Here is a 45,961-nt window from a genome sequence, read left to right on the forward strand (position 1 = left end):
ACAATTTGTACACGGTTGAGCAACAATTTACTTTCTCTAAAAATAATATAGCGTGTAATTAAACATTACTCATGGTATATGATGATGTGAGAATTAAGAAAACCATTTTACTTTCATTCGTTTTACCTGACATACTTCATGGCCAGGAGGCGTGGACTGACTAAAGCCACGGGTCGATTTTAACAATAATGTTGACGGTTCAGGACAAAGCAAAAATCAGGTGTTTCACCGATAGGCAAACCGATGGGCAACATGGGATAATATTTCGAATACCACCTATTCCAGTAATGAAGTATCATATAATCACTTGTGGTCTACATTATGCCAATTACTATCGGGAGAGGATTTTTAAAGAGTGAGATGTTTTCTCAAAGTGCTATCTCTCAACGCTCCTTCTTTACGTCACTATGGGAAAAGATTAAAGATTTTTTTTGTGACACGCAAAGATCCACTGCCGATCAATATATAAAGGAATTATGTGATGTTGCCTCTCCGCCTGACGCGCAACGTTTATTTGATTTATTTTGCGCGTTATATGAATTATCATCACCATCATGCAGAGGAAATTTCCATTTTCAGCACTATAAAGATGCTGAGTGTCAGTATACAAATCTCTGTATTAAAGATGGCGAAGATATTCCGTTATGTATTATGATACGTCAGGATCACTACTATTATGAGATAATGAATAGAACAGTGCTCTGTGTTGATACTCAGTCTGCCCACCTGAAAAGATATTCTGATATTAATATAAAAGCTAGCACTTATGTTTGTGAACCGCTATGTTGCTTGTTCCCTGAGCGGTTACAACTCTCGCTATCCGGCGGTATAACATTTTCCGTTGACCTAAAAAATATAGAAGAGACGCTTATCGCCATGGCAGAAAAGGGGAATTTATGTGACTGGAAGGAACAGGAAAGAAAAGCCGCCATCTCCTCCAGGATTAATCTGGGCATCGCACAAGCAGGTGTAACAGCTATTGACGATGCTATCAAAAACAAAATAGCCGCAAAGGTTATTGAGAATACTAACTTAAAGAATGCAGCGTTTGAACCAAATTATGCACAAAGCTCAGTTACTCAAATTATTTATTCATGTTTGTTTAAGAATGAGATACTAATGAATATGCTGGAAGAAAGTTCCTCTCATGGCCTGCTATGTTTAAACGAGCTTACTGAATATGTAGCGCTACAAATTCATAACAGCCTTTTTTCTGAAGATTTATCTTCACTCGTTGAAACAACAAAAAATGAGGCTCATTACCAGAGTTGACCACACCATAAATAGTATGGATTTACAATCCCCTGGCAATACCAAAACCATCTAATACAATACCTTTAAAAATATGCTTCCAGGGAATAATGGATTTACTATGGAACGAATTGGCTCGTTATTTTTATAATTGACATACTGAGTATAAATATATTTTCTCATACAACTTATCGCACTTATTGACAAACCGTTTTCGCTAATTTGAAGTGTTGAATAATAACTCAAAGAAATTATTGGCATCATAGCCTCACGACGTAACTGGAAGGTGGCATGATGCTTACAAAAACGTTATCAGTAGTTTTACTGACCTGTGCGCTATTTTCAGGCCAGTTACTGGCGAAACAGCAAGACCACGCATTCGTATGGTTTGCGACGGGAGGGCACCAGCTTAGACACGAAGCCGACAGCGATGAATTACGGGCGGCAGCGGAAGAATCCGCGGAAGGCTTGCGCGAGCACCACAACTGGCAGAAATCGCGCAAACCAGAGAGCTATTTTCGTTAATTAAACGCCCCTGCGCTTCAGCAGCGTTTTCATCAGCGCTTCAGGGCTCACTGAAGCGACAACGCTGCCGGGCTGGGGCATTTTTAAGATGTGGTTTTTAATTTTGCCAATGACATGCATTTCGCAAGGGCGGCAGTCGAATTTTAGCGTCAGTACCTCATCACCATGCACCAACTGCATCGGCGTGGCTTTCCAGCTCTTAATATTTCCTTTCGCCTGCTTTGGACAAAGGTTGAACGCAAAACGCAGGCAGTGTTTGGTGATCATGACCGGTACCTCGCCCTTCTCCTGATGCGCCTCATAGGCCGCATCAATCAATTGTACGCCGTAACGGTGATAAAATTCCCGCGCTTTGTGGTTGTAGACATTAGCGAGAAAGCTGAGATGCGTTTGCGGATAGACGGGCGCAGGCTGCGCCACGGGTTTCCGACGACCTCGTTGATAATGGGCCAGCCGCGCCGCGTCAAGCATATCAATCGCCTCCCGACGGAACTGATTGAGCAGGCTATTTGGCACGAACAACGCCGCCGGTAATGTCACCTGCATATCACGCGCGTAGTAAAGCGTTTGTCCCAGCTTCGCCAGTCCGGCTGTTAGGTTATTCAACGCTTTTTCAGAGTTGTTGGCTTCCTCAAATACCCCGTCAAGCGTATGCGTGATGCAGACACCGTCTTCACTGGTCAGTGTCAGAATAAGCTGTTCCTGCCAGCCGCCCAGCATGATATCAACCGCCACACGGCGCTCACTGGAGGTTTTTGTCAGCGCTTGCTGCCAGTTATGGTCCAGATTACGATTCAACGGATGATGCGGACGGACTTTATGCAGGTCGGCAGGCATATCATTTGGCCAAACGCGGTAGCGGTTATGACCGGTTTTCTCCACCGTATTGGCGCGAAAACCCACCACTTCACGCTTAATCAACACGTTCAGACCATCGCCATTCGCCAACGGCTCCGTCGCTTCTACGTCGAGATAATCCTTCGCCACATTCAGCACCTCGCCTACCGGCAAGCCAATAAATTTTGGTGAATCAAATGCGCCAATATCGCCTTTACGCGCGTTAACAAAATAGTCGGTGCTGCCGCGATGGAAGGTTTTCTCCGTGGAGGGAACAAAAAAGTGCTCGGTCCGACCAACCGATGCACGCGCCAGATCGCCACGTTGCTCGATAATCGCGTCCAGCATCTGACGATAATGCGCGGTGATGTTTTTGACATAGCTCATGTCTTTGTAGCGCCCTTCAATCTTGAAGGAACGTACGCCTGCATCGATCAACGCGCCAAGGTTAGCCGTTTGATCGTTATCTTTCATCGATAGCAAATGTTTTTCGTAAGAGACCACCCGCCCCTGATCGTCTTTTAACGTATACGGTAAGCGACAGGCCTGCGAACAGTCGCCCCGATTGGCGCTGCGCCCGGTTTGCGCATGAGAGATATAACACTGTCCAGAATAAGCGACACACAGCGCGCCATGAATGAAGAACTCAATCGTGGCGTCAGTAGCCTGATGAATAGCCGCTATCTGACTCAAATTAAGCTCGCGCGCCAGTACAATCTGTGAAAAACCGACATCGGCAAGAAACTTCGCTTTTTCCACGCTGCGAATATCACACTGTGTACTGGCGTGAAGCTCAATCGGCGGGATATCCAGTTCCAGAATGCCCATATCCTGCACAATCAGCGCATCCACCCCGGTATTGTACAAATCGGTGATTAACCGCTGCGCGGGCTCCAGCTCATCATCATGCAGGATAGTATTCAGCGTGACAAAAATCCTGGCGCCGTAACGGTGAGCAAACGGGACCAGATCGGCGATATCGCGCAGACTGTTACTGGCGTTATGACGTGCGCCAAAACCGGGTCCGCCGATGTAGACGGCATCTGCGCCATGCAAAATCGCTTCGCGAGCAATTGCGGCGTCACGGGCCGGGCTTAACAATTCGAGATAGTGAGGTTGCTGGCGCATACAGTCTTTCTTATCCAATAGCAGCGAAATGGCGGCTATTGTAGTCAGAAGCGCAAACTAACGAAATAGTTTTCCCGCTTAATCACGTGGGTAATGGATCAGCGAGTGAAAATGAACCGTCTGGTCACTACTGTTGCGATAGGTATGCGCCGTATCGCCGGCAAAACGCAAACCTTTACCGGCGTCTATGGTTTGCCATACCCCACCAGTACACATGTCCAGCCGACCCTGAATCACCACCACATGTTCGATAACGCCGGCTTTATGCGGCGTTGATTCGCTGACCGCGCCAGGCGCCAGCAATAGGGAAAAATAGTCAAAACAGAGTTCAGGGTCCCACGGAAACAGCGGTGTGATTACCATCGCTTGCTGCTGGGGATCGAAGGTTGGAGGAAATTCGGCCTGCGGCGGCGAAATAAACATTGAGAATGGAACGTTCAGGCCCGTCGCAATTTTCCACAGCGTTGCGACTGTCGGACTGGATTCATTACGCTCTATCTGCCCCAACATGGCTTTTGAGACGCCGGAGATCTCCGCCAGACGTGATAAACTCCAGCCTCGCTGATGGCGTAACGTTCTTAACGTGGTCGCCAGATAGTGTGTCAGGTTATCCATTTTTCCCCCCTGTAAGGCCATAGCGTATCACTTGTACGCTATAACGCACAATGCTACATTGACTGACCGTTATAACGCACAAGAGGCGATCATGCGTCTGTTATCACTGCCGTTACCTACTGTATTATCTGGTCTGGTCGCCGTTCTGGTCGGCTATGCAAGTTCCGCCGCCATTATCTGGCAGGCGGCGCTTGCCGCTGGCGCAACACCCGCAGAGATCGCCGGCTGGATGACCGCCCTCGGTATAGCCATGGGCATAAGCACACTAACGTTAACCTTGTGGTATCGTGCGCCGGTTTTAACCGCCTGGTCAACGCCTGGCGCCGCTCTGTTGGTGACAGGGCTTCAGGGATTATCGTTGCCAGACGCCGTGGGCATATTCATTGTCGCCAATGCCCTGATTGTGCTGTGCGGCGTCACGGGATTGTTTGCGCGTTTGATGCGGATAATCCCCCATTCTCTTGCCGCCGCAATGCTGGCGGGAATACTGCTACGCTTCGGCCTGCAGGCGTTCGGGACGCTCAACGGAGAGTTTGTCATGTGCGGCGGTATGCTATTGGCGTGGCTACTCTTTAAAGTATTCGCGCCCCGCTATGCCGTTATTGCTGCCATGGTGATGGGAATAACGGTGGCGCTCATCCAGGGTAAGATGGCGATGAGCGGTATTCATTTCGCGCCGGTGTGGCCCACCTTCGTTCCCCCCCACTTTTCATTCGCTCAAAGCCTGAGCGTCGCGGTACCGCTCTTCCTGGTGACGATGGCATCGCAAAACGCCCCCGGCGTCGCCACAATGAAGGCGTCTGGCTATCAGCTTCCTGTCTCTCCGTTAATGATTTTTACCGGATTACTGGCGCTGCTGCTTTCGCCGTTTGGCGTTTATTCTATCTGCATTGCCGCCATTACAGCCGCCATTTGTCAAAGCCCGGACGCGCACCCCGATCCAACGCGTCGCTGGTTAGCGGCCGCCGCCGCAGGCGTTTTTTATTTACTTGCCGGGTGGTTTGGCGGTTCGATAACCGAGCTGATGGTCGCCCTACCGGTTAGCTGGGTGCAAATGCTGGCTGGTCTGGCACTGTTAAGTACGATTAGCGGTAGTCTGTATCAGGCGCTTACTCACGAAAGTGAGCGTGACGCGGCAGTTATCGCATTTCTCGTCACCGCCAGCGGGCTAACGCTGATGGGCATCGGATCGGCATTCTGGGGGTTGATCGCTGGCGGGATAGGCTACGCAATATTAACGAGAACGCGCCGCCCGTCGTTGTCTGGCTGATGGCGGCCGCTAATCTGCCGGGGTTTGCGCCATCTTGCGATGGCGCCGCAGAATTATTTTTTGTTAGTGTCAAACATAGAGGTATCCGTCGCCATATCATCCACAACCTGTTTCAACGTCTCAAACGCCATTGGCGTACTGGAATTACTCAGGTCTTTACCTTCGCCCTAGCGCACTACCTTGACGACCGGCTTGTTGGTCGCGGCATCTATCAGCTCACCCTCAAAATAGAGGTGGGTATCCATGGTCCGGTGGCCCGTCGCCATTTGCGTGCCCGCCACAATCAGCGCTACAGGGATCACCTCATAGAATTGCAGCCCTTCTTTGCTGGTATCCACGCCCGTAATCGCCTCGCGGAAAATCAAACTGCGCGGCCCTGCCGTCGTGACCAGCGGTTTGCGCTGTTCAATTGCTGATTTTACTTTAGTGTTCGTATAAGCCAGCAGTTTATCAAGAACTTGCTGTCCGACCTGGGTCGTTGGCTTGGGGATGGGGTAATATGTTATCGGATTGTAAACAATACTGTCATAGTTAGAGTCATTAAAATGTGGATCTACCCAGCGCAACACCGGTTTCCCCGTGGCGGAAGTAGTCTCCTTCAGGTCCGAATAATTTTTTAAGAATCCAGAATACTTATCCGGCTGTGTGACTTTAGACGCACAGCCGGATAACGCCAGCAAGCCAGTAAGCACTGCAACTTTAAATAAAGTATGAGTACGCATGAAACGATCCCTTTAGTCTTCGCAATGATGCAAAGGAAATAATAGCAAAACGAAATCATTCTGGATGCACTAAAAATGGTAACGACAGCACAATTTGAACGCGGCGCCCGACAAAAAAATGCCGAACGCAGCAAGACTTACAGAACTTGCATCGCTCAGGCCGTTTTTCTCGCCAGCATCGTAGCAAAGCGCAGTTTGATACGGTTGCCGTTTTCGTCCGTGCGGTGAAGCTCGCCGACATCTTCGTTGTATTTCAGCATGTCCCATCCTTCGTAATAGCGGCGTAATTCGCCTTCTTTAAAAGCGAACGGGAATCCCACCGTACAGGGAAAGCCCGGCGTATCCATTGCCGCAACAATCAAATTATACCCGCCGGGTTTTGTGCAGCGTTGCATATTGGCAATTAAACCGGGAATGGTTTGCGCCTCAAGAAACATCATAACCACTGTCGAGAGAATAAAATCGTATTCGCCGTCAAAGGTCAATGTATTCAGATCGACAAGGTCGGTTTGCAGATTATCCAGCCCTTCTGCCGCTTTAATACGCTCAAGGTTAGCCATACTGGCCGGATTTTTATCCCACGCGGTAACGTCATAACCGTTCGCGGCCAGATACAGACTATTACGGCCATTGCCACATCCCAAATCCAGCGTTCGGCCTGGCGCGACAACCTTTGCCGCCGCCAGCACATCCGAATGCGTGCGGGTTAAACCGTATTTCTCAGTAAAGTAATTTTCGTCACGAACGGTCATTTTTTTCCTCCGTTTTCAACAGTGCAGCGCGCTCAGTGCGAATAAGCAACGTCCCCTGCACCAGCAATAGAAATGTACGAACCAGCAATAAGGCGATAATAGCGTTAGTGAAAATAAACAGCGGGACGGCCAGAATATGGAAAAACCCTGATTCACTACCGTGACCAAGATGTAACCCCGTGGTCGTCAGCGCGGAAACGCCGAACGAAAAACTCCAGAAGGAAGCATTAAACGGTTGTGATAAATACCAGGGCATTAATCGCAGCATAAATAAAAGCTGTAACAGACCGTAGCCGAATAGCATTTTCGCCAGCGTGTCGCCCTCCCCGCCATTGACGCTCAGCCAGGCGCTACAGGCGACCAGCGCGGGCGCCAGTTGGATACCCAGCGACATACGCAGCACCGCCGGTAATTCGCCGCAGCTACGCAGTCGCTGCAAAATAACCGGTTCCAGACTTAACCACGAAAAGACGCCTGCGCCTAAAAACACCAGTCCGGCATCATTGTAACCGAGCGCTCCACAGGCCATAGCGCTGATAAAATTATTCGCTACCGTGGGCAGATAAAGTCCTGGGGTTGTCGCTTCTTCCGGATGCGCTCCGCGCCAAAGACCCGCCGTCTGCCAGGCGGCATACGCCAGTTGTATGACGACCCCCACGCTGAATAGCGCAACGGCCAACGGGCGATACCAGGGAACGAAACCGATCGCGACCAGCATCGTGGTGGCGGGAAACAGGCTGACAAAACTGCTCATTACCGGATGTCGCACTTCAGCCATCACGCTATGGGGAAAGCGCACCAGACGGCTAAGGAACGCCAGGGTCAAGAGTGCCCAAATAATCATCGCCAGGATCACCATGATGTCGCCGGGCCAGTGGCTTATTGCCCATATCTGGCTGGCATAACGCCAGGCGAATCCCATACCGATAGTGCCAAGGACGATGCCAAAATAGCCCGCAGGCAGATTGAGCACGCGATCGCTCTGCTTGTGATTACACATTTTGTTTAATTTATAAAGTATATTTGAAATGCATTTTATGGAATTTCTGGTTGTTTCGCCAGTACCTTTGCTACGGTTATCTTAATCGTTCACACGGAATTTCCCTATGATCAAATATCGACTGAGTGAAGAACCTCGTGCTTTTACTTATCAGGTAGACGGTGAGAAGAAAAGCGTCTTATTACGACAAGTTATTGCCGTAACGGATTTTAACGATGTTAAAGCCGGAACCTCCGGCGGCTGGGTTGATGCCGATAATGTGCTGTCACAACAGGGGGATTGCTGGATTTATGATGAAAACGCGATGGCCTTTGCGGGCACGGAAATTACGGGTAACGCGCGTATCACGCAGCCGTGCACGCTCTACAATAACGTGCGAATAGGCGATAACGTCTGGATTGATCGCGCTGATATCAGCGATGGCGCACGGATAAGTGACAACGTCACCATTCAGTCCTCTTCCGTGCGTGGAGAGTGTGCGATTTATGGCGATGCCCGCGTGTTAAACCAGTCAGAAATTCTCGCTGTTCAGGGACTAACGCATGAACATGCGCAGATTTTACAAATTTACGATCGCGCCACCGTGAACCATTCGCGGATTGTCCATCAGGTACAGCTTTATGGCGACGCCACTATCACTCACGCTTTTATTGAGCACCGGGCGGAGGTCTTTGATTTCGCGCTCATCGAAGGCAACAAAGACAATAATGTCTGGATCTGTGACTGCGCCAAAGTCTATGGCCATGCGCGGGTTATCGCCGGCACAGAGGAAGATGCTATCCCTACCCTTCGCTACAGCTCGCAGGTAGCGGAACATGCGTTAATCGAAGGCAACTGTGTGTTAAAACATCATGTGCTGGTAGGCGGACATGCTGAGGTACGCGGAGGTCCGATTTTACTGGACGACCGCGTGCTGATTGAAGGCCATGCCTGTATACAGGGCGAAATTCTGATTGAGCGCCAGGTCGAGATTAGCGGACGGGCGGCGGTGATAGCGTTTGACGGCAATGCTATTCACCTACGCGGCCCAAAAGTGATCAATGGAGAAGATCGTATTACGCGTACCCCCTTAGTCGGTTCTCTTTAATCCGCATCAATAATGCGGGCATACATATTAACGTCGTGATAGTCGCCGTTAAGATACTCCGCCTGTTTCATACAGCCTTCCAGCGTAAAATGGTTGCGCCGTGCGACCGCGTTACTGGCCTGATTATCAACGCGGCATTTAATGACGAAGCGCCGAATATCGCCGCGCCGGGCATAATGTGTCATCAGCGCCTGTAATGATTGCGACATTATCCCTTGCCCCTGAAGGGACTCATCCAGCCAGTAACCGATATAGGCGGCTTTGTTTATCGGCTCGATGGCATTAAATGAGAGTACGCCCGCCATCTCATCCTGGCAGAAAATCAGGTACATTTTGGCGTAACCACGCTGGTGCAACAGCATATTACCCTGCACATGCTTACGCGTTTCCTCCTGCGACGTGACATATTGCGGCCAGTCGAGCGACTGTTGTAGCCACGCTTTGTTTTTGAGTACCAGTTGGTGCAGCGCCGGAACATGACTTTCATCTGCCGCTCGCAGTTCCAGCGTCGTGCTAACAGGAATAATTTCCACCATCGCGTTGCCCTTCTTCGTTGTTGGTCGTGATCACATAAATAGCCTGGTTTACCGATAACCCGCAGGTGATATGAGCGTTTTTATTGTATCGCCATCACATTATTTTTTATTGACCATATTTAGCGTATTTCCGCGTGACACATTTCACACTTATCCAACCATTCTCCGCCTATAAAACGCTCAACGACTGATTGTTTTATCACCACGGAGACGCCAATGACCTTTTCTGTGCAGGAAACGCTTTTTTCTTTACTGCGGCTAAACGGGATTTCAGGACATGAAAGCAGTATTGCAAACGTTATGCAGCACGCGTTCGAACAGCAGGCCAAAGACGTCTGGCGGGATCGCTTAGGTAATGTCGTCGCCCGTTATGGCAGCGATAAATCCGACGCGCTTCGCCTGATGATTTTTGCGCATATGGATGAAGTGGGTTTTATGGTACGCAAGATCGAACCCTCCGGTTTTTTACGTTTTGAACGCGTGGGCGGCCCGGCGCAAATTACTATGCCCGGTTCGATTGTGACGCTTGCCGGATGTTCAGGCGATATCATGGGCTGTATCGGTATTAAAGCATATCACTTCGCGAAGGGTGACGAGCGCACCCAGCCACCCGCGCTCGATAAACTCTGGATTGATATCGGCGCAAAAGATAAAGCGGATGCCGAACGAATGGGTATTCAGGTGGGGACGCCAGTAACCCTTTACAACCCGCCGCACTGTCTGGGCAACGACCTGGTGTGCAGTAAGGCGCTGGATGACAGGCTGGGGTGTACGGCGCTACTGGGCGTCGCCGAGGCCCTCGCCTCCACACCGCTTGATATCGCGGTATTCCTGGTCGCGTCGGTACAGGAAGAGTTCAATATTCGCGGGATTGTTCCCGTTTTACGACGCGTGCGCCCCGACCTGGCGATTGGTATTGATATCACCCCCTCCTGCGACACGCCTGACCTGCAGGATTACTCGGATGTGCGGGTCAACCACGGCGTCGGCATCACCTGTCTGAACTATCACGGACGCGGTACGTTGGCGGGACTGATTACGCCGCCGCGTTTGCTGCGGATGCTGGAGACCACCGCGCACGAAAATAATATTCCCGTACAGCGTGAAGTCGCGCCAGGCGTCATCACCGAAACAGGCTACATTCAGGTTGAACTGGACGGTATTCCCTGCGCCAGTCTTTCTATTCCCTGCCGCTATACCCACTCGCCAGCCGAAGTCGCCAGCCTGCGCGACCTGGCTGATTGTATCCGTTTACTGACTGCGCTGGCCAATATGTCGCCAGAACAGTTTCCCATTGACCCTGAAACAGGCGCTACACAAGAGGCACGACCATGATGAAAAAGATCCTTGTGGCATGTGGTACCGGCATGTCGACATCAACCATGATTGCACAAAAACTGCAGGACTTTCTTGCGGAGCAAGGCATTGCGGCAACCACGGCGCAATGTTGTCTGAATGAGATCCCGTTGAACTGTAACGGTATGGATCTCATCGTAACGTCCATGCGTACGCACAGTGACTATGGCATCCCGACGCTCAACGGCGCCGCCCTGCTGACAGGCATCAACGACGACGCATTAAAACAAGAAATCAAGGCGCTGTTAACACAATAAAGGGGGCATTATGTTTGATTACATCCTGTCTCTCGGCGGCACCGTCTTTGTGCCCATCATTATGATTATCATCGGCTTAATCTTTCGTATTCCCTGGCTGCAGGCGGTGAAAGCGGGGGTGACGGTCGGCATCGGTTTTGTCGGCATGGGGCTGGTGATCGTCATGGCGATCGACAGTCTCAGTCCGCCGATTAAAGTGATGATTGAGCGTTTTGGCCTGACGCTGCATGTGTTTGACGTCGGCGCCGGGCCCGCATCCGGCGTCGGCTATGCGACGGCCATCGGCGCGATGATCATTCCCGTTATCTTTCTGCTCAACGTCGGTATGCTGGTGACTCGTCTGACCAAAACCATGAACGTTGATATTTATAACTACTGGCACTACGCCATTACCGGAACGGTCGTCCAGTTGATGACCGGCAGTCTGATTTATGGCGTACTGGGCGCGATTTGCCATGCCGCCTTGTCGTTGAAAATGGCCGACTGGACGACGAAACGGGTACAGAACATTGTGGGTCTGGAAGGGATTTCTATTCCGCAAGGGTATGGCTCCAGCTCCGTGCCGTTGTTCGTATTGCTGGATGCGATATACGAAAAAATACCGTTTATGAAAGGACGCAATATTGACGCTCAGGAGATCCAAAAACGGTATGGGATGGTCGGCGACCCGGTGATCATTGGCGTTGTTCTCGGGCTGATCTTCGGACTTGCTGCAGGCGAAGGCTTTAAAGGGTGCGCAACCTTAATGATTACCGTGGCGGCGATTATGGTGCTGTTTCCGCGCATGATTCGCCTTATCGTTGAGGGATTAATGCCCATTTCCGACGGCGCGCGTAAGTTCTTCCAGAAACACTTTAAAGGGCGCGAAGTCTTTATCGGTCTGGATACCGCAGTGACGTTAGGCCACCCGACCACCATCGCGGTTGGACTGCTGTTAATTCCCATCATGTTAATTCTGGCGAGCATACTGCCGGGCAATAAAGTCCTGCCGCTGGCTGATTTACCGGTCGCGCCATTTTTTATCTGCATGGCCACAGTTATTCATCGCGGCGATCTGATTCGTACTCTGCTCAGCGGCATCATTGTCATGATTACCGTTTTGCTGATCGCCACCCAGTTCGCGCCGTACTTTACCGATATGGCGCTCAAAGGCGGCTTTAGCTTCGCCGCTGAAAACGCGCAAATTACCGCGCTGTCGGTGGGAAATATGTTTGGCTGGTCAATATCTGAATTGATGTCGCTGGGCATGATTGGTGTGGTTATTGTGGTCGGCATTGTCGCCAGCATCATACTTGTCTTACGTAAACGTGAACTACCGGAATAAGGAGCAACCCAGAATGAGTTGGCTAAAAGAGGTAATAGGAACAGAAAAAGCCGTTATCGCCATGTGCCATTTACGGGCGCTGCCGGGCGATCCCGGGTTCGATACCAGGAAAGGCATGAACTGGGTAATTGACCGCGCCCATGACGATTTAATGGCGCTACAAAATGGCGGCGTGGATGCGGTGATGTTCTCCAACGAATTTAGTCTGCCTTATTTAACGAAAGTCAGACCGGAAACGACTGCCGCGATGGCACGAATCATCGGTCAGTTAATGAGTGAAATTCGCGTACCGTTTGGGGTAAACGTGTTGTGGGACCCTGTGGCCTCTTTTGATTTGGCGATGGCGACCGACGCAAAATTTATTCGCGAAATTTTCACCGGTGCTTACGCCAGCGATTTTGGCGTCTGGGATACGAATGTCGGCGAAACTATTCGCCATCAGCATCGCATCGGCGCAGGCCACGTGAAAACGCTGTTTAACATCGTGCCGGAAGCGGCGGTGTATCTGGGAAACCGAGATGTCTGTTCAATTGCGAAATCGACCGTATTTAACAATAACCCCGATGCCCTGTGCGTCTCGGGGCTGACGGCGGGCGCCCGCACGGATAGCGCCATACTGAAGCGGGTAAAAGATACCGTTCCCGACACGGTCGTGCTGGCGAATACCGGGGTGTGTCTGGAAAACGTCGAGGAGCAGCTCTGCATTGCCGACGGATGCGTAACGGCAACCACGTTTAAAAAAGACGGCGTCTTCGCCAACTTTGTCGACCAGGCGCGCGTGGCGAAGTTTATGGAGAAAGTACGCCATATCCGACAATAAAATGGGGATAAGCAAAACGCTTATCCCCTGCAGAGAGCGATAACTCTTCTGCCGATCTCCGTCGCCTTCGCCAAAAGACACGCCGGGGATCGGTTTCAGAGTAACCCGAACCGGCAAGGAGTCAACGATCGATGATTAATGATGTTAAGTGGGTTCAGGCGCAACGCCATGCCAGCGACTGGCGACACGCGCTGGATATCGCCGTTCGTCCGCTGATTACCTTCGGCGCGGCGGCCCCCTGCTACCTGGACGGTATTATTGAGAACACCCTTAAATGGGGGCCATATTATCTTATCGCGCCGGGGATTGCGCTGCCCCATGCCAGACCAGAGCAAGGCGCCAACCATAATCAAATCAGCGTCACTACGCTATCAACGCCGGTCGCTTTCGGCAATGCGGATTGCGATCCCATCTGGCTGTTGCTTTGCGCCAGCGCCACGGATGCCGAAGCACATATTCGCACCATTCAACGCATCAGCCAGTGGCTCGACTCGCCGGAAAGCGTCGCGATGTTGCAAGATGCGCCAAATGATGCCGCGCTTTTCGCGCAATTAACCGCATTGCGCTGATGAAGGTTCCGATGATCCTGCACCCTTCACTGGCCTCCGCCGATCCGCTGCGCTATGCCGAGGCGTTGACCGCTTTACACGATGCGCCTCTCGGCTCGCTGCATCTGGATATCGAAGATACCAGTTTCATCAACAATATTACCTTCGGTATGAAAACCATTCAGGCGGTCGCGCAATACTCTCGCCATCCGCTCTCATTTCACCTGATGGTTTCATCACCGCAACGCTGGTTACCCTGGCTTGCAGCTATCCGCCCCGGCTGGATTTTCATTCATGCCGAAAGCGTGCAAAACCCCTCGGAGATTCTGGCGGATATTCGCGCTATCGGGGCGAAAGCAGGACTGGCGCTTAACCCGGCAACACCGCTATTGCCTTATCGTTATCTGGCATTGCAACTGGATGCGCTGATGATCATGACCAGCGAACCCGACGGGCGCGGGCAACAATTTATTGCCGCGATGTGTGAAAAAGTGAGCCAGAGCAGAGAGCATTTCCCTGCTGCGGAATGCTGGGCGGACGGCGGTATTACACTTCGCGCCGCACGGCTGCTTGCCGCCGCAGGCGCCCAGCATCTGGTGATTGGCCGGGCGTTGTTCACGACGGCGAACTATGATGTGACATTGTCACAATTCACCGCGCTATAAAGGAGTCATATGCTGATGAGCCAACAGCGCCCCGACCGTATCAAACAGATGTTGCATTACCTTTGGCAACACAGGCACCTCTCAACACAACAAGCTATTGAGCTTTTTGGCTATGCAGAGGCAACCGTGCGCCGGGATTTTCACTATATCGCCAGCCGTTATCCCGGTATGGTTCGCGGCCATGGTTGTATTGACTTTGACGACAGTACGGAAGATAAAGAATATGTTTTCGACGTTAAGCGGACGTTACAAAGCGAGGCGAAACGCGAAATTGCCGCCCTCGCCCGCACGTTCATCAAGGATGGAGACTGCTTTTTTCTCGACTCTGGCTCCACCTGTCTGGAACTGGCAAAATGTCTGGTCGACGCCAAAGTAAAAGTCATTTGCAATGACATCAAAATCGCTAACGAACTGGGTGGCTTCCCACACGTAGAGAGCTACATTATTGGCGGACTGATTCGCCCCGGCTACTTTTCGGTGGGCGAGAGTCTGGCGCTGGAGATGATTAACGCCTTTGCCGTTGAACGCGCCTTTATCTCTTGCGATGCGCTGTCGATTGAAACGGGCATCACCAACGCTACCATGTTTGAAGTAGGCGTCAAAACGCGCATTATTCAGCGCTCACGCGAGGTCATATTGATGGCCGATCATTCAAAGTTTGATACTGTAGAACCCCATGCGGTGGCGACGCTGTCCTGTATTACTACCATTCTTAGCGACAGTGCGCTCCCGTCTGCTATCGCCCGACGTTATCAGCAGGCGGGATGCCGTCTCATCATGTCAGACCCCTCATCAGGAGCGCGTTAATGGACATCAGGCAAATGAACAAAACCCATCTGGAGCACTGGCGCGGATTGCGAAAACAGCTCTGGCCTGGTCACCCGGATGACGCCCATCTGGCGGACGGCGAAGAAATTCTGCAAGCCGAACATCTGGCATCATTTATTGCGATGGCAGACGGGGTGGCGATTGGCTTTGCGGATGCCTCAATCCGCCACGATTATGTCAATGGCTGTGACAGTTCGCCCGTGGTTTTCCTTGAAGGTATTTTTGTTCTCCCCTCGTTCCGTCAACGCGGCTTAGCGAAACAATTGATAGCAGCAGTGCAACGATGGGGAACGAATAAAGGGTGTCGGGAAATGGCTTCCGATACCTCGCCGGAAAATACAATTTCACAGAAAGTTCACCTGGCGTTAGGATTTGAGGAAACAGAGCGCGTCATTTTCTACCGAAAGCGTTGTCGAGGAAAATCACACAGGAAAAGGTCGGGTATAATACCCGACCTCTATATTACTGTATTACTGTGGCAGATCTTTTTCAGTTAACAAGCGTGTCGTTTTCACTTGTTCAATATTCCTGGCGCCACCCAACATCATGTTAATTGTCAGCTCTTTGTTTAGCTGTTCAATCACTGATGCCACACCCTGAGCGCCGCCAAGATTAAGACCGTATAATACAGGTCGGCCAACCGCCACAATATCCGCCCCGCTGGCTAACGCCTTGAATACGTGCGAACCACGGCGTACTCCACTGTCAAAAATAACAGGCACTCGCTTGTTGACGACTTTTGCAATCGCAGGAAGCATATCGAATGAGGACGGCCCGCTGTCTAATTGACGGCCACCATGATTAGAAACCCATATTCCTGCGGCCCCAGCCTGGATAGCAATTTCAGCATCCTCCGGCGACTGAATGCCTTTTACAATAACCGGCAGACCGGAAATACGATGTACATAGGCAATATCCTCCGGCGTAAAGGCTTGTTTAGCCTGCGCGTAAATTTCACTTATCCCTGCCCCTTTGCCGGTTTTTGAACCATCGTCATTTTTCCTGGCGAACATTTCCAGGTTTGCAAAACTCAGCGGGAACTGGAAGTTATTTTTAATATCTTCTTCCCGATAACCGCCGACAGGTGAATCTACGGTCAGAATAATCGCTTTAGCGCCATGTTTTACCGCTTGTGCAAGAATAAATTCGTTAAATTGATTATTCTTACTCATATAAAGCTGGAAGAAGAACGGGTTTTTCCCGGAAACGTTAGCCACCTCTTCGATGGTCTTGTTGCCATAAGTGCTCAACGAGAAAATCGAACCGACCTGCGCCATGCCTTTCGCCGTCGCCAACTCTCCGGAGGCGTGGGCCAGGCCCTGCGCCGCCATCGGTGCCTGGATTATAGGCGTTTTAAGCGGAATACCCAGTAGCTGCGTTGATAAATCGATCTCTTTTAACTCAATGCCCTGTAATACGCGCGGCATAATATATTTTTTGTCAAAGCTTTCGGTGTTGCTGCGAAGGTTATTCTCATCTTCGGCTCCACCGCGAATATAACCAAATGCCCCTTTCTCCATTCTGGCCTGAACGCGCGCTTCCAGAGAGGCTACGTTCGTCATTTTTATTGCTTTTTCGTCCGTGCTGGCTTTGTACTCTTCAGCATAAGCCAGGCCTGATGTTGCCAACATTGCCAGCGAGGCCACTACCCGAATGAGGTGATGAGTTTTCATCATTATTCCTTTTATTGCTTAACCGCTTCTGCCTGGATTTTTATATCGACAACTTTCGTCATCCCCATATCGACCAGATAATCTACACCCCACTGGGTGCGATCTATTTGCGTGACAAAATCACCACCGCAAACCTGCGCCTTGAATATCGGGCTCATATAACAGCCAAACTTGGTGGTGGTTAAGGTGACGGGCTTAGTTACTCCCTTCATTGTTAACAAACCGTCAATAGAAACTGGTTTATTATCTTCAAAATGCCATTTTGTCGATTTAAATACTATTTCTGGATATTTTTCCGCATCCAAAATATCGCTACTGCGAATATGGTTATCAAACGCATCCACCCCGGTATTTAAGGCGCTCACGGGAATCGTCACACGCATCTCTGCGACTTGCTTTTCCGGCTGATATTTCAGTTCGCCGCTAATAGCATAAAACCCGCCATGATTGGTTGAGGTCTGGAAACGATCGATATTAAATACCGCATTGGTATGCGTATTATCAAATTTATATACATCTGCATGAGCAGCACTTAATAAACCCAGAGACAGGAGAGCACCAAGAAAACTCTTTTTCATTATATTCACTTTATATCTTAAATAAGGTGAAGCTATCTTAATGTCCCCTGTCCGCAGGATCGAGAGGGATAAACAGGAAGGACTGTTGCAAAAATAGAACGATGAAAAGGCCGTGTCACAAAAACAGCGGCTCACGAATGGGTTTATGTCATGGCAATTTCCGCAACCTGTACCGCCTTTGTGGCGGTACAGAAGGCAAACTGACTAACGCATGATACGATCGTCGACATAACGGCGCTTATCCGGCGCGGGCGGGAAATACTGATACAGCCAGGTTTCGCTGATAGCCTCCCCCTGGCAGCGCAGGAACATACGCATATCCACCGGTGCCGTAGAATCCGAGGTCGGATACCAGTCAAACTGGATACGATAACCGTCGAAAGGCTCTACGTAGAGGATCTCAACCTGCTTCGCCTCACCGCTGGAGAGCGTAATTACCGGCTCAATGCCTTTTGGCGCGGCCGCTTTCAGATCGCCGCCGACAAAATCAATAGCAAAACGGCGTGCCCATTTATCCGGGTAATGTTCGCCCGGCGCCCAGCCTTCGGGAAAGCCGCCCATCCCTGTACGGGTCGCCATGACCCGCGCAAGCGGCGATTGTACCGGCGGCTGCGCGCTCCAGTACAAACGATAATTAAACGCCAGCGTATCCCCGGCTTTGATCGCTTTTTCCGGCTGCCAGAAACAGACCACATTATCCAGAGTTTCGCCAGTGGTTGGGATCTCCATCAGGCTAACCGCGCCTTTCCCCCACTTACTGCGCGGCTCCACCCACAGGCTCGGACGTTTGTTGTACCAGCCCATGACATCCTGATAATGCGAGAAATCGCGATCGAGTTGCAGCAGGCCGAACCCTTTTGGGTTATCGTCCATATATGCGTTGAACTGTAATTTCTGAGGATTATTCAGCGGGCGGCAAATCCACTCGCCGTTACCCCGCCACATCGCCAGCCGATCGGAATCGTGAATTTGCGGATGAATGGTGTCGCATACCCGGCGTTCATTATTCCCACAGCTAAACATACTGGTCATCGGCGCAATGCCAAGTTGCTTTATATCTTTACGGGCGTAGAGATGGTTTTCTACATCCATGATCACCTGCGTTTTTTCGCAATGGATCACAAACTTATACGCGCCCGTCACGCTGGCGCTGTCCAGCAGAGCGTAAACGGTAAACGTAGTATCGCCCGGCTTCGCGGTGTCAAACCAGAATGCGGTGAAGTCAGGGAACTCTTCCTGACCGTCAGTATAGGTATCTATCGCCAGCCCGCGAGCCGACAGGCCATACTGATAAGTATCATCTACCGCCCGGAAATAACTGGCGCCCAGGAAGGAGACGACATCGCGCCGCGCCAGTTCCGGCGCTTTAAAGACACGGAAACCGGCGAAACCGAGATCGCTCTGCCCTTCCAGTTGCGTCGTATCAACGCCGGCATCGTTGTATTTAAACAGTTCCGGGCGAAAATGAATCTCGCGAGCAAGATGCGTCGTCGTATCAACGGAAAACATGCGTACGCGACGACGGAAGCCCATCCCTACGTGGAAAAACTGAATATCGAGCTGCCGGTTGGCAACACCGTTCCAGAGTGAATGCGCCGCGTCATACTGAATGCTGTTATAGGCCTGCGGCGTCAGATTGGCGAGCGTATCCGGCAAGGGTCCCGGCGCGCCACCCCAGGGCTTTTTCGCTAACGCCTGGGCCATTGATTGCAGACCAGCAAAATCAAAACGGACAATTTTACCATCCGCAATATCGGATTCCGCGGCAAACGCCGCCTGAGAAAAGAGTGAAGCAATACCGCTGGAACCGCACACGGCGGCCATTGCCATTGAACCTTTAATAAATCGTCTACGATTCATACCTGAAAATGAGTCCTTCTGGTCTTGTGAATGGTCCCGCGCTGGTTTTTTCAGCAGCAAGAATGTGCCCGTTTCTGACCGCTCACTCTAGACAAAATTCATTAATAATCCAATTGTTGGTCGCCTGGAAACTGTGCAAAAGCGTAAATATTTTATGTCGATAAGAACCGACCGAATCGGATGTAAACCTCACGCAGCATTCTTCAGGTTATGAAAAGTTTATTCCAGACTAACGTGATGTTTCATGACTCGTTTAAACAGCGCCAGACGCGCACGCATAAAGCGGTTTTCCACTTTAAAACCGGCAAGTTTGTTCAGCCCAATCCGCAACAGACGATCTCGCCCCCGAATGCTGGCGGGCCAGCGAACCGGGCCGTGCAGCACGTCGCGCGTGCGGCTGGCATGACGAGCGAAATTCACCCAGTAATCCGCCACCTGCGAGGCAAAGGCCAGGTCATTCTCATTCACATAATGGCATGTGGGCTCAGCCCGCGTTAACGTATCGAATACATACGGTATTTCATTGCCATGACAGGCGCTATTCGCGTAGGTGTTATGCTCCGCCTCGGCGACATAATCAAACCAGTAACGCCAGCACGGTTCGCCGATCCGCTTCTGCGCTTGCATGACGACATAACCCAACGTGGTAAATACCATATCCCGACAGACCTGCCGCCCTAGCGCTTCGTCGCCTTTCACTCCAGGATAAAGCAGCCGGATTAACCCCAAGCCAACACGCCGCTCACGGCGCATTTTTTGAATTTGACCGGCAATATCGACGCCAAAAACGGCCAATACGCTGGCTTCATCGCTATTCGAGCCGATCATCACCGGTATTGGATGCTGTTTCGCCGCAAAGAAGGTTTCCAGCATCGGATGCGGCAGCACGACGTCGCCGGAAATCGGCGTCGGCGCAATTTTAAAAGGCGCGTCCAGCGGCCAAAACGTCTCTGCCGGTAAAGCGCGTAGCTGTTCGGCAGTGGCATGGGCTAAACCAAGATGTTCCGCCAGCGCAACGCCTTTTTTTAGCGCCACCTCGCGGGGCGTATCCGGCAGCGTATAACCACTCTGAATAATCGCTTTATGAAAAAGCCCCTTCGCCAACGGCGAAGCCATCAACGACAGCACGCTGCGGGCGCCGGCGGATTCGCCAAATAACGTCACATTCTGCGTATCGCCGCCAAATGCGGCAATATTGTCCTGCACCCAACGCAGCGCAGCGATTTGATCGAGTAAAGCGAAATTATGAATACACTCCGCCCCTTCGCCTTCCAGCGCCGGATGCGCGAAAAAGCCCAGATGGCCAAGCCGATAATTGACCGTCACCACGATCGCGCCGCGCTTCGCCAGCGCTTGACCGTCATAGGGCGGCAAACTCCCCGCGCCAATGGTGTAACCGCCGCCGTGTAGCCAGACCATGACCGGCAACGGTTCATGACGCACGGCGGGAGCCCAGACGTTCAGATAGAGACAGTCTTCGGAAAAATTTCCCGGATCGCCGCCGCCGAGTTCGCGACACCAGGTAATATCCTGCCAACTGGCGCAGGAGAAACAATCCGCCTGGCGCACATCCTGCCAGGGCGTAACAGGCTGCGGCGCACGCCAGCGTAGCTCCCCTGTTGGCGGCGCGGCATAAGGTATACCGCGCCAGATATGGATTTCTTCCTGTACGACGCCCACGATTTTACCGTGACGCGTCGCCACCAGCGGGATGGAGGGATTCAACATAACGCCTTCCTTTTACAGTATCCTCACAGCCTGTGAAGCTTACCGCTTTTAAAGCAGACCGCAACGGCGTTTACTGCGTTCTTCCGCTTCCTGATATAACGAAAATTCATCCCGTACAGCACATCCCAGCGCCTGTTCAAAGGCGTCGCGGCTGGCATTGCCGTGGCTTCTGGCCAGCGTTTCATTTCCCAAATTCGACTGAAAAATGCCGGCTGCGCTGACCGGAAGAAAATCTTCATAGGTAATCGGCTGCGCGATCACCCAACCGCGCTCAATAAGCGGCTGCGGATCGTCGCCAGGATGGATCGCCTGACGATGCGCCTCGCCGGAAGGCGTTAAGCGATAACGGAACCAGGCAAGCCCCTGCAGGCGAAGCAGAAATTCGCTATCCGGAAAGGCGTTAAAGACCTCCCGCAAATGGAGTTGATGCGTGAAGTTGTCCTTACCCGTTCCCGCCTTGTGCAACAGTTCGTCATATAATCGACGACCTTTTGGCGTCAGCGCGACGCCACGTTGCTCAATTTCGCCGAAGCGCGCCGTGTGCGTACCCTGCTTTTCATCAACGAAGAGCACCTGCTCTTCCAGAGCTTTGAAACTGGTTTGCCGCAACAGAATAGGCACTTCGCGGCGAGGCGGACCTTCGATAAGAATTTTAGGCGTAATGCCGCACTCCGGCATCATGGCCTGTACCCGGTCGATATCCAGAGTACGCGGCGTCAGATGGTTAATGTGGCATCCCGGAAAACAGACCACGTCGGCAATTAAACGATGCTCACGATGCAGGCTGCGGTACGTTTCTTCATCAACGGTAGCCTGACGATGCCAGCGAAAAGTCTCCAGCGTTTCACGGACGAACTCTTCGGCCTGAGCAGCACTAAAACCGCCCTGCTCGTCGTACTCATCCAGCAATTGTCGGCAGCGCGATGTAAAAATATCACGCTGCGATAAGATTTCCGCCGCCCGCTGGCGTAATGCCGCGTTTTCAATGAGCTCCAGGCGTAATAGCGAAGTGAACATGCGAAAGGGATTACGCGAGAGCGAAGCCTCGTCAATGGGACGAAATGCCGTGGAGTGCACAGGCACGCCCGCCTGAGAGAGATCGTAATAACTTACTGGGTACATCCCCATGATGGCGAATATCCGACGCAAGTTCCCGGGGCTAAAGACCCTCAGCTAGATATATGTCCGCAATACGTCTTCAATGACTTTGTCCATCCAACCCAGGAAGTCCATCATTGTTTTGCCACAATGTTAGAAAGTTTTATAGCTCATCATTATTCCACTGAATAATGTTCCATCGGCTGCGGTACGCCTTGAGCAAAACACCGCTCAATATCATAGTGCCGGTGACATGAAAATATGAGGTTGTCTTTGCTGCCGGTTGGTCAATAAGTGATCCATACTCTATGTTCAGTAGGACAAAAATGGATAGAGTCGATAGATCGCCACCGTAACTACAATACTCACTATCACACTGGCGATAAAGTATGTTTTGAATGGCTGCTTTTGCGTTTTATGACGGAAAAGTTGTTGACCAACAATCGCACCAGGCCACCCACCGACAACCCCAAACACCAACAAAGTGGATTCCGGCACTCTGCGCCAGGTTTTACGTGCCGCCGTTTTATCTACACCGTAGATCGCCAGCGTTAGCACATTGGCGAGCAGGAACCACATCGCGACGGGATACGATGTAAAAATGCTTCCGACCGCAGCAGAGATCAGGAGTAAATAACAAAAGCGGTTAAGATACATATTATTATGTCATAGCAATGATTAGGGACATCGGAGCCCATTATACGCGATACATGCGCCTATGTGATGCAGAATTTTCTTTTCATTCAGCCAACGAGTCATCGAGTCATCGAGGATTCATTTTTAATTACCATGGTAATCATAAGGTAATTAACGTGTTGTGAACACGATTAAAATGGGTAAAGCCACCAAAAATGTTACCACCTTAACCATTGCCAGGATAACTTAATGGAGAGCCCTCTTTATTGCTGTTTGTTATCCGGTTGGCAGTCTCAGTTTTGGATTTATTTATCGTATTTATGTTTATTACATAAGATGTACGATGTTAATTTGAGAATTTTATCCCGACAACCGCATATATTAAGATATTTCTGAATTAAGATTATTATCGATTAAAACAAGTTAACGTTTTGATAAACATAACAACATCGTCAGAACTCCTGATTTGTTGTCGTTTGTTCATAGGATAAATAATTTATATGCTTGCAAATATAGATAGCACGCAAATCAATTTAGCTCAGAAAATGTATTTGACAAGCAAAGATAAGTCTTTATATTGGCCCTGGATAGAGTGGTAAGATGATACTTAGAGACATTAAATACACCGTCACTGAAGCATTTATCTGCTTATCATGTAAATATGTATGCGTAAATGGAGCATAAACTATGTCCAGTATACTAATGTCTATGGTATCTTTACATTTTCACCTTTCATTGGGTCGCTGCACTCATATCCAGTTGATATCTCATGGTATATTCAATCCATTCCCTTTGATGATTCCTGTCAAACCTCCTGATTAAATTAGTTAACAGCGATGGAATACATAACGTTAAGTACTTTACGCCTGCAAATGTCAGGTTCACGCTCTAATGCTTAATTTATAATACGTATTACCTTACCACAGGAAATAGATAGCATGTTATCCAAAAAAATTGGCTTATCGATGATAGTGTTGGGAATAATGTCGTCTTCAGCTTTTGCTGATAGCATCGTTGAAGGGAGAACACTCAATGTCGCAGTATCACCGGCCTCTCCCCCTATGTTATTTAAAAGTGCTGATGGCAAATTGCAGGGGATAGATCTGGAGCTTTTTTCGTCTTACTGTCAGTCACGGCATTGTAAGCTAAACATCACCGAATATGCCTGGGATGGAATGCTTGGCGCAGTGGCGAGTGGTCAGGCTGATGTAGCATTTTCGGGAATTTCAATCACAGATAAACGTAAGAAAGTTATTGATTTTTCTGAACCTTATTACATCAACTCTTTTTATCTGGTCAGTATGGCCAATCATAAAATAACGCTCAATAACCTCAATGAATTAAATCAATATTCTATTGGATACCCTCGAGGAATGGCTTACTCCGACCTTATCAAAAACGATCTGGAGCCCAAAGGATACTACTCGTTAAGTAAAGTAAAATTATATCCAACCTATAACGAGACGATGACTGATCTAAAAAATGGTAATCTTGATCTGGCTTTTATAGAAGAGCCGGTTTACTTTACCTTCAAAAATAAGAAAAAAATGCCGATAGAAAGTCGTTATGTTTTCAAGAATGTTGATCAGCTTGGCATTGCCTTTAAGAAAGGCTCTCCCGTGCGCGATGATTTTAACTTATGGCTTAAAGAGCAAGGGCCACAAAAAATATCTGGCATCGTTGATAACTGGATGAAATAGTAAGCTATGTCATCAGGTAATATGCTGGCTATCTTTTATTTCCTATTGGAAGGGATTGGTAATACGCTGCTTGTAACCTTTACCTGTTTTCTCTCAGCGTTTTTGACCGGGCTTACAGTCGCCGTATTACGGCGACTATCCCCCCTTCCACTACAGAAGATACTCGACGTACTGGTCTTTATTCTTCGGGGAATTCCAATACTTATTGCTGTTTTTCTTGTTTATTTTGGATTGCCATCGATTGGCATATATGTTTCACCTCTGGTGGCCATGAACCTCAGCGTCGGCTTAATCAGCGGGAGTTATCTTGCCGAGGTGTTCAGAGGGGCGCTTAAATTAGTTGAGCCATTCGAAATAACGGTAGCGAAAGTAGCAGGAATGCGTCAATTACAGGTTATAATAAATATTGAACTGCCACAGATGTTGCGATTTTCTGTGCCCGGTATTATCAATGAGTTTTCTTCTGTATTAAAAGCGACGCCCTTTGCTTATACTGTAGGCATCGCTGAAATAACGAAGCAGGCAATGTCACTGACAGCCATCACGCTGAACGGGTTACAGATCTATACCCTTGCCGGGGTATTATATTTCATTATTTATAAAGCATTTACTCTTCTGGCCGGAGTGTTTGAGAAAAAATATCGCATCAGTTGAAACATAAAAATAGAGGTGATACTCATGGCTTTACTGGAACTAAAAGAGATAAGTAAGGAATATTCAGGAAAAAAGGTTCTTGATGCGGTTAGTTTGAAAATTCAATCGGGAGACATGAAAGTAGTCATGGGGCCATCGGGTTGTGGAAAAACGACGCTTTTACGCTGTCTGCTTCGATTAGAAGAACCTGATTATGGCGATATTTATTTTCACGGGGAAAATATTTACGACAAAGAATTTACTATTCTTGAGTTCAGAAAAAAAGTTGGTTGTGTCTTCCAGAATTACGCATTGTATCGCCATCTTAACGTCATGGATAATATTACCCTTGCCCTATGTAAAGTGTTTGGGATGCCGGGACAACTAGCCCGGGAGAAAGCCTTACATGAGCTACAAAAACTTGATATGGTCTCGCATAGCGCGAAATACCCTTCGCAATTATCGGGTGGCCAGCAACAGCGCGTCGCCCTGGCCCGTACAATGGTCACCGACCCAGAACTCATTATTTTTGATGAGCCGACGTCTGCGCTTGATCCGCTCATGACTCGTGAAGTCGGAATGTTGATCAAGCAACTTCACGACAATGGCGTCACTATATTATGCGTCACTCATGATATTCGCCTCGCCAGATTACTAAGCGATAACGTAACGTTTCTTAATCATGGCAAGATTCGTGCAGAAGGCGCTTTTACCGATCTTGCCTTACGAGAAACGGATCCAGATATCCACTGTTTTTTTAGCGAGGCACAACGATGATCGCTGGCTGGTCTCTTTTCTTTAATGACCTGACTGAACAACTGCCACTTGTTGTGGACGGTATTAAAGAAACCTGTAAACTTGCGCTGATTGTTTCCATCACCGGTTTTTTGTGGGGAATTATTATTTTCTTTCTGAGCCTGAGCCATCGCCCCGTGGTAAAAGCCATAACTCGACTGTACATGGATTTCTTTATCGGTACGCCACTCATTCTTATTCTGTTTGTTATCTATTATGGTTTACCTCAATCTGGCATTCACCTGTCCTCTTTTACCGTGGCGGTTACAGGTTTTACCTTGAATGTCGGCGCATATAATGCCGCGTACATGACAACGGCCTATAACGCATTGAATAAGTATGAAACGGAGGCAGCAGTCGTTCAGGGGTTGAACAAACGGCAGGTCTTTTTGTGGATTATACTGCCTCAGGTATTGCTGTCTTCCATTCCAGCCTTAACGAATCAGGTGATTAATAACCTTAAAGACAGCACCATCGTTTTTCTTATCCAATATACTGAGTTTTTCGCGCGAATTCAGGAGGTTGCTGCAACCAGCTTTAAATTCTTCCATGCTTACCTTTTTGCCGCCATAGTGTACCTTATTGGCGTTACCTTTATTGTCGGTTTGACCCGGTTTTTAGAGCATAGACTGCTTCGCCATTACGGTCAGGATTACTGAGTTGTACTGCACTATTCTGATTAATTCACCGCTGACATTATCAAAGTTATTTTTATTTAGTGTTGGTTAAGATTTTAACCTTCATTATTGCGTTAGGTGTCCATTCTGGTCTAAGTCTTACTCCATTGAGGATATTATGGCGCTACCACAACTATCCATATGGCAGCCCGGCGATGGGTTAAGAAAAATAAAGTATAAATATCATGTTTGTCTCATTGTTATATTCTCCGTCCTTATACGGTTGCTGTTTTTAACTGACCGCTACCTTTGGTGTGACGAAGCGTCCAGCGTGCTGATTAGTCGACATAGCGTAGATAATCTGCTCTTCCATGCCGCTTTTGACGTGCATCCCCCGCTTTATTATCTGTTACTGCATGACTGGATCATATTATTGGGTGATAGCATTGCAGCGGTACGCTCTCTCAGTCTACTCTTTGGGATCCTGACAGTTGTGCTGGTTATCGCGCTTACGCGATGGCTGGCAAATGAACGTACAGCCTTATTGGCGGGATGGTTCGCCGCCCTGATGCCGATGGCAGTTCATTACAGTCAAGAAACGCGCATGTACGCGTTAATGGGAATGCTAACGCTCGCTGCCGCGTTAGCATTGATGATGTGGATAAAAACACCCACCCATAATCGCTATCTTGTCGCGTATGCTTTACTTATGACGTTCAGCTTTTACACCCATTATTTCACCCTATTTACACTTATTGCCCACTGGATCGCAGTAACAATATTATCCTGCCAAAGCCATAAAACGGCCTGCTACCTTAAACTTCCTGGCTGGTGGTTTGCTAACCTGGCGATTGCTGTCGCTTATCTCCCCTGGTTGCCCGTATTGTTTAATTTACTGACTCATCTGGCGCAGTTGAGAGCCGGTAATGATATCGGTTGGATTCCCCCCGTAACATGGCGTGACCTGCCTGCGATGTACTGGCATTTTTTTACCGGAAACAACGGACAGGGTTTTCCGTCGTTCATTCTGTGGCTGGCTGTGGGAGGTTTTATCGGTACTGTGGGGCGAATATCTTTATACAACGGAGAATATGAAAGATATCAGCTGATATTATTTTGTAATCTGGTCATCCCTGTAATGCTGGTCTTCATCATTTCCTGGTGGATGCCGTTATTTATCGATCGTTATTTCTTCTTCTCATCGCTGAGCATTCCTCCCCTGCTCGCGGTATTACTTACCCGCGCAAAAAAAGCGGTTTGTGGCTTCTGGTTTATCTTATTCACCTTATTATTCGGCTATGGTTCATATCATAATAACCCTGAGCACATAGACGAGTTTAAACCACTGGTAAACTATATTAATACCCGTCACCAGCCTAATGATGCCGTGGTAGTCAGTAAAATGTTCGATTATTTAAGTTATGTGTATTATAATAAGCGAGATTATCGTACGTTTCTTTATACACCACCTAACGCACACGGAACATCAGGAAGACCGAATGCCTATGGCTTTGGTTCACTGTTTTATGCGCAAGCCGATCAGACATATATTGATACTCTGACAACGCTTTCAAAAAGTTACCATCGTGTCTGGTTGGTAAGCGGCGGTAACTTCAGTCAGGATTACCCCTTGCCGTCAGAATGGCAAAATATCGCAAAATTCAGAAGTGGTAGATTTCAGGTACAATTATTTGTAATACCAACTCAACAGGCGCGTCAAATGCAATGATTACCGTTTTCTATCCAGTGCAGTGATAAACAGTACTGCCACTGCCAGACCGCCTAAAAGTAAGGTCCAGCCAAACGCTTCAAAAACCTCAATCATATCGCCTCCAGGTAGGTGATATTAAATAAAGATGGCTATCTCAGCGTAACATTTAAAATATCAATTAATGTGCAATAATCGCTTTATGTGTATGAATAAATATTGTTCCTCATGCATTTAATTGCATTGCTATTATCATAAGGCTTAATATATTTATATTAACGATTATTAATTATCAGCTTATAATAATATGACTGTCCAATTCATTTATCAGCTATTATTATCCTCTATATTCTTTAAGATAGCCGTTTAATTAATAATATCGCCTTTATTCATCGCATTAAATTACTCACTCACCTGATTAATGCTTGCCTAACGATTACTTCGTTGTTTTAATTCCAGCGCGAAATTATTTAATGAGAGAACAATGAAGCATACACAACAATCAGGCGCAAAAGTCTATAACCCATTCACGCTTAGCTTATATGACTGGTGGGTACTCAATATCTCAAACAAATATGCCTGGAAGTGTCCTACTGATACGCGACTACTTCCTTTCTTCCTGCATCACATGGGCGAGACTCACCTGGATATTGGCGTAGGTACAGGTTATTACCTGAAACATGCACCTGCGACTCATGCCATTTCGCTGATGGATTTAAATCCGGATAGCCTGAAAATAGCCGCCAGCCGAGTGGGTAATACGAAAATCCGCGCCACACTACAACACGATGTTTTCGACACGTTCCCGGCGGACTGGCACGGGCGCTTCGATTCCGTTTCGATGTACTATCTTCTGCACTGCTTACCCGGTGAGATGACAACAAAAGCGAAGGCAATTAAAAATGCCGGTATGGCGCTAAAACCCGGCGGCACACTTTTTGGCGCCACGATTCTGGGCAAAGAGGTTCCTCACAATGCTTTTGGTAAGAAATTAATGGCTGTTTATAACAAGAAAGGAATATTCAGTAATACCAATGATTCAGCCGATACGTTACGCAGCGTGTTGGACGAACATTTCGCTAAGGTGACTTTGGAGCAACATGGCGCCGTTGCGCTATTTTCCGCCACTATGCCACGTTCATTGTAGGTGTAGGCACTTCCGGGCGGTCGGCAGCGCGATCATGTGGGTTTAACCCGTTGATTAAACATTGGATTACGGAATAGTAATTGTTTATTTTATTTGTCATACAAATAAGTATAATACCCGCTTCCGATGTAGACCCGTCCTCCTTCGCCTGCGTCACGGGTCCTGGTTAGACGCAGGCGTTTTCTGTATGGAATACGCCATCCCCTCTGATAGATGCCTTGTTTGCCTAAAGCAGTTAACCCCGCCTGTAGCAAACGTCATACAGGACGGTCAGTTACGCTTACGCGGCATCATCCGTAACAGCGTATTGTCTTTCCAGAAATAGTGATGCATCAAAGCAGCGATGGCATGAAGTCCAATAACAAAATAGCCCAGATTCGCCAGCGTGACGTGCCAGGATTTCAGCATATCTACGCGTTCAAAGTTAGCTTCGGCGGCATGCGGCATAGTAATGCCAAATGCGAACCAGGGATTGCCGCGGTTATACATCATGACCAGACCAATAACAGGCAGCACGATAAATAACAGGTAAATCACCAGATGTCCTAAATGCGCCATTCCGGTCATCATCGGTTTTGGACGAGGAACAATGGGCGGCGTGGGATATTTCAGCCGAATAATCAAGCGCGCCACCATTAAAAGCAAAATAGTGATACCACATGAAACATGCGTCATATTAAACTAGGGCCGATAACTACGCGGCGCAAAACCGCGTAGCTCCATCGCGGCGTAAGCCACAATAACCAGAAAAAAGACTAACCAGTGAATACCAATTTGCAGGCCGGAATACTTATTGCCCATAGCGCGTCCTGAATGAAAACCGTAAAGCGACAACATAACCAGCTTTTATAAATAATTCATCAAATTTATGAAATGGTGGTCGCACTTGCCCGTTCACCCTCGCAAACGGGCGATTTTTAGCGTAAAGCTCTCTGTTCTAACGCACTGCGCAGCGTCGTATCTGCCTGCAATACCTGCCATGCCTTTTCAATATCGCGTGGGATATCAACGTGAATGATAAAATCTTTACCACGCGGTCCATACCCTGTTTCATCGTCACGCAAACGTGGCAGCTCGCCGGCAATCAGAGACAGATAACGCTCCACCGTCCAGATGCCCTCTTCAACGTTGGCAAAACGTGTACCGCCGTTAAGGTGGCGCAGTACCGGAACAAAACCAGGAAAACTCAGCCAGCGCGGCGCATCGGTGTCGTCGTTTGTCACGCGCCGAAACGCCGCGATAGTGCGCCGCTGCATGGTGGGGTCTTGCACAACGATAGCCGTGTTAATGTTTTCTTTCGCCTGACGGATCAGTGCGCAGGAGAAACGGGCATTTTCGCCGCAATTAGTTGACCGATCTTCCAGCCAAATTTTCTCAGCCGGAATATGCCAGAACTGGTTCGCGATATCCGCGAGGATAGCGGCTTCAGCGCGTCCGGTTGTGCGAATAGTATGGTAGCGCGGATGCCGGGCAATCACGGCGTACAAAAACGGCGTCGAATGACCTATACCGCCGCTAATCAGTAAAGGAACGCCTTGCGCTTTGGCGATGCGACAGGCCGCGTCGATAGTGGGGATCACCGCATTGCCCGCCAGGACGACGCAATCCGACGAATAAGGTTGTTCGCCGGAAAAATCATTTTGCGCCAGCCACTGTCCGACGGTATTCACCGCCAGCAATGTTTCCGCAGAGAGCGCCGGAAATGGCGTTGTATTCATAATTCCTCCTTTTTGTTCCGAACTTGTACCGGATCTCTTTGAAAGATATCGTCGCCTGGCTTTTTAGGCCGTAATCTGATCCATGGCCTGTAAAATACGCTTATCGGAAATAGGATAAGGCGTACCGAGCTGTTGGGCGAAATAACTGACACGCAGTTCTTCAATCATCCAACGGATCTCTTTAACATCATCATCTTCGCGACGCGCTGGAGGCAATTTATTTATCCATTGTTGCCACGCCTGCTGGACGCTTTCGACTTTCAGCATTTGCTCCCGATCGCGGTGCGGATCGACAGCCAGTTTCTCCAGCCGCTTTTCAATTGCCTGCAGATAACGCAGCGTATCGCCGAGACGTTTAAAGCCGTTGCCAGTCACAAAACCACGGTATACCAGACCGCTCATCTGCGCCTTGATATCGGAAAGCCCCAACGCCATGCTCATATCCACCCGCCCTTTCAGACGCTTATTGATATTGAATACGGTCGTCAGGATCCGCTCAACCTGCTTCGCGATATCCACCACAGTATCATTCAGCTCGGCGCGTACCTTTTCGTGCAGCGCGGTGAAACCTGCTTCGCTCCACACCGGCCCGCCGTTGGCATCTATCAGCTTATCTACCCCGCAGGCGATACAGTCATCAATCAACTCCAGTACTTTGCCGTACGGGTTAAAGTACAGCCCCAGCTTGGCTTTATTCGGCAATTTCTCATGCAGATACTTAATCGGTGAAGGAATATTGAGCAACAGCAGACGGCGTAAACCGCACCACATCGCCTGTTGTTGTTCCAGCGGATTATCAAACAATTTGATAGCGACGCTGTCACGCTCATCCACTAACGCCGGCCACGCCTTCACTTTATAATTACCGCGTTTCTGTTCGTAGCTTTCCGGCAGCTCGCCGAAACTCCAGATATGCAGCCCGCTCTGCTCGATGCCGTCATCCGCTACCGCCGAGAGCGTCTCCTGCACTTTGCCTTTCAGCGCATTTTTAAGCTCGGCGAGCGAACGCCCTTCCTGCAGTTTCTTGTTTTTGTCATTCACCACGCGAAACGTGATTTTCAGATGCTCGGGCACCTGATCCCAATGCCAGTCTTCCCGATCGACCGTGACGCCGGTCATCCGGCGCAGTTCACGCTCCAGAGCGTCCAGCAGCGGCAGCTCCAGCGGCGTTACGCGACCTAAAAACGCTTCAGCATAGTTTGGCGCCGGAACAAAGTTGCGACGTACCGGTTTTGGCAACGATTTAATCAGCGCAATCACTAATTCACGGCGCAGCCCTGGGATCTGCCATTCAAAACCGCTCTCGTCAACCTGGTTAAGTAGCGGCAACGGAATATGGACGGTCACGCCGTCAGCATCCGCGCCCGGTTCAAACTGATAGCTCAAACGCAGCTTGAGATTGCCCTGGTGCCAGAAATTCGGGTAATCCAGTTTGCTGATTTTTTCCGCGCCTTCTTTAATCAGCATACTTTTTTCAAAGTTGAGCAGATCCGGCGTCTCGCGGCTGATTTTTTTCCACCAACTATCAAAGTGGCGGGCGGAAATAACGTCATGGCTAATACGCTGGTCATAAAACTCAAACAGGGTATCGTCATCCACCAGGATATCGCGGCGGCGAGATTTGTGCTCAAGTTCCTCGACTTCCGCACGCAATTTTAGATTCTCACGGAAGAAGGCGTGACGGGTTTGCCAGTCCCCCTCCACCAGCGCATGGCGGATAAACAACTCGCGACACAACGCCGGGTCAATCTGGCTATAATTCACCTTGCGCGCGGCGACAATCGGCAGACCGTAGACAGTAACCTTTTCCGTCGCCATCACCGCGCCTTGCGCCCGCTCCCAGTGCGGTTCGCTATATGAACGTTTAATCAGGTGCTGGGCTACCGGTTCCACCCATTCTGGCTCAATGCGGGCAGCGATGCGCCCCCACAAACGGCTGGTTTCCACCAGCTCGGCGACCATTGTCCATTTCGGCGGTTTTTTGAATAAACCGGATCCGGGGAAAATAGAGAATCGGGCGTTACGCGCGCCGGTGTACTCTTGTTTATCGGCATCTTTCATCCCGATATGCGACAACAGCCCCGTTAACAACGCAACGTGAATTTCCCGGTATTCTGCGGGTTCGCTGTTTACCGGAATCCCCAGTTCTTTTACCACCTGACGCAGTTGGGTATAGATATCCTGCCACTCACGCACGCGTAAATAGTTCAGATAGTCGGTGCGACACAGACGGCGGAATTGATTCGACGACAGGGCCTTTTGTTGCTCGCCGAGGTAATTCCACAGGTTAACAAACGCCAGAAAATCGGATTCCTTATCATGGAAACGCCGGTGTTTCTCATCGGAAGCCTGCTGCTTATCCACTGGGCGCTCGCGCGGATCCTGAATAGAGAGTGCGGAAGTAATGATCATCGCTTCGCGCACACAGCCATGTTTTTGCGCTTCCAGAACCATACGCGCCAGGCGCGGGTCGACCGGCAACTGGGATAATTGTCGGCCCAGCGGCGTCAGCTTATATGCCGTTTGCTGTTCGTCGGCGGTAATCGCCCCCAGCTCTTCCAACAAACGCACGCCATCCTGAATATTGCGCTTATCCGGCGCTTCGACAAACGGGAAGGCGGCTATGTCACCCAGTCCCAGGGCGGTCATCTGCAAAATAACCGACGCCAGGTTGGTACGTAGAATTTCCGGGTCGGTAAATTCCGGGCGTGACAAAAAGTCATCTTCCGAATACAGACGAATGCAGATCCCTTCCGATACGCGTCCGCAACGCCCTTTACGCTGATTGGCGGAAGCCTGTGAGATCGGTTCAATCGGCAGGCGCTGCACTTTAGTGCGGTAGCTGTAGCGGCTGATGCGCGCAGTGCCAGGATCGATCACATATTTGATACCCGGCACCGTCAGCGAGGTTTCCGCCACGTTAGTCGCCAGCACGATACGGCGTCCGCTGTGCGACTGGAAAACGCGGTTCTGTTCGCTGTTCGACAAGCGTGCATACAGCGGCAACACTTCGGTATGCCGTAAGTTCAGCTTGTTCAGGGCATCGGCGGTATCGCGGATTTCCCGCTCTCCGCTCATAAAAATCAGGATATCGCCAGGACTTTCACGCCCCAGTTCATCAACAGCGTCGAAAATTGCCTGTAGCTGATCGCGTTCAGTGTCGTCAGCCTCTTCCACGATGGGGCGATAACGAACTTCTACGGGATACGTTCGGCCAGAGACTTCGATAATCGGCGCGTTATTAAAGTGGCGCGAGAAGCGTTCCGGGTCGATGGTCGCAGAGGTAATAATCACTTTCAGATCGGGGCGACGCGGCAGAAGCTCTTTCAGATAGCCGAGCAAGAAGTCAATATTCAGGCTGCGTTCATGCGCTTCATCAATAATGATGGTGTCGTACTGCATCAATAGCCTGTCCTGCTGGATTTCCGCCAGCAGGATACCGTCCGTCATCAGTTTGACCATGGTGTTGCTACTGACATGATCGCTGAAACGAACTTTATAGCCGATGCAGCCGCCAGGCTCCGTTTGCAACTCTTCGGCAATGCGGTTAGCGACGGTGCGCGCCGCCAGACGACGCGGTTGAGTATGTCCAATAAGTCCTTTAATTCCGCGTCCCAGTTCCATACAAATTTTCGGCAACTGGGTGGTTTTACCGGAACCGGTTTCCCCTGCCACGATCACCACCTGATGATCGCGGACCGCTTCCAGAATGTCCTGTTTCTTCTGGCTAACAGGCAGATTTTGCGGATAAGTGATTGAGGGGCGCGCCGCTTCGCGGAGAGCGACCTGCGTCGCAGCCTGTTCAATTTCTTTCGCCATCGTCTGGAAAATGGCCTGTTGCGCATCAGGATTTTTTACTTTCTTTACGCCATGCAGGCGGCGCGAAAAGCGCTGTTTGTCGCGCAGCATCAGTGCATCCAGCCGCTGCTGTAACACCTGAAGCGTCAACGTAGATTGTTCAGTCATAAAGCTCTTGGGCAGCATTCTGCCTGTTTAAAATCGTTTTAAATGATAGGTATAGAGTACCACATTGGGGCTTTTTTTGTGTTGTTCAATAATTTCGAACAAAGGGTTCGATATATTGCGCTATCCCTGCGACATATTTGTGAATAAAGTGTCAACAAGCAACGGGGCACGCCCCTTCAAACACATAAAAGGAAACACCCATGAGCAAGGTATTAGTTCTTAAATCCAGTATTCTGGCAGGGTACTCTCAGTCTGGTCAGTTGACTGACTATTTTATTGAACAATGGCGCGAAAAACACGTCGCAGATGAAATTACTGTCCGCGATCTGGCGGCCAACCCTGTTCCGGTGCTGGATGGCGAGCTGGTGGGCGCGATGCGTCCGGGCGATGCGCCTTTAACGCCACGTCAGCAGGACGCTCTGGCGCTGTCTGATGAACTCATTGCTGAACTGAAAGCCCACGACGTCATCGTTATTGCGGCACCGATGTACAATTTCAATATCCCGACGCAGCTGAAAAACTACTTTGATCTGATTGCCCGCGCCGGTATCACTTTCCGCTATACCGAAAAAGGCCCGGAAGGTCTGGTAACCGGCAAACGCGCGGTGGTTCTCTCCAGCCGCGGCGGTATCCATAAAGACACCCCGACGGATTTGATTGCGCCTTACCTGAAAGTGTTCCTTGGTTTTATCGGTATCACCGACGTGAATTTTGTCTTTGCCGAAGGCATCGCCTACGGGCCGGAAGTGGCAGCTAAAGCCCAGGCCGATGCAAAAGCCGCGATTGACAGCGTCGTGGCCGCTTAAATATTTTTGCCTCCCGTTTCGACGGGAGGTGACTTCTTAGGTTCGTAGCGCAAATATCCTACCACGCCGCTACTGCCGCCATCGCTGGGATGCGTTACCCCATCATTGACTTCAACGCAGGCGAAATCAAAAGGCGACACATTTTCAATGCACGCCACATTGACCCCATATTGATCGGGATTGGATCGGCGCTGATGAAAAGTATATATCCCGCATACCGAACAGAAAAAATGCACCGCCTTGCCCGTATTGAAGCGATATTCGGTAAGCTTATCCTGCCCTTTTAGCACTTTAATACCCGATAGCGGCGCAGACACTGCCACCGCTCCGCGCATCCGGCAAAACGAACAGTTGCAGCGCCTGGCGGTATGAAAGCCATCGCTAAGTTGAACGGTAAACACGACGCTGCCACAATGGCAGGCAGCAGATAATTTTTCAGACGTCATACCTGGTTACTCACGCGAATAGTGATACCAGTCGACAGTATAGAAATAGCCTTCCGGTTCGCCTAATGTAAATACGACCTCCGTATTCAAAAATTACCCATATAAAAATGCATTTTGCGGTAAAAAAATTGTCGGGAAGCGGTTATTTACGCATCCATTTGCCATTAATTCCCTGGACATATTCTCCCGGCCTGGCGCGCTTAACCAGTTTTTGCCCTGCCATCTTCGCCACCTCATCCACGGGAAGATGATTGCTATCCGCTAACTGCTGATAACTGGCGCGACGGGCATGATTGATATCAAGCACCAGCTTCTGGGTTTCGGCATCATTCTTTAAGGCCACCAGATAGCCATTCAGCGTTTCCCCGACCCGGCCCTGCGTGCGCGCTTCGTCCAGGGTTAAGGCCCACACAGAAGGTGTGAGCAAGCTCAGCGTCAGCACCCATAGTATTAAATACTTTTTCATTATGGCCTCAGAATAGATCGCTGCGTGATTTCAGGAGTTCTTCAACGTCTTTATCGACTTTGATATGTATTTCATGCTCGATCTTTACATTCATGTTGATGGTAATCGGCTGTTCCGGCGCGGCGACTTCAATACGTGGCGTGCACCCCACCACGATAAATGACGCAAGCGCTGACAGCATGGCAATACTCATTTTCATTATTTATCCTCACAGTCCTTGTCTTTCCGGCAAGGAGGTTGCGGCAACGCTGTATTTTGTTCAAGCCATGCCTGTAAATTGTCGCCAAAACGCAAACTGCGCCACAGCGTAAACACATTTTCTTCATGGGTATAGTTCAAGTTAACGATCGCGGTTTTACCATCTACCCGGCTTTTGCCGGTAATGGCCGCCTGCATCGTTAGTACGCCCAGGTTATCAACGTTAATTTTTGTCCACGAATGCGTAATCTCCATATAACGTAGCCAGTTAATCGCCGAGCCTGCCGTGACATTATCCTTCACCACCGCATCCGCAGTATCTTTATCGATACGCAACGTCATTGGCCCAGGATTCGTAAGCCAGCCATCTTTGATTATCCATTTTTCATTGTTCAGCCACAGCGGCAGCGCGCCGCTAACCGGACCAGACATGGCGAATTGCTTTGGATTTATGGCGCTAATCAATTCGCTGGATGAAATATTTTGCACCCGCAAAAGCGCCGGGTCGTGCTGCGGCATTCGCAACTGTTTCATAATAATTTGACCGCCCAGCACGTCTACGCTGACATCGCTTAGCAGTAATGGATTCGACTCGCTCCAGGGATAACCGCCCTGTAAATCGGCGGTGATATTTTTCGCCGTGACCTGGTTGACTATCCCGGCAATACGCAGCGAGACGGGCCCGCGCGTCCCCAATTGCCACGCGCCGTTGTGGAAGCGAAATGGCAGAATGAAATCGACGCCGTTGATTTTGTTATCCGGCATCCAGGCGCTACCGCCCTTTAACACGCCGTGTCCACCTGCTTCAAATCCCTGCCCCTGCGCAGCGGAAAAAGCCACCTGCGCATACAGTGAGCCTTCGCGCAGCGTCATTTTCCAGTCCGGTGGAAGCAACGGCTGGAAAACGATAAGCGACTGCTTCGGCCACCAGGCCTGTCCGCGAAGGCGTTCGCCATCCCAGCGCCCGTTCAGCCGTACCGGCCCTATCGCCCCCGCCCGAAGGTCGCCTTTAAACTGGAACAGGGTTGGCTCGCGCCCTTCAACGCTAAAATTAAGGGTAGAAGGCGGCAGCACGCTCCCGCTGGTAAATACGGTTTTTCCCGCCTCCAGAGACAGCGCGCCCTGTAGCGACGGCGTTGTGGCGTCGCGAACCCAGACAATAGGTTTATCCAGCGCCAGTCTTGGCGATGTGACGGTCATTGCGCCATAGTGCAACTGATCAAAACCGGTGGACAAACTGGTCAACCTGATGGTGTTATCATGCCATTCGCCCTGTCCGGCAATATCCCAGCGGGCGCGCATTGGCGTAAAGCTTCCTTGCCCCCAATAGCGCCACCGCCAGCGACCAGCATCAGGGAGAAAATCATTGGCCAGGCCATCAAGATGAAGAACGAAATCGCCCATCTCATTTTCGTGCGCCCGTAAAATAGCCTGTAATCGACCATCAACGCCGCGCGGCGTTACCTTAACGCCCGCCAGCGGCCAACGAATTTCATCAATATCTAACGCATCAATCACCCGTCCGCGTGAGCGTAGCAATGCGCCAGGTGCAAAGGTGAGCTGCGGATCGGCCAGACTGCCGCGGAACATAGCGGGCAATACGGCATAAAAGATTAAATCCTTCTGTTTAGCCTCGCCGGTAAGCTGTAGAGGCATCTCACTGCTATCCATGCTGAGTTTTCCCGGGCCGATAGTCAGTACCGCGTTCGCTTTACCGGCATCGCCCTGGGTCAGAATATTCAGGCGTCCGCTGACTCGCGCATTATCCGGCCCGGCTTGCCAGTTATCGATATTAAAAGCCAGACGTCCGCTCAAGGGGAATCCCTGATATGGCCAGTTCCAGCGGCCATCGCTGACGGTAAGCCGCTGACGCGTTACCGCCCAGGGGAGATCGAGAATCGGATCAGGATTACCTCGCGCCATCACGATGAGCTGTCCGGCATTATCACGCCACTCCAGTTCCGCATCCACCAGCGACGGTTCCTGCGGCAGACGCAAGGTCGCTGCCGCATGACCGCTGACCGGCAGGCCATCCGGTACCAGCGGCAACATAAACTCCCCCGCCAGGCTAACGGGAGGCTGGTTGGCCAGCGCGGCGATCTCCAGTTGGCTCACCGTCAATGCCTGACCGCGTAGCTGCCCTTGAAATTTTACTTTTTCGCCCTGATAACGTATCTGCTGAATGACCGGCGTCATGGAGATCGCCAGCTTGCCCTGCCATTCCGGCCAGGGCGCGAGAATGACATTATCGATGTTAATCCAGGTATTGGGCAGCATTGACTGCCACTGCGCCAGCGTACGCGGCGCGGCGGGAGAAGCTTCCGAAGCCGGCAGTTTCGCCAGGCATGCGGCATCCAGTTTGAGGCTTTTAATATTCAGCAACCAACGGCTGGGATGCGTCAGTTCCGCCTGGGTAATATGCGCTAACGAACAATCATTGACCAGATAGCGAAGATCGGGAATCACTAACCCATGACGTGTCAGGCGTGGACTTTGTTCCAGAGCGATACGGGTACCGACGGGTAGCCAAATTCCCGCCAGAGTGGGAACCCACAGCCCGAGGGTCATCAGTAGCGTCAGAGGGACAAGAATCAGCAGTAACAGTAGCGCAAGGGCGGCTTTATATTTACCCTTCATGGGCCATTAATTTCCTGATTTAACGAAAAATTCAGTCGGCTATCTCTTTATTTTGGCATGATTGCCCGTACATAGCCTAATAGTTCATGTTGCAAACGGGTGATACGTTATGCGTGTTGCAGGGCCGCCCTCCGACTATTTGAGGCGTCGTGGAGAATGATAACCTAAAATTATTCATCATATGTATGACTATCAATTATTTTTGATTTTTTGTAAGATAATTTTAAGCATATTTGTGTGATTCTAACATCACTGGAGAAGGTCATATGAAACTCGCCGTCTATAGTACCAAACAGTATGACAAGAAATATCTACAGCAAGTGAACGAAGCGTTCGGTTTTGAACTGGAGTTTTTTGATTTTCTGCTAACCGAGAAAACGGCGAAAACCGCCAATGGATGTGAAGCAGTTTGTATCTTCGTGAATGACGACGGGAGCCGACCGGTACTGGAAGAGCTGAAAAAACACGGCGTGAAATACATCGCGCTGCGTTGCGCCGGATTTAATAATGTCGACCTGGATGCCGCTAAAGAACTCGGCTTGCAGGTGGTGCGCGTACCGGCTTATTCTCCGGAAGCCGTCGCTGAACATGCGATTGGCATGATGATGACATTGAACCGCCGTATTCACCGCGCTTATCAACGCACCCGCGACGCTAACTTTTCCCTTGAGGGACTGACCGGCTTTACCATGCACGGAAAAACCGCTGGCGTCATTGGTACCGGTAAAATCGGCGTCGCCGCGCTGCGTATCCTGAAAGGCTTTGGAATGCGTTTACTGGCGTTTGATCCCTATCCCAGCACTGCCGCGCTTGACCTCGGCGTCGAGTATGTGGATCTGCAAACGTTGTTTGCCGAATCGGATGTCATTTCCCTGCACTGCCCGCTCACGCCGGAAAACTACCATTTACTGAACCATGCGGCATTCGATCAAATGAAAAATGGCGTTATGATCATTAATACCAGTCGTGGCGCGCTGATTGATTCCCAGGCGGCTATCGAAGCTCTGAAGAATCAGAAAATCGGCTCGCTGGGGATGGATGTGTATGAAAACGAACGCGACCTGTTCTTTGAGGACAAGTCAAACGATGTTATTCAGGATGATGTTTTCCGCCGTCTGTCGGCCTGCCATAACGTACTGTTTACGGGGCATCAGGCATTCCTGACCGCAGAAGCGCTGATCAGCATCTCTGAAACCACGTTACAAAACTTAAGCCAGCTTGAGAAGGGCGAAGCCTGCCCGAACGCGCTGTTCTAATCCTGTCGCTCCCCTGCGCTCAGAGGAGCATTTTCGGATAACCCCTGAAGATCTATCCGGTCATATCATTACTATAGTCAGTGTTAACTATCAGATTACAGAGAATATCAATGAAGAAAATCGTCACGCTGGTCGCCCTGAGCATCATAATGACAGGGTGTGTGAGCAGTGGAAAAGTGTCCGTCAAACGCGAGCAACTGGAGCACCACCGCTTTGTTCTGGAAAGCGTAAACGGTAAAACGGTCACCGGCCCGGAGCTCAGCTTTGGCGAGGACATGACGGTATCCGGCAAAATGTGCAATCAATTCACCGGCGAAGGAAAACTATCGGACGGCGAATTAAAAGTGAAAAATTTAGCGATGACCCGAATGATGTGCGCCGATCCGCAGCTTAATGCGCTGGACGGCACCCTCAGCGAGCTCTTCAGCAAAGGAGCGCAAGTCGATTTAACTGCGAACCAATTAACGCTGGCGACGGCAGAAACAACGCTAATGTATAAACTGGCGGATTTAGCGCACTAAGCCATTAAGTGAAAAGTTATACGCGTCAGGCGAAACGCCGCGCTTAATAACTCCCGCAGCTTCCGGCGGCAAGCGACTGTTCGCTACAACGTTTGCCGTTGGGTAGCGCGCACATACCAATTACTGAACCATCAAGCTGCCGGGCCGCTGAAAGCGAACCGCCAATCATAGCGCAATTCGCTTCGCCGGCGCTGGACATCGCCGCTTTCATCCCTGGCGAAACATGCGCCGCAGTTGCCTGCTGAACAGGTTCGCTACTGCAAGCCGACAATAATAACGCGGCACATCCCACCCAAAACGCTGCGCGCATTTCTCTCCCCTCTGTTTATTCATCCAAACGACACCGCCCTAAATAATAGGCAGCAGAAACTGACGCGTCGAGAGGCAAAGCGCGCATTTATGCGCTTCATTAACATTTATTGGCAATTTTTTACGTCTTTTCGGCAAGAAATCGCCATTCTCCTCCCGCCAGGGACACAAAAGCGAAAATGGGGCTTGAAGGGCTTTGCTAAAATAAAAGGATAACTACAGGATACGCTCACGATTATGCGTGTCCCTCTTTTTTGCGCAATGTAAGGGTGTCATATGCAAACGATTGACGGTAATGGCGCAGTAGCGTCGGTGGCGTTCCGTACCAGCGAGGTTATCGCCATTTACCCGATTACGCCCAGTTCAACAATGGCTGAACAAGCGGATGCCTGGGCCGGCAATGGGCTTAAAAATGTCTGGGGCGATACGCCGCGTGTGGTAGAGATGCAGTCGGAAGGCGGTGCGATCGCCGCCGTTCACGGTGCGTTACAAACCGGTTCGCTTTCTACGTCATTTACATCATCGCAGGGGCTGCTGCTGATGATCCCAACGCTGTATAAACTGGCGGGGCAGCTCACGCCGTTTGTACTGCACGTTGCCGCACGCACCGTCGCCACACACGCGCTTTCTATTTTTGGCGACCATTCCGATGTGATGGCGGTCCGCCAGACAGGCTGCGCGATGTTATGCGCCGCCAGCGTTCAGGAAGCGCAGGATTTTGCGCTGATCGCGCACAGGGCTACGCTGAAAAGCCGCGTTCCGTTTATTCATTTTTTTGATGGCTTCCGTACATCGCATGAAATCAACAAAATTATACCGCTAACGGATGAAACCATTCTGAACCTGATGCCGCAGGCGGAGATCGACGCTCACCGCGCCCGCGCGCTGAATCCGGAGCATCCGGTGATTCGTGGAACTTCTGCGAATCCGGATACCTACTTCCAGTCTCGCGAAGCGACCAACCCGTGGTACAACGCCGTTTATGATCATGTTGAAGAGGCGATGAAGGCATTTGGCGATGCTACAGGCCGCCAGTACCAGCCATTTGAATATTATGGTCATCCCCAGGCTGAACGGGTCATCATTATGATGGGCTCCGCCCTCGGCACCTGCGAAGAGGTCGTGGACGAGCTACTGATACGCGGAGAAAAGGTCGGCGTTCTGAAAGTCCGTCTGTTCCGCCCCTTCTCCGCCAAACATTTGTTACAAGCATTACCGGAAACCGTTCGCGCTATCGCCGTGCTGGATCGCACCAAAGAGCCTGGCGCCCAGGCCGAGCCGCTTTATCTGGACGTGATGACCGCACTGGCGGAAGCCTTTAATAATGGCGAGCGCGAAACATTGCCGCGCACCATTGGCGGCCGTTATGGGCTATCATCCAAAGAGTTCGGCCCGGCGTGCGTACTGGCGGTCTTTAATGAACTCAGCCGCGCGAAACCCAAGCCACGGTTTACGGTGGGCATTTATGATGACGTCACTAATCTCTCGCTGCCATTACCGGAAAATACCCTGCCCGGCAGCGCTAAACTGGAAGCGTTATTTTACGGTCTGGGAAGCGACGGCAGCGTATCCGCCACGAAAAATAATATTAAAATTATCGGTAATTCTACGCCGTGGTATGCGCAAGGTTATTTCGTTTATGACTCTAAAAAAGCTGGCGGACTCACGGTATCGCACCTGCGCGTCAGCGAAAAACCCATTCGTTCCGCTTACTTAATTGCTCAGGCGGATTTTGTCGGCTGCCATCAATTACAGTTTATCGATAAATATCAGATGGCGGAGCGTCTGAAGCCAGGCGGTATCTTTCTGCTTAATACGCCGTACAGCGCCGACGAGGTCTGGTCGCGTCTGCCGCAAGAAGTTCAGGCGGTATTGAATCAGAAAAAGGCGCGTTTTTACGTGGTCAACGCGGCGAAAATCGCCCGCGAATGTGGACTGGGCGCCCGCATCAATACCGTCATGCAAATGGCGTTCTTCCACCTGACGCATATTCTTCCGGGCGATAGCGCTCTGGTTGAGCTGCAGGGCGCGATTGCCAAAAGCTATAGCAGCAAAGGTCAGGATCTGGTTGAGCGTAACTGGCAGGCATTGGCTCTGGCGCAGGAATCGCTGGCGGAAGTGCCGTTGCAGGCGGTTAATCCACACAGCGCGCATCGCCCGCCGGTCGTCTCCGACGCCGCGCCGGATTTCGTGAAAACCGTTACCGCCGCCATGTTGGCGGGCCTCGGCGACGCACTGCCTGTTTCCGCGCTGCCGCCGGACGGAACATGGCCAATGGGCACCACCCGCTGGGAAAAACGCAATATCGCCGAAGAGATTCCTGTCTGGAAAGAGGAACTGTGTACACAATGTAATCACTGCGTCGCCGCCTGCCCTCACTCGGCGATTCGTGCGAAAGTCGTTTCCCCGCAGGCGATGGAGAACGCGCCAGCCAGTCTGCATTCGCTGGACGTGAAGTCCCGCGATATGCGCGGCCAGAAATATGTGCTGCAGGTCGCGCCGGAAGACTGTACTGGCTGTAATTTATGCGTAGAGGTCTGCCCGGCTAAAGATCGGCAAAATCCACAGATCAAGGCGATTAACATGATGTCGCGCCTTGAGCATGTGGAAGAAGAGAAAGTGAATTATGACTTCTTCCTCGACTTGCCGGAAATCGATCGCAGCAAACTGGAACGGATTGATATCCGCACATCGCAGCTCATTACGCCGCTGTTTGAATATTCCGGCGCCTGTTCCGGCTGCGGTGAAACGCCGTATATTAAACTGCTGACTCAGTTATATGGCGACAGAATGTTAATCGCTAACGCCACGGGGTGTTCCTCTATTTACGGCGGTAACTTACCCTCTACGCCTTATACCACCGATGCCAACGGACGCGGCCCGGCGTGGACGAATTCGCTATTTGAAGATAACGCGGAATTTGGCCTCGGTTTCCGTCTGAGTGTGGATCAGCACCGGGCGCGCGTCATGCGTTTACTGGCGCAATTCGCCGATCGCATTCCGGCGGAATTAAACGATGCGCTGCATGCCGAAGCAACGCCTGACGTTCGGCGTGAACAGGTCGCCGCATTACGCCAACATCTGAAATCGGTTGCGGGCGCAGAGGAACTGTTAAAAGATGCTGATGCGCTGGTAGAAAAATCAATCTGGCTGATTGGCGGCGATGGTTGGGCATACGACATCGGCTTTGGCGGTTTAGACCATGTGTTAAGCCTGACGGAGAATGTCAATATTCTGGTTCTGGATACGCAGTGTTATTCCAATACTGGCGGCCAGGCGTCGAAGGCGACGCCGCTTGGCGCCGTCACTAAGTTTGGCGAACATGGCAAGCGTAAAGCCCGTAAAGATCTTGGCGTCAGCATGATGATGTATGGTCATGTTTATGTCGCGCAAATTTCGCTGGGCGCGCAGTTAAACCAGACGGTGAAAGCCATCCAGGAGGCCGAAGCCTGGCCAGGACCGTCGCTGATCATTGCCTATAGTCCCTGTGAGGAACATGGCTACGATCTGGCGCTAAGCCATGACCAGATGCGCCAGTTAACGGCGACCGGTTTCTGGCCGTTATACCGCTTTGATCCCCGCCGTGCGGATGAAGGCAAGCCGCCGCTGGCGCTGGACTCTCGGCCACCGTCTGATGCCCTAGCGGAAACGTTGCTTAATGAACAGCGTTTCCGTCGCCTGAATGCGCAACAGCCTGAAGTAGCTGAACAATTATGGCGAGATGCCGCATTGGATTTGCAAAAACGCTATGACTTTCTTGCCTTGCTGGCAGGAAAAGCGGAAAAACCCAGCGCAGATTAAAAAACATTCTAAGGATTAACCTGGAAATAATAAATATCCTCCGGCATAGCCGGAGGTTTTTCTGATGCGCCTGTAAGGCTCTCTTACCAGCCGCGCCCTAACAGGCGCATACGATCTGACATTTGCATCAAACTTCGTTACTT

At 50.4% G+C, this 45,961-nt stretch carries 39 protein-coding genes and 5 pseudogenes; 24 read left to right on the top strand and 20 right to left on the bottom strand.

Translation table 11 applies throughout. From position 1 onward, the window contains the following. Positions 1-321: 321 nt before the first annotated feature. On the top strand, positions 322-1,272 hold the full coding sequence (gene sifB, locus AAYN39_RS02445) for an SPI-2 type III secretion system effector SifB (protein WP_001122944.1): 951 nt from the start codon (positions 322-324) through the stop codon (positions 1,270-1,272). Between the two features lie 273 nt (positions 1,273-1,545). Further along, positions 1,546-1,776 carry a DUF2554 family protein gene (locus tag AAYN39_RS02450; RefSeq protein ID WP_000956438.1) on the top strand — a complete coding sequence of 77 codons (231 nt, stop codon included), beginning with the start codon at positions 1,546-1,548 and terminating at the stop codon, positions 1,774-1,776. Here AAYN39_RS02450 and AAYN39_RS02455 read toward each other — a convergent pair whose 3' ends face one another. Beyond that, a complete protein-coding gene (locus tag AAYN39_RS02455) occupies positions 1,777-3,741 on the bottom strand; it encodes a U32 family peptidase (RefSeq protein WP_001249757.1) in 1,965 nt (654 codons plus the stop codon). It lies immediately after the preceding gene. 78 nt (positions 3,742-3,819) lie between these two features. After that, positions 3,820-4,356: an XRE family transcriptional regulator gene (locus AAYN39_RS02460; protein ID WP_000369547.1), complete on the bottom strand. Its 537-nt coding sequence runs from the start codon at positions 4,354-4,356 to the stop codon at positions 3,820-3,822. A 91-nt stretch (positions 4,357-4,447) separates the two neighbouring features. Here AAYN39_RS02460 and AAYN39_RS02465 point away from each other — a divergent pair, with 91 nt between their 5' ends. Continuing rightward, complete coding sequence (locus AAYN39_RS02465; protein ID WP_001238497.1) at positions 4,448-5,626, top strand: benzoate/H(+) symporter BenE family transporter; 1,179 nt, start codon at positions 4,448-4,450, stop codon at positions 5,624-5,626. 53 nt (positions 5,627-5,679) lie between these two features. Here the strand turns inward: AAYN39_RS02465 and AAYN39_RS02470 are convergent. From AAYN39_RS02470 to tehA, 3 genes and pseudogenes are all read right to left on the bottom strand, one after another. Further along, positions 5,680-6,348 (bottom strand): annotated as a pseudogene (locus AAYN39_RS02470) (DUF3313 domain-containing protein). Positions 6,349-6,503: 155 nt separating this feature from the next. Then, the gene (tehB, locus tag AAYN39_RS02475; protein ID WP_000218282.1) at positions 6,504-7,100 is read right to left on the bottom strand and encodes a tellurite resistance methyltransferase TehB; all 597 of its coding nucleotides are present in this window, start codon (positions 7,098-7,100) and stop codon (positions 6,504-6,506) included. Then, a complete protein-coding gene (tehA, locus tag AAYN39_RS02480) occupies positions 7,087-8,100 on the bottom strand; it encodes a dicarboxylate transporter/tellurite-resistance protein TehA (protein ID WP_000336113.1) in 1,014 nt (337 codons plus the stop codon). The genes tehB and tehA overlap by 14 nt, the downstream gene beginning before the upstream one ends. A 106-nt stretch (positions 8,101-8,206) precedes the next feature. Between tehA and ydcK the strand changes: the two genes are divergently transcribed. Next, on the top strand, positions 8,207-9,187 hold the full coding sequence (gene ydcK / locus AAYN39_RS02485; protein WP_000599089.1) for a YdcK family protein: 981 nt from the start codon (positions 8,207-8,209) through the stop codon (positions 9,185-9,187). Here ydcK and rimL read toward each other — a convergent pair. After that, a complete protein-coding gene (gene rimL, locus AAYN39_RS02490; protein WP_000229308.1) occupies positions 9,184-9,723 on the bottom strand; it encodes a 50S ribosomal protein L7/L12-serine acetyltransferase in 540 nt (179 codons plus the stop codon). The two genes, ydcK and rimL, sit on opposite strands and share 4 nt — an antisense overlap. 216 nt (positions 9,724-9,939) lie before the next feature. On the opposite strand from rimL, the gene AAYN39_RS02495 reads away from it, so the two are divergent. The 8 genes and pseudogenes from AAYN39_RS02495 to aac(6') form a co-directional block, all read left to right on the top strand. Continuing rightward, complete coding sequence (locus AAYN39_RS02495) at positions 9,940-11,058, top strand: M42 family metallopeptidase (protein ID WP_000144622.1); 1,119 nt, start codon at positions 9,940-9,942, stop codon at positions 11,056-11,058. Next, positions 11,055-11,336 (top strand): PTS sugar transporter subunit IIB SgcB, encoded by a 282-nt coding sequence (gene sgcB, locus AAYN39_RS02500; protein ID WP_000976132.1) that lies wholly within the window; start codon positions 11,055-11,057, stop codon positions 11,334-11,336. Before AAYN39_RS02495 ends, sgcB begins: the two co-directional genes overlap by 4 nt. Positions 11,337-11,346: 10 nt before the next feature. Further along, on the top strand, positions 11,347-12,660 hold the full coding sequence (sgcC, locus tag AAYN39_RS02505) for a PTS sugar transporter subunit IIC SgcC (protein ID WP_000460840.1): 1,314 nt from the start codon (positions 11,347-11,349) through the stop codon (positions 12,658-12,660). Positions 12,661-12,673: 13 nt separating this feature from the next. Then, entirely contained in the window at positions 12,674-13,480 is an 807-nt protein-coding gene (gene sgcQ / locus AAYN39_RS02510; RefSeq protein ID WP_000118614.1) for a BtpA family protein SgcQ, read from the top strand. A gap of 131 nt (positions 13,481-13,611) precedes the next feature. Further along, the gene (sgcA, locus tag AAYN39_RS02515; protein ID WP_000606458.1) at positions 13,612-14,049 is read left to right on the top strand and encodes an SgcA family PTS sugar transporter subunit IIA; all 438 of its coding nucleotides are present in this window, start codon (positions 13,612-13,614) and stop codon (positions 14,047-14,049) included. Positions 14,050-14,060: 11 nt separating this feature from the next. Next, on the top strand, positions 14,061-14,693 hold the full coding sequence (locus AAYN39_RS02520; protein ID WP_000600613.1) for a ribulose-phosphate 3 epimerase family protein: 633 nt from the start codon (positions 14,061-14,063) through the stop codon (positions 14,691-14,693). A 15-nt stretch (positions 14,694-14,708) separates the two neighbouring features. Then, positions 14,709-15,500, top strand: coding sequence for a DeoR/GlpR family DNA-binding transcription regulator (locus tag AAYN39_RS02525; RefSeq protein ID WP_001670738.1), 792 nt, complete (start codon positions 14,709-14,711; stop codon positions 15,498-15,500). After that, positions 15,500-15,934 (top strand): annotated as a pseudogene (aac(6'), locus tag AAYN39_RS02530) (cryptic aminoglycoside N-acetyltransferase AAC(6')-Iy/Iaa); the annotation flags it as partial. The gene AAYN39_RS02525 and the pseudogene aac(6'), both read left to right, overlap by 1 nt. Before the next feature lie 57 nt (positions 15,935-15,991). Here aac(6') and AAYN39_RS02535 read toward each other — a convergent pair. The 5 genes and pseudogenes from AAYN39_RS02535 to AAYN39_RS02555 form a co-directional block, all read right to left on the bottom strand. Continuing rightward, positions 15,992-17,194, bottom strand: a complete 1,203-nt coding sequence (locus AAYN39_RS02535) for a lactate oxidase (RefSeq protein ID WP_000848085.1) — start codon at positions 17,192-17,194, stop codon at positions 15,992-15,994. Positions 17,195-17,205: 11 nt separating this feature from the next. Beyond that, positions 17,206-17,781 (bottom strand): YceI family protein, encoded by a 576-nt coding sequence (locus tag AAYN39_RS02540; RefSeq protein WP_001024312.1) that lies wholly within the window; start codon positions 17,779-17,781, stop codon positions 17,206-17,208. A gap of 195 nt (positions 17,782-17,976) precedes the next feature. Then, on the bottom strand, positions 17,977-19,632 hold the full coding sequence (locus tag AAYN39_RS02545) for a glucan biosynthesis protein (protein WP_001081955.1): 1,656 nt from the start codon (positions 19,630-19,632) through the stop codon (positions 17,977-17,979). A gap of 219 nt (positions 19,633-19,851) precedes the next feature. Next, positions 19,852-21,360, bottom strand: coding sequence for a carboxylesterase/lipase family protein (locus AAYN39_RS02550; RefSeq protein WP_000933982.1), 1,509 nt, complete (start codon positions 21,358-21,360; stop codon positions 19,852-19,854). A 48-nt stretch (positions 21,361-21,408) separates the two neighbouring features. Further along, positions 21,409-22,509, bottom strand: a pseudogene (locus AAYN39_RS02555) (VOC family protein); the annotation flags it as partial. Between AAYN39_RS02555 and AAYN39_RS02560 the strand changes: the two are divergent. Beyond that, positions 22,510-22,650, top strand: a pseudogene (locus AAYN39_RS02560) (pathogenicity island 2 effector protein SseJ); the annotation flags it as partial. It lies immediately after the preceding pseudogene. Between the two features lie 120 nt (positions 22,651-22,770). Here the strand turns inward: AAYN39_RS02560 and AAYN39_RS02565 are convergent. Next, positions 22,771-23,115, bottom strand: a complete 345-nt coding sequence (locus AAYN39_RS02565) for a DUF1294 domain-containing protein (protein ID WP_000281194.1) — start codon at positions 23,113-23,115, stop codon at positions 22,771-22,773. A gap of 917 nt (positions 23,116-24,032) precedes the next feature. Here AAYN39_RS02565 and AAYN39_RS02570 point away from each other — a divergent pair. From AAYN39_RS02570 to AAYN39_RS02595, 6 genes are all read left to right on the top strand, one after another. Then, positions 24,033-24,794, top strand: coding sequence for a transporter substrate-binding domain-containing protein (locus AAYN39_RS02570; protein WP_000949382.1), 762 nt, complete (start codon positions 24,033-24,035; stop codon positions 24,792-24,794). Positions 24,795-24,800: 6 nt separating this feature from the next. After that, the gene (locus tag AAYN39_RS02575) at positions 24,801-25,448 is read left to right on the top strand and encodes an amino acid ABC transporter permease (protein WP_000094452.1); all 648 of its coding nucleotides are present in this window, start codon (positions 24,801-24,803) and stop codon (positions 25,446-25,448) included. Positions 25,449-25,472: 24 nt separating this feature from the next. Then, entirely contained in the window at positions 25,473-26,204 is a 732-nt protein-coding gene (locus AAYN39_RS02580; RefSeq protein ID WP_001185897.1) for an amino acid ABC transporter ATP-binding protein, read from the top strand. Beyond that, positions 26,201-26,881 (top strand): amino acid ABC transporter permease, encoded by a 681-nt coding sequence (locus AAYN39_RS02585; protein ID WP_000560165.1) that lies wholly within the window; start codon positions 26,201-26,203, stop codon positions 26,879-26,881. The genes AAYN39_RS02580 and AAYN39_RS02585 overlap by 4 nt, the downstream gene beginning before the upstream one ends. Positions 26,882-27,017: 136 nt before the next feature. Further along, entirely contained in the window at positions 27,018-28,568 is a 1,551-nt protein-coding gene (locus tag AAYN39_RS02590) for a glycosyltransferase family 39 protein (RefSeq protein ID WP_001764195.1), read from the top strand. A gap of 463 nt (positions 28,569-29,031) precedes the next feature. Further along, positions 29,032-29,694, top strand: coding sequence for a class I SAM-dependent methyltransferase (locus tag AAYN39_RS02595; RefSeq protein ID WP_000683309.1), 663 nt, complete (start codon positions 29,032-29,034; stop codon positions 29,692-29,694). A 270-nt stretch (positions 29,695-29,964) separates the two neighbouring features. Here the strand turns inward: AAYN39_RS02595 and cybB are convergent. From cybB to hrpA, 3 genes and pseudogenes are all read right to left on the bottom strand, one after another. After that, positions 29,965-30,495, bottom strand: a pseudogene (cybB, locus tag AAYN39_RS02600) (cytochrome b561). A 116-nt stretch (positions 30,496-30,611) separates the two neighbouring features. Continuing rightward, positions 30,612-31,412 carry a YdcF family protein gene (locus AAYN39_RS02605; protein ID WP_001098505.1) on the bottom strand — a complete coding sequence of 267 codons (801 nt, stop codon included), beginning with the start codon at positions 31,410-31,412 and terminating at the stop codon, positions 30,612-30,614. Positions 31,413-31,475: 63 nt separating this feature from the next. Continuing rightward, positions 31,476-35,378: an ATP-dependent RNA helicase HrpA gene (gene hrpA, locus AAYN39_RS02610; RefSeq protein ID WP_001785213.1), complete on the bottom strand. Its 3,903-nt coding sequence runs from the start codon at positions 35,376-35,378 to the stop codon at positions 31,476-31,478. Between the two features lie 200 nt (positions 35,379-35,578). Here hrpA and azoR point away from each other — a divergent pair, with 200 nt between their 5' ends. Further along, positions 35,579-36,184, top strand: a complete 606-nt coding sequence (gene azoR, locus AAYN39_RS02615) for an FMN-dependent NADH-azoreductase (protein ID WP_000048924.1) — start codon at positions 35,579-35,581, stop codon at positions 36,182-36,184. Here azoR and AAYN39_RS02620 read toward each other — a convergent pair. From AAYN39_RS02620 to AAYN39_RS02635, 4 genes are all read right to left on the bottom strand, one after another. After that, positions 36,181-36,630, bottom strand: coding sequence for a GFA family protein (locus tag AAYN39_RS02620; protein ID WP_001518898.1), 450 nt, complete (start codon positions 36,628-36,630; stop codon positions 36,181-36,183). The two genes, azoR and AAYN39_RS02620, sit on opposite strands and share 4 nt — an antisense overlap. 142 nt (positions 36,631-36,772) lie before the next feature. Then, the gene (locus AAYN39_RS02625; protein ID WP_000760346.1) at positions 36,773-37,096 is read right to left on the bottom strand and encodes a YdbL family protein; all 324 of its coding nucleotides are present in this window, start codon (positions 37,094-37,096) and stop codon (positions 36,773-36,775) included. Positions 37,097-37,103: 7 nt separating this feature from the next. After that, positions 37,104-37,295, bottom strand: coding sequence for a YnbE family lipoprotein (locus AAYN39_RS02630; protein WP_000784063.1), 192 nt, complete (start codon positions 37,293-37,295; stop codon positions 37,104-37,106). Further along, a complete protein-coding gene (locus tag AAYN39_RS02635; protein WP_000677026.1) occupies positions 37,295-39,931 on the bottom strand; it encodes a YdbH family protein in 2,637 nt (878 codons plus the stop codon). Before AAYN39_RS02635 ends, AAYN39_RS02630 begins: the two co-directional genes overlap by 1 nt. Before the next feature lie 266 nt (positions 39,932-40,197). Between AAYN39_RS02635 and ldhA the strand changes: the two genes are divergently transcribed. Both ldhA and hslJ read left to right on the top strand, forming a co-directional pair. Continuing rightward, entirely contained in the window at positions 40,198-41,187 is a 990-nt protein-coding gene (gene ldhA / locus AAYN39_RS02640; protein WP_000762205.1) for a D-lactate dehydrogenase, read from the top strand. 110 nt (positions 41,188-41,297) lie between these two features. Next, entirely contained in the window at positions 41,298-41,708 is a 411-nt protein-coding gene (hslJ, locus tag AAYN39_RS02645) for a heat shock protein HslJ (RefSeq protein WP_000725242.1), read from the top strand. Positions 41,709-41,751: 43 nt separating this feature from the next. Here hslJ and AAYN39_RS02650 read toward each other — a convergent pair whose 3' ends face one another. Further along, a complete protein-coding gene (locus tag AAYN39_RS02650; protein ID WP_001200680.1) occupies positions 41,752-42,018 on the bottom strand; it encodes a DUF333 domain-containing protein in 267 nt (88 codons plus the stop codon). Here AAYN39_RS02650 and AAYN39_RS02655 point away from each other — a divergent pair. Together AAYN39_RS02655 and nifJ are read left to right on the top strand one after the other, a co-directional pair. After that, positions 41,922-42,233: a hypothetical protein gene (locus tag AAYN39_RS02655; RefSeq protein ID WP_031603716.1), complete on the top strand. Its 312-nt coding sequence runs from the start codon at positions 41,922-41,924 to the stop codon at positions 42,231-42,233. The two genes, AAYN39_RS02650 and AAYN39_RS02655, sit on opposite strands and share 97 nt — an antisense overlap. Before the next feature lie 60 nt (positions 42,234-42,293). Then, the gene (nifJ, locus tag AAYN39_RS02660) at positions 42,294-45,818 is read left to right on the top strand and encodes a pyruvate:ferredoxin (flavodoxin) oxidoreductase (RefSeq protein ID WP_001193255.1); all 3,525 of its coding nucleotides are present in this window, start codon (positions 42,294-42,296) and stop codon (positions 45,816-45,818) included. Positions 45,819-45,961: the final 143 nt, after the last annotated feature.

Origin of the sequence: Salmonella sp. K21076 (genome assembly GCF_039650795.1) — a bacterium.
Lineage (GTDB): Bacteria > Pseudomonadota > Gammaproteobacteria > Enterobacterales > Enterobacteriaceae > Salmonella > Salmonella enterica.

Bases quoted from the DNA above. Each gene is read 5' to 3' on its own strand.
- rimL (WP_000229308.1), bottom strand. From the start codon at position 9,723: ATGGTGGAAATTATTCCTGTTAGCACGACGCTGGAACTGCGAGCGGCA.
- AAYN39_RS02585 (WP_000560165.1), top strand. From the start codon at position 26,201: ATGATCGCTGGCTGGTCTCTTTTCTTTAATGACCTGACTGAACAACTG.
- AAYN39_RS02580 (WP_001185897.1), top strand. From the start codon at position 25,473: ATGGCTTTACTGGAACTAAAAGAGATAAGTAAGGAATATTCAGGAAAA.
- tehA (WP_000336113.1), bottom strand. From the start codon at position 8,100: ATGTGTAATCACAAGCAGAGCGATCGCGTGCTCAATCTGCCTGCGGGC.
- AAYN39_RS02545 (WP_001081955.1), bottom strand. From the start codon at position 19,632: ATGAATCGTAGACGATTTATTAAAGGTTCAATGGCAATGGCCGCCGTG.
- AAYN39_RS02650 (WP_001200680.1), bottom strand. From the start codon at position 42,018: ATGCGCGCAGCGTTTTGGGTGGGATGTGCCGCGTTATTATTGTCGGCT.
- AAYN39_RS02575 (WP_000094452.1), top strand. From the start codon at position 24,801: ATGTCATCAGGTAATATGCTGGCTATCTTTTATTTCCTATTGGAAGGG.
- AAYN39_RS02620 (WP_001518898.1), bottom strand. From the start codon at position 36,630: ATGACGTCTGAAAAATTATCTGCTGCCTGCCATTGTGGCAGCGTCGTG.
- azoR (WP_000048924.1), top strand. From the start codon at position 35,579: ATGAGCAAGGTATTAGTTCTTAAATCCAGTATTCTGGCAGGGTACTCT.
- nifJ (WP_001193255.1), top strand. From the start codon at position 42,294: ATGCAAACGATTGACGGTAATGGCGCAGTAGCGTCGGTGGCGTTCCGT.
- AAYN39_RS02525 (WP_001670738.1), top strand. From the start codon at position 14,709: ATGAGCCAACAGCGCCCCGACCGTATCAAACAGATGTTGCATTACCTT.
- sgcQ (WP_000118614.1), top strand. From the start codon at position 12,674: ATGAGTTGGCTAAAAGAGGTAATAGGAACAGAAAAAGCCGTTATCGCC.
- AAYN39_RS02605 (WP_001098505.1), bottom strand. From the start codon at position 31,412: ATGAATACAACGCCATTTCCGGCGCTCTCTGCGGAAACATTGCTGGCG.
- AAYN39_RS02535 (WP_000848085.1), bottom strand. From the start codon at position 17,194: ATGAAAACTCATCACCTCATTCGGGTAGTGGCCTCGCTGGCAATGTTG.
- hslJ (WP_000725242.1), top strand. From the start codon at position 41,298: ATGAAGAAAATCGTCACGCTGGTCGCCCTGAGCATCATAATGACAGGG.
- ldhA (WP_000762205.1), top strand. From the start codon at position 40,198: ATGAAACTCGCCGTCTATAGTACCAAACAGTATGACAAGAAATATCTA.
- tehB (WP_000218282.1), bottom strand. From the start codon at position 7,100: ATGACCGTTCGTGACGAAAATTACTTTACTGAGAAATACGGTTTAACC.
- sgcB (WP_000976132.1), top strand. From the start codon at position 11,055: ATGATGAAAAAGATCCTTGTGGCATGTGGTACCGGCATGTCGACATCA.
- sgcA (WP_000606458.1), top strand. From the start codon at position 13,612: ATGATTAATGATGTTAAGTGGGTTCAGGCGCAACGCCATGCCAGCGAC.
- ydcK (WP_000599089.1), top strand. From the start codon at position 8,207: ATGATCAAATATCGACTGAGTGAAGAACCTCGTGCTTTTACTTATCAG.
- AAYN39_RS02635 (WP_000677026.1), bottom strand. From the start codon at position 39,931: ATGAAGGGTAAATATAAAGCCGCCCTTGCGCTACTGTTACTGCTGATT.
- AAYN39_RS02590 (WP_001764195.1), top strand. From the start codon at position 27,018: ATGGCGCTACCACAACTATCCATATGGCAGCCCGGCGATGGGTTAAGA.
- AAYN39_RS02520 (WP_000600613.1), top strand. From the start codon at position 14,061: ATGATCCTGCACCCTTCACTGGCCTCCGCCGATCCGCTGCGCTATGCC.
- AAYN39_RS02495 (WP_000144622.1), top strand. From the start codon at position 9,940: ATGACCTTTTCTGTGCAGGAAACGCTTTTTTCTTTACTGCGGCTAAAC.
- AAYN39_RS02570 (WP_000949382.1), top strand. From the start codon at position 24,033: ATGTTATCCAAAAAAATTGGCTTATCGATGATAGTGTTGGGAATAATG.
- AAYN39_RS02625 (WP_000760346.1), bottom strand. From the start codon at position 37,096: ATGAAAAAGTATTTAATACTATGGGTGCTGACGCTGAGCTTGCTCACA.
- AAYN39_RS02460 (WP_000369547.1), bottom strand. From the start codon at position 4,356: ATGGATAACCTGACACACTATCTGGCGACCACGTTAAGAACGTTACGC.
- sgcC (WP_000460840.1), top strand. From the start codon at position 11,347: ATGTTTGATTACATCCTGTCTCTCGGCGGCACCGTCTTTGTGCCCATC.
- AAYN39_RS02550 (WP_000933982.1), bottom strand. From the start codon at position 21,360: ATGTTGAATCCCTCCATCCCGCTGGTGGCGACGCGTCACGGTAAAATC.
- AAYN39_RS02465 (WP_001238497.1), top strand. From the start codon at position 4,448: ATGCGTCTGTTATCACTGCCGTTACCTACTGTATTATCTGGTCTGGTC.
- hrpA (WP_001785213.1), bottom strand. From the start codon at position 35,378: ATGACTGAACAATCTACGTTGACGCTTCAGGTGTTACAGCAGCGGCTG.
- AAYN39_RS02450 (WP_000956438.1), top strand. From the start codon at position 1,546: ATGCTTACAAAAACGTTATCAGTAGTTTTACTGACCTGTGCGCTATTT.
- AAYN39_RS02565 (WP_000281194.1), bottom strand. From the start codon at position 23,115: ATGTATCTTAACCGCTTTTGTTATTTACTCCTGATCTCTGCTGCGGTC.
- sifB (WP_001122944.1), top strand. From the start codon at position 322: ATGCCAATTACTATCGGGAGAGGATTTTTAAAGAGTGAGATGTTTTCT.
- AAYN39_RS02455 (WP_001249757.1), bottom strand. From the start codon at position 3,741: ATGCGCCAGCAACCTCACTATCTCGAATTGTTAAGCCCGGCCCGTGAC.
- AAYN39_RS02595 (WP_000683309.1), top strand. From the start codon at position 29,032: ATGAAGCATACACAACAATCAGGCGCAAAAGTCTATAACCCATTCACG.
- AAYN39_RS02630 (WP_000784063.1), bottom strand. From the start codon at position 37,295: ATGAAAATGAGTATTGCCATGCTGTCAGCGCTTGCGTCATTTATCGTG.